This window comes from Pseudarthrobacter sp. 01T43, assembly GCF_056398665.1.
Genome location: NZ_JBFTPV010000009.1, coordinates 1 through 57,006 on the forward strand (window position 1 = coordinate 1; position 57,006 = coordinate 57,006).

The 57,006-nt window shown below is 65.9% G+C and carries 52 protein-coding genes and 1 tRNA gene (1 of these 53 only partly in view); 36 read left to right on the forward strand and 17 right to left on the reverse strand.

The genetic code is table 11. The features are described 5' to 3' along the window. Positions 1-225: 225 nt before the first annotated feature. Positions 226-906: a FadR/GntR family transcriptional regulator gene (locus AC1DIM_RS10515; protein WP_477710427.1), complete on the reverse strand. Its 681-nt coding sequence runs from the start codon at positions 904-906 to the stop codon at positions 226-228. Next, positions 903-2,150: an MFS transporter gene (locus tag AC1DIM_RS10520; RefSeq protein WP_477710428.1), complete on the reverse strand. Its 1,248-nt coding sequence runs from the start codon at positions 2,148-2,150 to the stop codon at positions 903-905. Before AC1DIM_RS10520 ends, AC1DIM_RS10515 begins: the two co-directional genes overlap by 4 nt. A gap of 134 nt (positions 2,151-2,284) precedes the next feature. Between AC1DIM_RS10520 and AC1DIM_RS10525 the strand changes: the two genes are divergently transcribed. Next, entirely contained in the window at positions 2,285-3,931 is a 1,647-nt protein-coding gene (locus AC1DIM_RS10525; protein WP_477710429.1) for a CYTH and CHAD domain-containing protein, read from the forward strand. A gap of 72 nt (positions 3,932-4,003) precedes the next feature. Here AC1DIM_RS10525 and AC1DIM_RS10530 read toward each other — a convergent pair whose 3' ends face one another. Continuing rightward, a complete protein-coding gene (locus tag AC1DIM_RS10530; protein ID WP_477710430.1) occupies positions 4,004-5,437 on the reverse strand; it encodes a PucR family transcriptional regulator in 1,434 nt (477 codons plus the stop codon). A 148-nt stretch (positions 5,438-5,585) separates the two neighbouring features. Between AC1DIM_RS10530 and AC1DIM_RS10535 the strand changes: the two genes are divergently transcribed. Together AC1DIM_RS10535 and gabT are read left to right on the forward strand one after the other, a co-directional pair. Beyond that, positions 5,586-7,016 carry an aminobutyraldehyde dehydrogenase gene (locus tag AC1DIM_RS10535; protein ID WP_477710431.1) on the forward strand — a complete coding sequence of 477 codons (1,431 nt, stop codon included), beginning with the start codon at positions 5,586-5,588 and terminating at the stop codon, positions 7,014-7,016. Positions 7,017-7,027: 11 nt separating this feature from the next. Continuing rightward, entirely contained in the window at positions 7,028-8,410 is a 1,383-nt protein-coding gene (gene gabT, locus AC1DIM_RS10540; protein ID WP_477710432.1) for a 4-aminobutyrate--2-oxoglutarate transaminase, read from the forward strand. Positions 8,411-8,447: 37 nt separating this feature from the next. Here the strand turns inward: gabT and AC1DIM_RS10545 are convergent, their stop codons facing one another. Next, positions 8,448-9,830: a dihydrolipoyl dehydrogenase family protein gene (locus AC1DIM_RS10545; protein WP_477710433.1), complete on the reverse strand. Its 1,383-nt coding sequence runs from the start codon at positions 9,828-9,830 to the stop codon at positions 8,448-8,450. 638 nt (positions 9,831-10,468) lie between these two features. On the opposite strand from AC1DIM_RS10545, the gene AC1DIM_RS10550 reads away from it, so the two are divergent. Genes AC1DIM_RS10550 through AC1DIM_RS10570 form a run of 5 tightly spaced genes read left to right on the forward strand, consistent with a single transcriptional unit; the run spans position 10,469 to position 17,703 of the window. Further along, positions 10,469-11,011, forward strand: coding sequence for a hypothetical protein (locus AC1DIM_RS10550; protein WP_477710434.1), 543 nt, complete (start codon positions 10,469-10,471; stop codon positions 11,009-11,011). A gap of 2 nt (positions 11,012-11,013) precedes the next feature. Further along, positions 11,014-12,351, forward strand: a complete 1,338-nt coding sequence (locus tag AC1DIM_RS10555; protein WP_477710435.1) for a glycosyltransferase family 2 protein — start codon at positions 11,014-11,016, stop codon at positions 12,349-12,351. Next, complete coding sequence (locus tag AC1DIM_RS10560) at positions 12,344-14,143, forward strand: polysaccharide deacetylase family protein (RefSeq protein ID WP_477710436.1); 1,800 nt, start codon at positions 12,344-12,346, stop codon at positions 14,141-14,143. Before AC1DIM_RS10555 ends, AC1DIM_RS10560 begins: the two co-directional genes overlap by 8 nt. 59 nt (positions 14,144-14,202) lie before the next feature. Next, on the forward strand, positions 14,203-15,987 hold the full coding sequence (locus AC1DIM_RS10565) for a polysaccharide deacetylase family protein (protein ID WP_477710437.1): 1,785 nt from the start codon (positions 14,203-14,205) through the stop codon (positions 15,985-15,987). 21 nt (positions 15,988-16,008) lie between these two features. After that, positions 16,009-17,703: an endo-1,4-beta-xylanase gene (locus AC1DIM_RS10570; RefSeq protein ID WP_477710438.1), complete on the forward strand. Its 1,695-nt coding sequence runs from the start codon at positions 16,009-16,011 to the stop codon at positions 17,701-17,703. A 27-nt stretch (positions 17,704-17,730) separates the two neighbouring features. On the opposite strand, the gene rarD is transcribed toward AC1DIM_RS10570, so the two are convergent. Beyond that, complete coding sequence (rarD, locus tag AC1DIM_RS10575; RefSeq protein WP_477710439.1) at positions 17,731-18,759, reverse strand: EamA family transporter RarD; 1,029 nt, start codon at positions 18,757-18,759, stop codon at positions 17,731-17,733. A gap of 84 nt (positions 18,760-18,843) precedes the next feature. Between rarD and AC1DIM_RS10580 the strand changes: the two genes are divergently transcribed. The 10 genes from AC1DIM_RS10580 (at position 18,844) to AC1DIM_RS10625 (ending at position 30,234) form a co-directional block, all read left to right on the forward strand. After that, positions 18,844-19,842, forward strand: coding sequence for a DNA topoisomerase IB (locus AC1DIM_RS10580; RefSeq protein WP_477710440.1), 999 nt, complete (start codon positions 18,844-18,846; stop codon positions 19,840-19,842). Between the two features lie 150 nt (positions 19,843-19,992). Further along, complete coding sequence (locus AC1DIM_RS10585) at positions 19,993-21,438, forward strand: FAD-dependent oxidoreductase (RefSeq protein WP_477710441.1); 1,446 nt, start codon at positions 19,993-19,995, stop codon at positions 21,436-21,438. A gap of 129 nt (positions 21,439-21,567) precedes the next feature. After that, the gene (locus tag AC1DIM_RS10590; protein ID WP_477710442.1) at positions 21,568-22,980 is read left to right on the forward strand and encodes a helix-turn-helix domain-containing protein; all 1,413 of its coding nucleotides are present in this window, start codon (positions 21,568-21,570) and stop codon (positions 22,978-22,980) included. Positions 22,981-23,114: 134 nt separating this feature from the next. Further along, entirely contained in the window at positions 23,115-23,735 is a 621-nt protein-coding gene (locus AC1DIM_RS10595) for a hypothetical protein (RefSeq protein WP_477710443.1), read from the forward strand. Between the two features lie 107 nt (positions 23,736-23,842). Then, a complete protein-coding gene (gene exaC / locus AC1DIM_RS10600; protein ID WP_477710444.1) occupies positions 23,843-25,369 on the forward strand; it encodes an acetaldehyde dehydrogenase ExaC in 1,527 nt (508 codons plus the stop codon). Positions 25,370-25,459: 90 nt separating this feature from the next. Beyond that, a complete protein-coding gene (gene adhP / locus AC1DIM_RS10605) occupies positions 25,460-26,482 on the forward strand; it encodes an alcohol dehydrogenase AdhP (protein WP_477710445.1) in 1,023 nt (340 codons plus the stop codon). Continuing rightward, positions 26,482-26,889, forward strand: a complete 408-nt coding sequence (locus AC1DIM_RS10610; protein WP_477710446.1) for a DUF779 domain-containing protein — start codon at positions 26,482-26,484, stop codon at positions 26,887-26,889. Before adhP ends, AC1DIM_RS10610 begins: the two co-directional genes overlap by 1 nt. Before the next feature lie 147 nt (positions 26,890-27,036). Continuing rightward, complete coding sequence (locus AC1DIM_RS10615) at positions 27,037-28,584, forward strand: amino acid permease (RefSeq protein ID WP_477710447.1); 1,548 nt, start codon at positions 27,037-27,039, stop codon at positions 28,582-28,584. Positions 28,585-28,621: 37 nt separating this feature from the next. Beyond that, on the forward strand, positions 28,622-29,287 hold the full coding sequence (locus AC1DIM_RS10620; protein ID WP_477710448.1) for a bifunctional 4-hydroxy-2-oxoglutarate aldolase/2-dehydro-3-deoxy-phosphogluconate aldolase: 666 nt from the start codon (positions 28,622-28,624) through the stop codon (positions 29,285-29,287). Next, positions 29,284-30,234 carry a sugar kinase gene (locus AC1DIM_RS10625; RefSeq protein WP_477710449.1) on the forward strand — a complete coding sequence of 317 codons (951 nt, stop codon included), beginning with the start codon at positions 29,284-29,286 and terminating at the stop codon, positions 30,232-30,234. Before AC1DIM_RS10620 ends, AC1DIM_RS10625 begins: the two co-directional genes overlap by 4 nt. A gap of 27 nt (positions 30,235-30,261) precedes the next feature. Here AC1DIM_RS10625 and AC1DIM_RS10630 read toward each other — a convergent pair whose 3' ends face one another. Beyond that, positions 30,262-30,897: a DUF2461 domain-containing protein gene (locus AC1DIM_RS10630; protein ID WP_477710450.1), complete on the reverse strand. Its 636-nt coding sequence runs from the start codon at positions 30,895-30,897 to the stop codon at positions 30,262-30,264. 262 nt (positions 30,898-31,159) lie between these two features. Here AC1DIM_RS10630 and AC1DIM_RS10635 point away from each other — a divergent pair, with 262 nt between their 5' ends. The 4 genes from AC1DIM_RS10635 (at position 31,160) to AC1DIM_RS10650 (ending at position 34,611) form a co-directional block, all read left to right on the forward strand. Next, positions 31,160-32,149, forward strand: coding sequence for an ABC transporter substrate-binding protein (locus AC1DIM_RS10635; RefSeq protein WP_477710451.1), 990 nt, complete (start codon positions 31,160-31,162; stop codon positions 32,147-32,149). An 83-nt stretch (positions 32,150-32,232) separates the two neighbouring features. Further along, the gene (locus tag AC1DIM_RS10640) at positions 32,233-32,988 is read left to right on the forward strand and encodes an ABC transporter permease (RefSeq protein ID WP_477710528.1); all 756 of its coding nucleotides are present in this window, start codon (positions 32,233-32,235) and stop codon (positions 32,986-32,988) included. Further along, positions 32,985-33,758: an ABC transporter permease gene (locus AC1DIM_RS10645; RefSeq protein ID WP_477710452.1), complete on the forward strand. Its 774-nt coding sequence runs from the start codon at positions 32,985-32,987 to the stop codon at positions 33,756-33,758. The genes AC1DIM_RS10640 and AC1DIM_RS10645 overlap by 4 nt, the downstream gene beginning before the upstream one ends. Beyond that, entirely contained in the window at positions 33,748-34,611 is an 864-nt protein-coding gene (locus AC1DIM_RS10650) for an ABC transporter ATP-binding protein (protein ID WP_477710453.1), read from the forward strand. Before AC1DIM_RS10645 ends, AC1DIM_RS10650 begins: the two co-directional genes overlap by 11 nt. A gap of 62 nt (positions 34,612-34,673) precedes the next feature. Here AC1DIM_RS10650 and AC1DIM_RS10655 read toward each other — a convergent pair whose 3' ends face one another. From AC1DIM_RS10655 to AC1DIM_RS10665, 3 genes are read right to left on the reverse strand one after another with little or no spacing between them, the layout of a single operon-like run. Continuing rightward, positions 34,674-36,158 carry a catalase gene (locus AC1DIM_RS10655; RefSeq protein WP_477710454.1) on the reverse strand — a complete coding sequence of 495 codons (1,485 nt, stop codon included), beginning with the start codon at positions 36,156-36,158 and terminating at the stop codon, positions 34,674-34,676. 7 nt (positions 36,159-36,165) lie between these two features. Then, positions 36,166-36,648, reverse strand: a complete 483-nt coding sequence (locus tag AC1DIM_RS10660; RefSeq protein ID WP_477710455.1) for a Fur family transcriptional regulator — start codon at positions 36,646-36,648, stop codon at positions 36,166-36,168. 30 nt (positions 36,649-36,678) lie between these two features. Further along, positions 36,679-37,428: a hypothetical protein gene (locus AC1DIM_RS10665; protein ID WP_477710456.1), complete on the reverse strand. Its 750-nt coding sequence runs from the start codon at positions 37,426-37,428 to the stop codon at positions 36,679-36,681. A 77-nt stretch (positions 37,429-37,505) separates the two neighbouring features. On the opposite strand from AC1DIM_RS10665, the gene AC1DIM_RS10670 reads away from it, so the two are divergent. Further along, complete coding sequence (locus AC1DIM_RS10670) at positions 37,506-38,777, forward strand: MFS transporter (RefSeq protein WP_477710457.1); 1,272 nt, start codon at positions 37,506-37,508, stop codon at positions 38,775-38,777. 36 nt (positions 38,778-38,813) lie between these two features. Further along, a complete protein-coding gene (gene htpX, locus AC1DIM_RS10675) occupies positions 38,814-39,683 on the forward strand; it encodes a zinc metalloprotease HtpX (protein WP_477710458.1) in 870 nt (289 codons plus the stop codon). A 139-nt stretch (positions 39,684-39,822) separates the two neighbouring features. On the opposite strand, the gene AC1DIM_RS10680 is transcribed toward htpX, so the two are convergent. Then, entirely contained in the window at positions 39,823-40,314 is a 492-nt protein-coding gene (locus AC1DIM_RS10680) for a YajQ family cyclic di-GMP-binding protein (protein WP_477710459.1), read from the reverse strand. Positions 40,315-40,502: 188 nt separating this feature from the next. Between AC1DIM_RS10680 and AC1DIM_RS10685 the strand changes: the two genes are divergently transcribed. From AC1DIM_RS10685 to AC1DIM_RS10695, 3 genes are all read left to right on the forward strand, one after another. Then, the gene (locus tag AC1DIM_RS10685) at positions 40,503-40,757 is read left to right on the forward strand and encodes a hypothetical protein (protein WP_477710460.1); all 255 of its coding nucleotides are present in this window, start codon (positions 40,503-40,505) and stop codon (positions 40,755-40,757) included. Positions 40,758-40,938: 181 nt separating this feature from the next. Then, positions 40,939-41,020, forward strand: a tRNA-Tyr gene (locus tag AC1DIM_RS10690). A 294-nt stretch (positions 41,021-41,314) separates the two neighbouring features. Further along, complete coding sequence (locus tag AC1DIM_RS10695) at positions 41,315-41,746, forward strand: CBS domain-containing protein (RefSeq protein WP_477710461.1); 432 nt, start codon at positions 41,315-41,317, stop codon at positions 41,744-41,746. An 86-nt stretch (positions 41,747-41,832) separates the two neighbouring features. On the opposite strand, the gene AC1DIM_RS10700 is transcribed toward AC1DIM_RS10695, so the two are convergent. Beyond that, positions 41,833-42,819 carry a LysM peptidoglycan-binding domain-containing protein gene (locus AC1DIM_RS10700; protein WP_477710462.1) on the reverse strand — a complete coding sequence of 329 codons (987 nt, stop codon included), beginning with the start codon at positions 42,817-42,819 and terminating at the stop codon, positions 41,833-41,835. A gap of 441 nt (positions 42,820-43,260) precedes the next feature. Between AC1DIM_RS10700 and AC1DIM_RS10705 the strand changes: the two genes are divergently transcribed. Beyond that, the gene (locus AC1DIM_RS10705) at positions 43,261-43,815 is read left to right on the forward strand and encodes an acyl-CoA thioesterase (protein WP_477710463.1); all 555 of its coding nucleotides are present in this window, start codon (positions 43,261-43,263) and stop codon (positions 43,813-43,815) included. On the opposite strand, the gene AC1DIM_RS10710 is transcribed toward AC1DIM_RS10705, so the two are convergent. Beyond that, positions 43,816-44,616: an ABC transporter permease subunit gene (locus tag AC1DIM_RS10710; RefSeq protein ID WP_477710464.1), complete on the reverse strand. Its 801-nt coding sequence runs from the start codon at positions 44,614-44,616 to the stop codon at positions 43,816-43,818. Further along, positions 44,613-45,596 carry an ABC transporter ATP-binding protein gene (locus AC1DIM_RS10715; protein WP_477710465.1) on the reverse strand — a complete coding sequence of 328 codons (984 nt, stop codon included), beginning with the start codon at positions 45,594-45,596 and terminating at the stop codon, positions 44,613-44,615. The genes AC1DIM_RS10710 and AC1DIM_RS10715 overlap by 4 nt, the downstream gene beginning before the upstream one ends. A gap of 161 nt (positions 45,597-45,757) precedes the next feature. Between AC1DIM_RS10715 and trxA the strand changes: the two genes are divergently transcribed. Then, positions 45,758-46,201 (forward strand): thioredoxin, encoded by a 444-nt coding sequence (trxA, locus tag AC1DIM_RS10720; protein WP_477710466.1) that lies wholly within the window; start codon positions 45,758-45,760, stop codon positions 46,199-46,201. An 89-nt stretch (positions 46,202-46,290) separates the two neighbouring features. Here the strand turns inward: trxA and AC1DIM_RS10725 are convergent, their stop codons facing one another. Further along, positions 46,291-46,569, reverse strand: a complete 279-nt coding sequence (locus AC1DIM_RS10725; RefSeq protein ID WP_477710467.1) for a putative quinol monooxygenase — start codon at positions 46,567-46,569, stop codon at positions 46,291-46,293. A gap of 114 nt (positions 46,570-46,683) precedes the next feature. On the opposite strand from AC1DIM_RS10725, the gene AC1DIM_RS10730 reads away from it, so the two are divergent. Next, entirely contained in the window at positions 46,684-48,360 is a 1,677-nt protein-coding gene (locus AC1DIM_RS10730; RefSeq protein WP_477710468.1) for an AMP-binding protein, read from the forward strand. A gap of 18 nt (positions 48,361-48,378) precedes the next feature. Here the strand turns inward: AC1DIM_RS10730 and AC1DIM_RS10735 are convergent, their stop codons facing one another. Next, positions 48,379-49,392 carry a DNA-3-methyladenine glycosylase family protein gene (locus tag AC1DIM_RS10735; RefSeq protein ID WP_477710469.1) on the reverse strand — a complete coding sequence of 338 codons (1,014 nt, stop codon included), beginning with the start codon at positions 49,390-49,392 and terminating at the stop codon, positions 48,379-48,381. A 127-nt stretch (positions 49,393-49,519) separates the two neighbouring features. Here AC1DIM_RS10735 and AC1DIM_RS10740 point away from each other — a divergent pair, with 127 nt between their 5' ends. The 6 genes from AC1DIM_RS10740 (at position 49,520) to AC1DIM_RS10765 (ending at position 54,890) form a co-directional block, all read left to right on the forward strand. After that, positions 49,520-49,912 (forward strand): VOC family protein, encoded by a 393-nt coding sequence (locus tag AC1DIM_RS10740; protein ID WP_477710470.1) that lies wholly within the window; start codon positions 49,520-49,522, stop codon positions 49,910-49,912. Between the two features lie 43 nt (positions 49,913-49,955). Then, entirely contained in the window at positions 49,956-51,341 is a 1,386-nt protein-coding gene (locus AC1DIM_RS10745; RefSeq protein ID WP_477710471.1) for a cystathionine beta-synthase, read from the forward strand. Positions 51,342-51,389: 48 nt separating this feature from the next. Continuing rightward, a complete protein-coding gene (locus AC1DIM_RS10750; protein ID WP_477710472.1) occupies positions 51,390-52,553 on the forward strand; it encodes a cystathionine gamma-synthase in 1,164 nt (387 codons plus the stop codon). 144 nt (positions 52,554-52,697) lie between these two features. Continuing rightward, positions 52,698-52,961 carry a DUF1330 domain-containing protein gene (locus AC1DIM_RS10755; RefSeq protein WP_477710473.1) on the forward strand — a complete coding sequence of 88 codons (264 nt, stop codon included), beginning with the start codon at positions 52,698-52,700 and terminating at the stop codon, positions 52,959-52,961. 109 nt (positions 52,962-53,070) lie between these two features. After that, the gene (locus AC1DIM_RS10760) at positions 53,071-53,565 is read left to right on the forward strand and encodes a winged helix-turn-helix transcriptional regulator (RefSeq protein ID WP_477710474.1); all 495 of its coding nucleotides are present in this window, start codon (positions 53,071-53,073) and stop codon (positions 53,563-53,565) included. After that, positions 53,562-54,890, forward strand: a complete 1,329-nt coding sequence (locus AC1DIM_RS10765; RefSeq protein ID WP_477710475.1) for an MFS transporter — start codon at positions 53,562-53,564, stop codon at positions 54,888-54,890. The genes AC1DIM_RS10760 and AC1DIM_RS10765 overlap by 4 nt, the downstream gene beginning before the upstream one ends. A 73-nt stretch (positions 54,891-54,963) precedes the next feature. On the opposite strand, the gene AC1DIM_RS10770 is transcribed toward AC1DIM_RS10765, so the two are convergent. Both AC1DIM_RS10770 and AC1DIM_RS10775 read right to left on the reverse strand, forming a co-directional pair. Then, positions 54,964-56,496 (reverse strand): APC family permease, encoded by a 1,533-nt coding sequence (locus AC1DIM_RS10770; RefSeq protein WP_477710476.1) that lies wholly within the window; start codon positions 56,494-56,496, stop codon positions 54,964-54,966. A gap of 31 nt (positions 56,497-56,527) precedes the next feature. After that, positions 56,528-57,006: the final stretch of a glutathionylspermidine synthase family protein gene (locus tag AC1DIM_RS10775; protein WP_477710477.1), read on the reverse strand. 742 nt of this gene lie beyond the right edge of the window; only the last 479 of its 1,221 coding nucleotides appear in the window; the start codon falls outside the window, past its right edge — the gene reads right to left on this strand; it ends in the stop codon at positions 56,528-56,530.

Consider the following 57,006-nt stretch of genomic DNA (forward strand, 5'->3'; position numbering starts at 1 on the left):
TTCCGCCGGGCAATAGGCCCCGCGGCGCCGCCTCCCCAACACGACGGAAACCCGCCAGCATCAAGCCGGCGCCGCGGGACCGCCCGGCGACAATGGCCGCCCCGGACGGACAGGAAACCCAACCACCCTCACCTCATATCGTCTAGGTAGCAGCACATGTCGGTATGAGGGCTCAAAACGACACCGGCTGCCACCTAGTTGGGCCGCCACGCAGGAAACGCACGCCTACGCCCGCAGCCACTCCGCGCACGAGTTAAGGTTCTGGCTAACGCTCGCCACCGCGGCCGCAGCGTCGTGGGCCTCGATGGCATCCACCAGGGCGCCGTGCCCCTCGTTCGTGAGGCCGTCGAGGCGGCCCTTGCGCTGCTGCTTGAGCAGGTCCTGGTGGAAGACGTCACCGAAACTGACATAGAGCTCGTGCAGCAGCGGGTTACCAGAGGCCTGGGCCACGCGCGCATGGAATTCCCAATCGGCCCGGGCCCATCCCTCGAAGTCAGCCGCATGCCAGGCGACCTCCCGGGTGGTGAGCACGGCGCGCAGGGCGGCGACGTCGTCGGCCGTTGCGTTTTTGGCGGCGAGGCTGGCGGCCTGGGTGTCCAGGCCGAGCCGGACTTCGAGGATGTGTCCCTCCGTGTGGTCCTGGTACATCCGCCGGGCCGCGCCGGAGATCTCGCTGATGGCACGGACATAGGTGCCGTCGCCGCGGCGGACCTCCAGCATCCCGCTGTGCGCCAAGGCCTTAATGGCTTCGCGGAGCGTGCCGCGGGAGACGCCCAGGTTCTGGACCAGTTCCGTCTCCGAAGGGATGCGCTGCTGCAGCTGCCATTCGCCCGAATGGATCATCTGGCGGAGTTTTGCGGTGACTTCGTCGGTGAGCGGCTGACGGTGCGACGTGCTCAGGGTCATGCGGTCCTGCCTTTCCGGACAGCGATGGGGGCGCGCGAGATCAGGTGGGCCACCGCAACCTGGACCACGGCGAGGCCCAGCAGCAATGCCACGGGCAGGGTCCAACTGCCGGTCACCCCGTACAGCAGGCCGGTACCGAAGGGACCCGCCGTCGCCAGCAGATAGCCAGTCGATTGCGCCAGTGTGGACAGTGCGGTTGTCTCGGCAGTGCTCGTCCCGCTCCGGCTGATCATCACCATGACCAGCGGGAAGATGCCCAGGCCGAACCCGAGCAGGACAGCGGAAATAACGGCCAGGCTCACCGGCAGGAACAGCAGCGACGCCAGGCCGGCCACCATCATGATGCTGACCAGATACAGCGCCGGCCGGAGCATGCGGGGCCGCGAGCCGATGGCGATGATCACCATGCCGGCGGGCACTGAGACCAGCTGCATCAGCCCGTACAGGAGGCCGCTGTCCGCCGCGTTCACGCCCATGGTGATCAGCATTGAGGGGAACCAGCTGATGAGCGCATAGGCCAACAGTGCCTGCAGAGTGAAGATGGCGGTGAGCAGCTGGCCCTTTCGGGTTCGCAGGAGCGGCCACGGCGAAATGGGGGTGCTTGAGGCACGGACGCTGTGCCGGTGCGTGTGCAGCACCACGGGCAGGAAGCCCAGGAACGCCGCCAGCGCCAGGAACCCGATCGCGCCCACCGCGGCGGACGGCGAGCCAAGCGCCAGCGACATCGGGATGACAGCTACTGCCGTGACAGTGGCGCCGGTGGTCATCGTCACCGTGTAAAGCATGGTCATCATTGACGTGCGGTGGGCAAAATGTTCGCGAATGAACGACGGCATGGCCACGTTGCAGACGGCCAGGCCGGACATCCCGATCACCGTACCCGCCAGCAGCATGCCGGTTGCCGGGATCCCCCGCAGCAGCAGCCCGCCGGCCAGGAATGCCAATGCCAGCAGGATGGCCTTCTCAACGCCCAGCCGGCCGGTCAGCCATGAGGTTGCCGCCCCGGCCAACGCAAAGCACAGGGTGGGGATGGAAGGGATAACGGCGGCCAGCAGCGGCCCGTAGCCCAGGACCTGCTGAAGATCGTGCAGCAGTGCCGATGCGCCGGAAATCCCCGCCCGCAGGTTCAGCCCGATGAGCACCAGCGCCACCACGCCAAGCACGACGGCGGAGCGCGGCTTGGGCGGGGCGGCGGACAATGCGGACAATGCGGGCGGGGCGGGCGGCGCGGGCGGGGCAGTCATGTCCTTTAGGTTAGACGTTGGACGTTTGATGTTTCGGCTTCTGTGCTGAATGTCTCCGACTGTTAACGTCCCGGGCATAGACTCGGGCCAGCAGGCCATGGAGGCCCGGGGTGACACTGGAAGGACGGCTGGTCATGGCTTCCCAGAAAGTTGAGGTCGAAAAGAAGTACGACGTCGGCGCTGACGCCGAGGTGCCGGACCTCAGGGAGGTTTCCGGGATCGCCCGGGTGGGGGAGCCGCGAGTGGACCAGCTCGAAGCGGTGTACTTCGACACCGAAGACTCGGCGCTCGGTGCCCGCGGAATCACCCTCCGCCGCCGCACCGGCGGCAGTGACGCCGGGTGGCACGCGAAGTTGCCCCCGCGAGAGGGTGCCGGTTCGGAGAGTGCGGGCGCCGGGTCGTCTGCAGAACCCCAGCGGCGCCTCGAGCTTCGGGCGCCACTGGGCCAGCCCGGCGTCGTTCCTGACACCCTGCTGGCGTACCTGCTGGTGTATCTGCGCGGCGACGATCCCCTGCCTGCTGTCCGACTGGAGACGCAGCGCACCACCTATCCGCTTTACGGCGATGACGGGGTGCACCTCGCGGACCTGGCGGATGATCGGGTCAGCGCGCAAATCCTCAAGCGCAGCGGTGCGCTGGACGAGGCGGCGGGCACCCAGCAGTGGCGGGAATGGGAACTTGAACTGGTGCACGGAAGCCCGGACCTGTTTCCGGCGGCCGAGGATATCCTCGCAGCTGCCGGGGCACGCCCGGCGGAGCACGGGTCGAAACTGGCAAAAGCTCTGCAGGGCGCTGGTGACGCAGCGGCGCCGGGAGCGAGTGTTACCGCTTCGGCCGTCAAGCCGCCGCCTAAGAAGGGCCGCGGGAAGAAAGGGCTCAGTAATAAGGGTCGCGGTAAGAAGGGGCCGGTCTCGGACCTCCTGATCACTTATTTGGCTGCGCAGATCGGCGAAATGCTGGCGAACGACCCCGGCGTGCGGCTGGAGGAGCCCGAGGCCGTACATGACCTGCGCTCGGCCACCCGTCGGGCACGTTCGGCGCTCGCGGCCTATAAGAGGTTTTACAGTGCAGTCACCGTGCGGCGCCTCCGGGATGAGCTGAAGTGGCTCGGCGGGATGCTGGGATCGCCGCGCGACGCAGAAGTGATGCTGGACCGTTTGCGCGGGCACGCGGCGGAACTGCCCCCGGGGCCGGCTTCGAAGGCGGCAGCGGACCGGCTCGAAGAAGAACTCGGCAACACCATGGACACTGCCTATCGGAAACTCCAGAAAACGCTGCTGTCCGAGCGGTATTTCCGGCTCCTTGATGACCTCGAGGCCTTCCGGGACCAGCCGCCAACACGGCCCGAGGGGGCAGCCCCGGCCCGCAAAGCCACCGGCAGGTTGGCGCGCGAAGCTGCCAAGCGGTTGCAGCGCGCAGCCCGGAAAGCTAAGCGTGCCCGCCGCGGAGCCGAGCACGAGGAAACCCTTCACCAGGTCCGCAAGGATGCCAAAAGGCTGCGGCACGTGGCGGAATCCATGGTGCCCGTGCATGGCAAACGCGCCATGAAAATTGCCCAGGCCGCCCACCGGCAGCAGGAGATCCTCGGCGATTTCCAGGACAGTGTGGTGGCCCGGGACCGGTTGGCCGGGCTTGCCGCCATGTCCGAACTCCCGGACGAGGTCGTTTCGGCGTTCGTCACGCTCCACACCCGGCAGGTCCAGTTGGCAGCCGAGGCCGAAGCGAAGTATTGGAAGGCACGCAGGAAGTCCCGCAAAACCCTGCAACGCGGGGTTAGATAACGCCCGTCCAGGGCCGTATATCGGGCGTTTAGTGGACCCCCGCGTTTGCGCAAAAAGGGAGCGGGAGGGTGTTCAGCCCTGCCGCGCGCCGAGCCGGGCCACCGCCAGCGCGAGCCAGAGCTGCACCCTGTCCGCGGTGAGCGAAGGATCGTAGCCGGTCAGTTCGGTGATCTGCGCCAGCCGGTAGCGCACRGTGTTCCGGTGCAGGGTCAGGGCCTCGGCGACGGCGGCCACCGAGCCGTTGTGGTTCAGGTAGGTTTCCAGCGTGGTCATCAGCTCCGACCCGTGGGCCGCATCGAAGGTGCGCAGCGGGCTGAGGGACTCGTTGGCCATGTCCGTCAGGGGAACGTCCTCGCTGGCCAGCAGCAGTGACGTGAGGCTGAGGCGTTCGGGCTCGTTCACCGGCAGGCCGTGGCTGGCCGCGTCCCGGGCCTCAAAGTAGCTCCAGCGCAGGCCGTTCGGTTTTGTGTACGCGCCGCCGATGCCGATGGTCGCGTGGATCCCCGACTCAGCCAGGTGGTCACTCAGTTGCCGCGCCAGCTCAGGCGCCGCACCGCCGTCGTCGTGCACCACCACCACCAGGTCCTGCCCGACGGCGGCGGCCACCGCGTTCTCCAGGACCTGCGGCACCGAGGTGCTCACCAGCGCCTTGTGATGCGCGGCGGACACCGCCAGCAGTACTACGTTCCGGCGCGTGCTGTTCACGCCAACACCGGCCAGCCGGCGCTGTGCCTCGCTCGTCTCAAGGGCGCCGTGGATGACGTCTTCCAGGACCTGGCCGCACAACGCACGCTGGGCCTGGCGCTGTTTGACCATGTTGTTCAGCTCCACACTGATCAGGTTCTGGGCGTAGCCGATGATGCCTGAATCCTCGAAGGGCAGTCGGACCCATAAGGTGCAAGCATCACGGCGTCCGGTGGGAATCGGATAGGAGGCCCAAGTGCGGGCGGAGGGAAGTTCGGAGCTGCTGTTGTGCAGGAGGGCCGTGAACTGTGTGAGGGCGATCTCAGTGCGGAGCATGCCACCGAGGTGCTTCAGGAGCTGGCTCAGGCCGCCGCCGGTGAGGAGTGCCCGGGCCAGGATCTGATGGCCTGCGATCAGGCGCTCCAGCTTGGCCACATGATCGGCGGACTGGGCATCGGCCACCAGTTTTCCGATGGCGATGAACGGCGTCTCGTACGGGACCCGGACCACCGGAAGGCCCCAGCGGTTGGCTTCGGCAATCAGCGCCGATGGAACGTCCTCGTGCGTCAGCCCGGTGCCGAATCCGATTCCAACGGCCCCCGCGCGCTGGACCTGGCGGACGAACCGGCGCTGTTCCGGCGCGGAGCGCAGCCGCATCCCGGTGGTCAGCACCAGTTCCCCGCCGTTGAGGAAACGCTGCGGGTCCTCCAGTTCCGTGACCGCCACCCAGTTGATGTCGTGGTGCCAGGTGGTCTCCGCCAGTCCTGCCTTGGAAAGGCGCAGGGACTGCACACCGAGCAGCATCGCGAGGGAAATGGCCATGCCTCAAGGATAGCCACGCGCTGGGCGGGCGCACTAAACATGGCGGCGAACGGTGTGCAGGTGGCTATTCCCGTCCTCCGGGCTGGGGCATAGGCTCAGAGCAGTCGCAACACCGCACTGGTGTTCCCCCTGAAAGAGGTTGTACATCGTGGTTCAGACCTTGCAGAACTTCATCAACGGAGAGTTCGTCACCCCGGCCGGCACCAGTGTGCTGGACATCGTCAACCCCACCAACGGCGAGGTGGTGGCGAAGGCGCCGGTTTCAGTGCAGGCGGACGTTGACGCCGCCATGGCCGCCGCGAAGGATGCGTTCAAGAGCTGGAAGCACACCACTCCCGGCCAGCGCCAGCTGATGCTCCTCAAGCTCGCTGACGCCGTCGAGGCCAACAGTGACGAACTGGTGGAAGCCCAGCACCGCAACACGGGCCAGGTGCGCTCGCTGATCGCGTCCGAGGAAGTGGCTGCCGGGGCCGACCAGCTGCGTTTCTTTGCCGGCGCCGCCCGCATCCTGGAAGGAAAGTCCGCAGGCGAATACTTCGAAGGCCACACGTCCTTCGTCCGCCGCGAACCCATTGGCGTGGTGGCGCAGGTGGCGCCGTGGAACTACCCCTTCCTCATGGCCATCTGGAAGATCGGCCCAGCCCTCGCCGCCGGGAACACCGTAGTCCTCAAACCCTCCGACACCACCCCGGAGTCCACCCTGGTGCTGGCCCGGCTGGCTGGCGACATCCTGCCCGCCGGCGTCCTCAACGTGGTGCTGGGAACAGGCGAAACCGGCGCCCTGATGGTGGAGCACAAGGTCCCGGGCCTGGTGTCCATCACCGGTTCCGTCCGGGCCGGCATCGCCGTGGCCTCCGGTGCTGCACGCGGTCTCAAGCGCGCCCACCTGGAGCTCGGCGGCAAGGCCCCGGCCATCGTGTTCAAGGACGCGGACATCAAAAAGAGCGCCGCCGCCATCGCCGAGTTTGCCTTCTTCAACGCCGGCCAGGACTGCACCGCGATCACGCGCGTGCTGGTGGAGGATTCGGTGCACGACGACGTCGTGGCCGCCATGGTGGAGCACACCAAGACGCTGCACACCGGCTCGCAGAACGATGAAGACAATTACTACGGCCCGCTGAACAACGTGAACCACTTCAACGCCGTCACCTCTGTGGTAGAGCACCTTCCGGAGAACTGCAGGATTGTCACCGGCGGCCACCGGGCGGGGGAGAAGGGCTTCTTCTTCGAACCGACCATCGTTACCGGGGCCAAACAGACGGACGACATCGTTCAGAAGGAAACCTTCGGCCCGGTCATCACGGTGCAGAAGTTCACTACGGAGGCTGAGGCACTCGAGCTCGCGAACGACGTCGACTACGCCCTTGCCTCCAGCGTCTGGACCACTGACCACGGCACGGCCATGCGGATGAGCCGTGACCTTGACTTCGGCGCCGTCTGGATCAACACCCACATCCTCCTGACCGCCGAAATGCCCCACGGCGGCTTCAAACAGTCCGGCTACGGCAAGGACCTCTCCATGTACGGCGTCGAGGACTACACGCGCATCAAGCACGTCATGTCCGCCCTCGACTCATAAGAAAGAACCCCATGACCACCACCGCAAATGACATCGTCTTCCGCCTGGAACAGAAACGCCGCGTCCAGGCCGACTTCCCGGGCCCCAAGTCCGTCGCCCTGACCGAACGGCGCAAGGCAGTGGTTGCCGCGGGCGTCGCCTCGAGCGTCCCCGTCTATGTGGCGGACGCCGACGGCGGGATCATCCACGACGTGGACGGCAACTCCTTCATCGACCTCGGCTCGGGCATCGCCGTGACGAGCGTCGGCGCGTCCGATCCCGCCGTCGTCGGGGCCGTGAAGGAAGCCGTCGAACACTTCACGCACACCTGTTTTATGATCACCCCGTACGAAAGCTATGTGGCCCTCGCCGAGCAGCTCAACCGGCTGACCCCCGGCGACCACGAGAAGCGCACCGTGCTTTTCAACTCAGGCGCCGAGGCCGTGGAGAATGCGGTCAAGGTGGCCCGCCTCGCCACGGGGCGTGACGCCGTCGTGGCCTTTGACCACGCTTACCACGGCCGCACCAACCTGACCATGGCACTGACCGCCAAGGCCATGCCGTACAAGTCGGGCCCGGCCGGGACCTTCGGCCCGTTCGCGCCCGAGGTCTACCGGATGCCAATGAGCTACCCGTTCCGCGAGGAGAACCCGGCCATCACCGGCGCCGAGGCCGCCAACCGTGCCATCACCATGATCGAGAAGCAGATCGGCGGGGAGCAGGTTGCCGCGATCATCATCGAACCAATCCAGGGCGAGGGCGGCTTTATTGTCCCGGCCGAGGGCTTCCTGCCGGCCCTGGCTGCCTGGGCCAAGGACAAGGGCATCGTCTTCATCGCCGACGAGGTCCAGTCCGGCTTTTGCCGCACCGGCGAGTGGTTCGCGGTCAACCACGAAGGTGTGGTCCCGGACATCATCACCATGGCCAAGGGCATCGCCGGCGGCATGCCGCTCTCCGCCATCACCGGCCGCGCCGACCTGCTCGATGCCGTCCACGCTGGCGGACTGGGCGGCACCTACGGCGGCAACCCCGTGGCGTGCGCCGCGGCACTGGCTGCCATCGGCTCCATGGAGGAGTACAACCTCAACGCCCGGGCCCGCCACATCGAGGAACTGGCCACGGGCCGGCTGCGAACGCTTCAGGAAGAACTGGCCGGCGCCGGGAAGCCCGTCGTCGGCGACGTCCGGGGACGCGGTGCGATGCTGGCCATCGAACTGGTCCGTGCAGGTTCGAAGGATCCCAACCCCGAGCTGACCAAAGCCGTCGCGGCCGCCTGCCTCAACGAGGGCGTCATCATCCTCACCTGCGGCACCTACGGCAACGTCATCCGCCTGCTGCCCCCGCTGGTGATCACCGACGCGCTGCTGAACGACGGCCTGGACGTCCTGGCGGCCGCCATCAGGGCCAACGCCTAGCGGCCCGCCCTAAGGCGCGCCGCCCGGGTAGCAGCCGCTACTCCAGGAAGGCGCCGCTGAACAACAGCTGGAGGCCCTCGGCCATGGTGGGATGGGTGATCACGGCATCGCGCACCTGCTGGTAGCGCAGGCCGCCCAGCATCGCCATCTGGACAACGGCGGTGACTTCGCTGGCCTCGGCGCTGAGCAGCGCGGCGCCCAGGATCAGGTCGGTGTCACGGTCGACGACGGCCTTCCAGACGCCGTCGAGCTCGCCGATGGTGCGGGCCCGCGGAATGGCGGAAACGGGCATGCGGGCAATCCGGACGTTGTACCCGGCAGCCCGTGCTTCGGCCTCGGTTAGGCCAACGCGGCCCAGCTCCGGCGTGATGAACACGGCGTAGGGAACTAGCCGGTCCGTGGTGCTGAGGTCGCCACCGGCCAAGTTGGCTTTGAGGATGCGGTAGTCGTTCCAGGACGCGTGGGTGAACTGCGGTGAACCGGCCACGTCCCCCGCCGCCCAAATGCCGTCGGCAGTTGTGCGGAGGTGCTGGTCCACTGCCACGAACCCGCGTGGCGTCAGTTCGACGCCGGTCTTCTCCAGTCCCAGCCCTGCCGTGACAGGCGTGCGGCCCAGCGCAACCAGGATGTCCTGCGCGGTGACGGTGGCGCCGTCGGAGAGGTTCACCGTCACGGTTCCGTCGGCGGCGCGGGCGACCTTAATGGCCTCAACGCCGAGACGCATCTCGATGCCGTCGCGCGTGAAGACTTCCCCCACGGCCGCGCCCACGTCCGCGTCCTCACGGCCCAACAGGTGCGCCCCGCGGTGAATCACGGTGACGCGGACGCCCATGAGATGCAGCATCGACGCGTATTCCGCACCGACGTAGCCGCCCCCGAGCACCACGATGCTGCGCGGCAGTTCCACGAGCCGAAGGATGCTCTCGCTGGTCAGGACACTCGCACCCGCAAGGCCGTCGATGGCAGGCAGGGCAGGAACCATTCCAGTGTTGATAACCACGCTGGTTCCGCTGATGGTGCGGGTGCCCCCGCCGTCGAGGGCCACTTCAACGGTGCGTTCTGCAACGAATTTGGCCTCGCCGATCACCAGGTCCATGCCGGAGCCGAGAAACGCTTTCCGTTGCCCGGCCACCATGGTGTCCACAACGTCGTCCTTGCGGTGGCGCAGCCGGTTGACGTCGACGGCGGGAGACTCGGCGCCGGTGATGCCGAATTCCGCGGCTCTGTGCATGGTTTTCAGGAGCCGGGCGCTGTTGATGAGGGTTTTGGTGGGGATGCAGGCCACATTGATGCATGTGCCGCCGATCATGCCGCGTTCCACCATGGCGACGCTCTGGCCTGCCGCGGCCAGGTCCATGGCGAGGGACTTCCCTGCCTTGCCGCCGCCGACCACGAGCAGATCCACGTTGTGAGGCTTCACGAGTTTGGCCTGCTTCCTTGCCGAAGATTTCTTGCCTGCCACCCTCAGCGTATCCGCATGGAAGCTGACGAAACAGGCACCATCTCTTGCCGCGGGGGTGCTGCTTCCTCGCAGTCCTGGTGGCGTGTCAGGGAGGCACTACCTAACGTCCCCGAGGGGCAAGTACCTAATACCCCCACCCTTGTCATGCGGAACTACCTAACTCCCGGCCTCCGCAAGGCGCTTTCCGTAAGTACCCCCAAGAAACTTTTAGAGTACTGGCTACTCGTGTTTGGTGTCCGCAAGGGTACGTAACTTGGACTTACCAACGGGCCTTGTAAGCAGCTCCTGGAAGGCCCAACTCTGAGGAGACTCGGCATGAAACCCCTCCATAGTATCGAAACCGCGGAGACGGGATTGGGGAACGCCGGCGCCACTGCCGGCGGCCTGACCCGTCGCCTCCCGGCCTCGGTCAGCGGAGCTCCGTGCCCATTGGTTCCGTGTCAGCCGCCGGCCAAGGACGCTGCCGTCCGGAATCGCGCGATGACAGGGACTTCCACCGACACAGGGTACTTCGACGCCGGAGTGGCTACGCCCCCGGAGCGGAAGCGACGCCCCACTGCCAGTGACAATATCTTGCTTGAGACAGGGGAAACGCAATGACTCAGCTTTCAACGCTACCCGAGGGCGTCGCCCTGATTGCACAGGCGACCTTCGGCCGGGACAGCGCCATGTTCGAAGGCCTGCTCGGCTTCGTGGCTCAGCTGAGCGTGGGGCTGTGGGCCCTGGTGATCCTCACCGTGGTCATGCGCTTCGTCGGCGTGGGGATGTATCGGCGCGGTGCCCGCCGTCGCGCCGCGCGCGCGGCTCTTGCCGAGACCGTGGCGCCGATCGCAGCCGTTCCGGCCGCTGCAGTTCCTAGCGCCGTCGTGCCGACCGCTGCCGTTCCGACGGCCGTCGTGCCGACCACCACGGCCGTGATCGATCTGGTCCAGCCGGCCGCCGTCCAGCTGACCGCCGCCCTCCAGTTGACCGGCTCCGTCACGAACGCCACGTTCGACGAGCTCCTGCGGCCTGCCTCTGCGCCGGCCGCCGTTGCCTCGTCCATGCCGGTGGCCCGCCTCGGGTCCCGCAACTGGCGCTCCGAGCCCCGGTCCGCCGCGCAGCTGCCCGCGCTCGCTTCGAACTCCACTGAGGCCTGAGCATGGACATCGCGCTTGTGATCTTCTGGCTGTTCGCCGGCGTCAGCATCCTCTACGTCGTGCACTTCGGCCTATACCTCGTGGGCGCGAACTTCTACGACATCCTGCAGCAGCGACGGAAGGGGATAAAGGGCGTCCGGCTTCCCGTCGAGTACGAGCCGGAGTGTGCGGCCACGGCAACCTGGACCCGCCGTGCCCTCCCCGAGGTGCCCGGGCTGGTCTCCATCGCCATCGCCGCCCACAACGAGGAGGCGGTGATCGTCCGGACGCTCGACTCCATCCGGCGCAGCACCTACCGGTCCTACGAAGTCCTCGTCGCGGACGATGCGTCCAGTGACCTCACCGGTCGACTCGCCCGCGACTACCAGGTGCGCCATCCCGAGATGGACTTACGCATCGTGCGGATGCGCAAGAACGTCGGCAAGGGCGCAGCGCTCAACGCCGCGCTTCGCCGGCACGCGCGCGGCCAGTTTGTGATGACACTCGACGCCGACTCGATTATCGGGCCGAACGCCATCAGGAACGCGCTGTCCTACTTCGACGACCCGTACGTGGCCGGTGTCGCCGCCAACGTGCAGATTCTCGAGGAGACGACGGTCCTCGGCATCCTGCAGCGGTTCGAGCACATGATCGGCTACCGCTCGAAGAAGCTCTATTCGCTGCTGAACTGCGAGTTCGTGGTGGGTGGCGTCGCCTCCACGTATCGCATGCGAGTGCTGCGCAAGGTCGGCTTCTACGACACGGACACCTTGACCGAGGACATCGGCCTGAGCGCGAAGATCACTAGCCTGGGTAACCGGCGATTCCGCATGATCTACGGCGCTGACGTGGTGGCGAAGACCGAGGGCGTTCTCACCCTCCGCGCCTTGGCGAAGCAACGCTACCGCTGGAAGTACGGAAGCCTCCAGAACCTCATCAAGTACCGCGGAATGATTCTCAACCCGGGTCGCCGGTACACCCGCACCTTGACCTACTACCGGATGCCGATGGCGGTGCTTAGCGAGTTCACGCTACTCGTCTCGCCCCTGGCCTGGACGTACGCGGTCTACTGGTCGCTGGTCACGCAGACGCCCGCCCTGATACTTGGGGCGTACGCCACCATCACCGCTTACACGCTGCTGACGATCTGGTTGGATGAGAACCTGACGCTGCGTGAACGTGTTCGGCTGTCCATCTACGCGCCGACGGCGTACTTCCTGTTCTACATCATGGACCTGGTGCAACTGACGGCGGCGGTTCGCTGCATCGCACGCTCGCGCGGCCTGTTCCGGCGTCCCGAGATCAACACCTGGAAGTCGCCGCAGCGGGCCGGCAGCTTGCTGGTAGTAGCTCGTGCGTAGACGCAGGTGGATTGTCCGTGTACTGCTGAATCCGCTCGTGGTTATCGCGGTGGTGGTCGTCCTGATCTCCGCCGGGTGGCTGCTGTACACCGGTGGGAAGAGCAGCATCGCTCAGGCGCGGCCCGGCGCGAACCTGCTCCCCACGCTCGTTGCGACGACGGCGGGCGCTGCAGTGGCATCGGTCCCCTCGGCGTCCGCCAGCCCCGTGGGCGGTTGGGATGTCCGCCACAGCGGGGACGCCCTGACCACTTTGGACCAGGTCAAGGGACAGCTGAGCGGCCAGGCGCTGAAGCTCAACATCACGCAGTACGCCTCGGGCGATGTCACGCTGACCAGCCCGCGGGTGGATGTCCAGCCCGGCAAGACCTACTTGTTCAAGGCGTTCACCACCAGCGATGCGGACTTTACGATGCTGCGTCGTGAGTACAGCGCCAATGGCAGCTCCACTCTCGAGCAGTTGCGGAACCCTCTCCAGCGGCCGGGCAACAGCGCGTTCGCGGTGAGCGACGCGTTCGACAGTGGAAGTGCGACCACCGCGGTGGAGTACGTCTTCAGACTCTCATCGACGGCTACCTTCCAGGTCGAGGGCGCGTACCTCGAGGCGGCGGATGACGTCCGGGTGCCGCCTGCGGCGACGAGGGGCCCTAACCTCATCCCCGACCCCGGGCTCGCCGGTCCCCAGCCGGGCGCACCTGACCCATGGTCCCCGTACGCCTCCGGGGCTTCGACCCTGGAATCAGGGCGCGGCAAGGACGGCGCCGGCAACTTCCTCTGGACCCGCCTCTCGAACTATCAGAACGGCGAAGCGAAGTGGCAGTACGAGCCGGTCCCGGTGACCGCCGACCGGTACTTCGAGTTCGGCGCGACCTACCAGTCCGAGCGCCAGGTGGACGTGGTGGCGGAATTCGAACTCGCAGCCGGCGGCCGCGAGTTCCACAACCTGGAGACGGTGCCCCCGGCGGGCGAATGGACGACGATCGGGGAGACGTTCCAGGTCCCCGCGGGGGCCAAATCGGTGCTGGTCACGCTGGTGTCGCACGGGGACGGCACCACAGCTGTCCGCGACTATTCCCTGAACGACATCACCAAACCAGGACCCCTCCGCTGGGACAAGCCCATGGTCTCGATCACGTTCGACGACGGCTGGCAGTCGATGTACGACCGCGCCCTGCCGCTGCTGAACCAGCACGGCTTCCTGACCACCCAGTACGTCAATCCCAGCTCCATCGAGACGCCGAACTTCGTGACGGCCGCCGAGGTGCAGCGGATGCACGACGCCGGACATGAGATCGCCGCACACAGCTACGAACACCTCGATCTCACCTCGATCGCCACCGACCGGTTGGACGAGCAGCTGCGGAAGTGTGAGGAGGCCCTGGCGGCAGCCGGCCTCAGCACCGACGACCTGGCACCCCCGTACGGACGGTCCGACCCCCAGGTGGACTGGTACGCGAGCAAGTACTTCGACATCATGCGCGGGACGGACGATGGCATCAACACCCGGCAGACCCTCAACCCGCACGACCTGAAGGTCTTCTACGTCACTGACGAGACCACTCCGGCCCAACTGACCGAAGCGCTCGCCGAGACGTCCCGGGCGAACGGCTGGCTCATCATGGTCTACCACCAGATCGCGACCCCGGCGAACACCGGCACCCAGGAGCACACCATCGCGGCGGACCGGAGCACCATCACCAGCGACGCCCTCGGCGCCCAGCTGCAGCTCATCGACCAAAGCGGCATCCAAGTCCTGCCGGTCGCGCAGGCGTTCAAGCAGTTGCAGGGCCCGTAATCACCATTCGGCTGTGTCGCCCGGCGCCGTCGGCCTCCCGACAAGAAACGGAGAATCTCATGATCGGAATCAGATCCAGCTTGGCGCGGGGGCGCTCCAAGCTCGTCGCCATCGGGGCGGTGGGGGCCATGGCCACCGCGCTGCTGTCCCCGGCGGCCGCATACGCCGCCGTGGACAACCCGGCGCCGACACCGCTGGTGTCCTTCACCTTTGACGACGGCCAGGCCAGCGCGCTCACGCAGGCGGCGCCCACACTGCAGAAATACGGGCTGACCGGCACCAACTACGTGATCACGGGCTGCGTCGGCATGACCACCGCGCCCAACACCTGCCGGGCGAACACTGATGTGCCCTACATGACGTGGGCCCAGATCACGCAGCTGCAGAACACCTACGGCTGGGAGATCGGGTCCCATACCGTCGACCATCAGTGCCTGGTGAGCGTCGGCAACGACTGCCAGGCCACCAAGCTGACGGCCGCCCAAGTGGACGCCGAGCTGGCCAACAGCAAGGCCACGCTGGTAGCCAACGGCTTCAACCCGACAGCGTTCGCCCCGCCGTACGGCGACTACGATATGACCGCGCTCGCCCAGGTGGCCAAGTACTACAGCTCGATGCGCGGCTTCGCCGACACCGGCAACAACCCCTGGCCCCTCGGCGACTACCTCATCCGCGACGTCCCCGTCCAGGAGGTCACCACCCCGGTGGCCAACCTGAAGGCCCAGGTGGACGCGGCGATCGCGAACAAACAGTGGGTCGTCTTTACCTTCCACGACATCAGGCCGAGCCCAAGCAAGGTCCCGGACGACTACGAGTACGGCACCGCCGAACTGGACCAGCTCGCCGCGTACGTGCAGACGAAAGTGGCTGCAGGCCAGATCAAGAACGTCAACGTCAGCAAGGGCTTGGTCAACGGCACCCCCAACAAGCTCGCAAATCCGACGTTCAACAACGGCCTCGGTGATGGCTGGCGGACCGACGCCCCGGCGACGATCACCGCGGACGCCGGGAACAACGGCAGCTACCCCGACTCCGCCAAATCGGTGAAGCTGGTCTCGGGCGCCACCACAGGCCACCTGTTCTCGCCCACGGTCCCCGTGACGCCGACCACCAATTACATGTTCAAGGCCTTCCTCAACGTGGCCGCGATCACCACCGGTGAGGTCGGGTTCTACGTCGACGAGTACAACGCCGCCGGACAGTGGATCTCCGGGCAGTTCCGCAAGCGGGAGAACTCGCGGTGGGTGGAGTCGATGAACTTCAACTACACGCCGAGCTCCACCAATGTGGCCTCGGCGAGCCTGCAGGTCTGGGTGACCGGAACCGGCATCACGGCGTACGTGGACAACGTGCAGATGCTGGCGCTCGGCGCGGAGGCCACCCCGCCGCCGGCGTCCAACCTCGTCGCCAACGGCACCTTCGACGCCGGCATCAGCTCGGGCTGGACAACGGACTCGGCCAGCACCATCGTGGCCGACGCCGCGAACCACGGTAGCCCGGCCAACCCGGTGAACTCGGTAAAGGCGACGGCCACCACGGCGAACAAACACCTGTTCTCCCCGCAGGTTGCGGTGACGGCCGGTACCTACAAGATCGCCAGCTACCTCAACGTCGCGGCGCGAACCAGCGGTGAGGTGGGCTTCTACATCGACGAGTACAACGCCGCCGGCCAGTGGATCTCCGGGCAGTATAAGCTCGGGGTAACGGCCGCCGGCGTGACCAACGTTGACCTGACGTACTCGCCCAGCACCACTGCGGTTGCCAAGGCGAGCCTGCAGGTCATCGTCCAGGGCAACTCGGGAGTGCAGGCGTACTTCGACGACGTCCGCTGGACCAAGCCTTAACAACGGGGAAGAGGACACAAGATGGCCGGACGCGCGCACTCACTGATGGTGTTGGTGGCGTCCGGCCTTCTCGTCGTCCTCGGCGGCTGCTCCTCACCCGAACCAACACCGAAGCCGGATGTGAATGTCGACCTGTTGCAGCAGAGCTGGCAGGACATTCCGGGCGTGACGGCGGGGAGCAACGGCCTGCAGGTCACCGCCACCGCCAGGCGCATCGTCGAACAGAACGGTGCCGGAGGCCAGCCGAACCCGCCGCTCAACCTGGCCGGCACACACTTGGTGGTCGGCGGGGACTTCACACTCAGCGCGACGTTCGCCGACGTGAAAGCGGATGCGTCCTGGGCGCTGTATGACCGTCCCCCGGTGATCGCGGACGAGTTCCGCATCGAGCCGGCCGGCCTCCGGCTCACGCTCCAAGGCAAGAACCTGGAGATTGCCGTCTTCGATGGCACCCAGAAGAAAGACATGACGCAGCCTGTCCCCGTGCACGACGAGCACGTGACGGTAAACGACCCGGGAGCGCCGCTATCGGTGCACAGGTCCGGGGACACGCTCGCGGTCACCAGCGGCGGGGACACGCTCTCCTCGCTGCCCCTCGGAAAGCTGTTCTCCTCCGGGGAGTTGTGGCTCGGATTATCGAGCGATTCCGGGGCCTTCGACGTCACGTCCCTCAAGGCAGTTGCGCCGGAGAGCGCCGGCTTGCGCACATCGGGGGTCGCGGTTGCCGACGGGCAGTCGTCGGCCGACGGCCTCCAGGCCCTGGCCGCCAAAACCCGGCCGGACTTCAAGATCGGTGCGGCCGTGGCACTCGGACCGCTTGCCTCGGACGCGGACTACGCCCGGGAGCTCGTGGGCAACTTCGGCTCCGTCACGCCGGAGAACGCCATGAAGCCGCAGTTCCTCTCTCCGCAGCAGGGCGTCTACACCTTCGAGGAAGCGGACGCGATCGTCGCCCTCGCGAAGAGCAAAGGCATGACCGTGCACGGCCACACCATCGCCTTCAGTGAGGCGATGCCGCGCTGGATGCAGCAGCTGCCCAGCGGCACGGACTCGGAGCGCAAATCCAGCGCCACTGCCCTGCTCGACTACCTCAACGCCGTGGTGACCCACTTCAAGGGGCAGCTCGCCTCGCTCGACGTCGTCAACGAGCCCTTCGACGTGGACCAGGGGACCAGCATGCAGCAGAACATCTGGTACCGCGTCTTCGGGCCCGGCTACCCGGCGGTCGTCTCCAAAGCGGTCTACGCCGCCGATCCGGACGTCAAGCAGTTCATCAACGAGAACGGAGCCGACGTGCCGGGGGCGCGCCAGGACGCCCTGCTCAAGCTGGCACTCGACACCAACACCCAGGGCGGCCACATCTACGGCGTCGGCCTCCAGGCCCACATCTACGACCTCGACACCGACGCCATTCCGCCGGCACAGCTTTCCAAGACGCTCGCCACGTTCGACGCGGCCGGTCTCCGTGTGCGCATCTCCGAGAACGACGTCACGGACGGCCATGGCAAGGACGCCCAGGCAGAGCAGTACGCCTCGGTGCTGGCCACCTGCCTGAGCTCGCGTGCCTGCGTCTCCTACACAACGTGGGGCGTCGACAACCGCTACAACTGGGCGATCGACGACGCCGGCAGCCTGCAGCAGGGCCACGACTTCCTGTTCGACGACGGGAAGCCAAGGCCCGCGTACGACGCCATGCGGCGTGCGCTGGGCGGCTGACCGCCGGGCCGCCGGGCAGCAACGCCCTTAGCGCCGGGCGAGCCGTTTAGCGGCCGAGTTTTTCCCTGCCGTCCGCAGCATGTCCACTGTCAGGACCAGCAGCGCCAGCCACACCACCCCGAAACCGATCCAGCGGTCCGGTGTCATGGCCTCTTTGAAGACCAGCAGCGCCACGACAAACTGGAGCATGGGGGCCACGTACTGCAGCAGCCCGATGGTGGTCAACGGAAGCCTGCGGGCCGAAGCGCCGAAGAACAGCAGCGGCACTGCCGTGAGCACGCCGGACGCCGCGAGGAGCCAAAAATGGCCGGGACCCTGGGTGGCGAGGGTAGCCGATCCATTCAGGCCGAGGAACACCATGGTGGCGCCGGCCAGGGGAGCGAGCACCATGGTCTCGACGCTGAGGCTTGTCACCGCATCCACCTTGCGGCCAACGCGGTTCTTCACGAACCCGTACAGGCCGAAACTGAATGCCAGAATCAGGGCGATCCACGGCAGTTTGCCGTAGCTCACCGTGAGCACAGCCACGGCAACAAAGCCGATTCCGACGGCGGCCCACTGCAGGGCGCGCAGCTTCTCCTTGAGGAAAATCACGCCGAGGAGTACGGAGACAAGGGGGTTGATGAAGTATCCGAGCGACGCTTCGACAGCCTGGCCGGTGGTCACGCCGTACGTGTAGGTCAGCCAGTTGACGGCGATGAGGGCGCTGGCGATGGTCAGGGCGCCGAAGACGGAACGGTCGCGGAAGGCATTGCCCAGGGCCCGCCAGGACCGTGTGACCGTAATCAGCGCGGCGCAGAACAGCACCGACCACACCACACGGTTGGCCACGATCTCCACCGCCCCGGCCGGCAGCAGCGCAATGAAGTAGAGGGGAAGCAGCCCCCACAGCCCGTAGGCGCCGAACCCGAACAGGATTCCCGCCGTCGTCTCTTTGTCCACGGCCTTGAGGGCCGGAGCTTGGGGTCGGCCTGCGGCCGGACGCCCGCCCGCAGCTTTTGCGGCGGCGGCTTTGGTGGCGGGGGCGGGACCGTGGGGAGTAGGCACGTCTCCCATAACATCACGCTCCCGGCGGGTATTCCGCCAATTCGTCAGTAGGCTTGCCTTTATGGAACGGACGAACCGGCAGGATGCCACGCCATGAGGCTTCGGCGCAGTAACGCCAACGGCCGCGGCTACCGGCGAGTGGCCGCGGGGACGGGCTTCAGCTACCGCGACCTGGATGGCTCCACCTTGCCGCCCGGGCCCATCCGGGACCGGCTCGAAAGCATCGGGATCCCGCCGGCCTGGAAAGACGTCTGGATCGCGCCGTTCGAGAACGGGCACATCCAGGCGACCGGCGAAGATGCCGTGGGGCGACGGCAGTACATCTACCATCCGGCGTGGCGGGAGCGGAAAGACCGGGTGAAGTTCGACCGTGCCCTGCAGCTGGCTGAGTCGCTGCCCGCCGCCCGCCGGCTGGTAACCCTTGACCTGCGCAGCGACGGCATTGGCCGGGAACGCGTCCTCGCGGCGGCGTTCAGGATGCTGGACAGCGGATCCCTTCGGGTGGGTTCCGAGCGGTACACCAATGAGAACGGTAGCCGCGGCCTGGCCACCCTGCTGTGCGCGCACGTCCACGTCCGCAAGGAATCCCTGGAACTGAGATTCCCGGCCAAGAGCGGCAAGGACTGGGAATCGGAAATCCACGACGCCGATCTTGCCGCCCTGGTGCGGACCCTTAAGCGCCGCGGTGCCAACGCCCGTTTGCTGGCCTACAAGGACGGGCGCAGCTGGCATCCGGTGACCAGTGCCGAGATCAACGGCTACGTCAAGGAGCGCACCGGCCGGGACTTCACCGCCAAGGACTTCAGGACGCTGCGCGGGACCGTGGCGGCTGCCGTCAGCCTGGCGCGCAGCGGGCCCCAGGAAAAGGTGGCTGCGCGGAAGCGCGCCATCAGTATGGCCATGGAGGACGCGGCGGCGGTGCTGGGGAACACGCCGTCGATCGCCCGCAAAAGCTATGTTGATCCCCGGCTGCTGGACCACTTTGCCGCGGGGGAGACCATCGATCCCCACCGGGTGCAGTCTGCCGAGTCCGAGCTCCGGGCGCTGCTGTACCGGGAGGGTGATGTGGTGCCGCTGCAAAGGAGCGGTTAGCCTCCCTGTGCCGCGGCCGGCCGTACGCTGCCCAGCTGGCACGATCCTGGCCCGGGCACATTTAGAATAGGGGCACTGTGTGCAACCTGCACCGTGCGCAACCTGCATTGTGCGCTTAGGCGCAATCTCCTCGTTCCAGAAGGGCTCCCGGTGTCTAACCCAGGCGAAACCACCTCCAAGCGTCCACTCCGCGTCGCCATCGTCGGCGCCGGACCGGCAGGTGTGTATGCGGCGGACATCCTGACCAAGTCCAACGGCGTCAAGGACGGGGACTTTGAGGTCAGCATCGACCTGTTCGAGGCCTACCCGGCGCCGTACGGCCTGATCCGCTACGGTGTTGCGCCGGACCACCCCCGCATCAAGGGCATCGTGAACGCCCTGCACAAAGTCCTGGACCGTGGCGACATCCGTTTCCTTGGCAACGTCACCTATGGCCGCGACCTCACCCTGCATGACTTCCGCGCTTTCTACGACGCGGTGATCTTCTCCACCGGCGCCATCAAGGACGCGGACCTGCCGATCCCCGGCATCGACCTGGCCGGATCCTTCGGCGGGGCCGATTTTGTGTCCTGGTACGACGGCCACCCCGATGTACCCCGCGAATGGCCGCTGGACGCCAAAGAAATCGCGGTGATCGGCAACGGCAACGTGGCGCTGGATGTCGCCCGGATGCTGGTCAAGCACGCCGACGAGCTGCTCACCACGGAGATCCCGGACAACGTCTACGCAGGCCTGAAGAACTCGCCCGTCACGGACGTCCACGTCTTCGGCCGCCGCGGCCCCGCCCAGGTGAAGTTCACCCCGCTGGAGCTGCGCGAACTGAGCCACATGAAGGACGTGGACATTGTGCTGTACCCGGAGGACTTCGAATTCGACGAGGCCTCCGATGACGCCATCCGCAGCAACAACCAGATCAAAACCATGGTCAACACCCTCACCAACTGGCTGGTGGAAGAGCACGCGGAGGCGGAAGAACCGTCCTCCCGCCGCCTGCACCTGCATTTCCTGCACAGCCCGGTCGAAATATACGGGGGTGAGGGCACCGGCGGCGGGTCCGGTCACGTGGCCGGCATCAAGTTCGAGCGGATGCAGCTCGACGGAACCGGCAACGTCAAGGGCACGGGGGAGTTTGTGGACTACCCGGTCCAGGCCGTGTACCGAGCCATCGGTTACCACGGCTCGCCGCTGGATGAGCTGGAATACGATGCCAAACGCGGTGTGGTGCCCAACGAGGGAGGCCGGGTGTTGGATGCTGGGGGCAACCCCGTGCCGGGGATCTATACCACCGGCTGGATCAAGCGCGGACCGGTGGGCCTCATCGGCCACACCAAGGGCGATGCCCTGGAGACCATCGGCTTCCTGCTGGAGGACCGGCTCAGCCTGCCTCCGGCCCAGAACCCGGATCCGCAGGCCATCATCCACCTCCTGGAAGAGCGCGGCATTGAGTACACAACGTGGGAGGGCTGGATCAAGCTCGACGCGCACGAAGCAGCCCTCGGAGCAGAATGGGTCGGCACCGATGGGACCGCCGACGTCGTGCGTGAACGCATCAAAGTAGTCCCGCGCGAGGACATGGTCAACATTTCCCGCGCCTAACTCCGGGGGAGGGGCGGGGAAAATCATCCTGCGAATCGTTTTCAAACACCGGGTGCCCCGCTAGACTGGGGCACCTGCAGGCCCCGGAGCCTGCGACCCCCGGAATCGGCTGTGCCCGGCAGGAGTTCAATGCGGAATCCGATCTACCCGGCAGCACGTGGCGACGACGCCGTGGAGCTGACACAGAGGTATGCCCTGGCGGGCCATGAAATGCTGACTGGATCCGACCCGCTAGGTGCCGGCCAGGCCGGCAGCATAAGCATCACCGGGCTGCGCAGCCTGGTGGAGGAATCCTGGCAGCGTTCTGCACGGTTGAAGGCCAACCCTGACAACCCCGAAGCGCCCCTTGCCCTGGACACGGACGAGCTCGAGGATTACCGGCGGCAGCACCCCCTGGCCAGCATCATGCCCGTGATCCACAAGCTCCTGGTCCAGCCGAGCCACGACAGCGGCCTGCTCGTTGCGGTTGGTGATGAGGTGGGCCGGCTGCTCTGGGTGGAAGGCGATCCGGCCCTGCAGCGACGTGCCGAAGGCATGATGTTCGTGCCAGGCGCCGACTGGTCGGAGGCCACAGTAGGCACCAGCGCTCCCGGAACTGCCCTGGCCCTGGGCCGCGGCATCCAGATTTCCGGGGCGGAGCACTACCAGCGGTCCGTGCACGCGTGGAGCTGCACCGCCGTCCCGTTCCACGATCCGGATTCCGGCGCGCTGCTGGGCGTTGTGGACATCACGGGCAAGGCCAGCGCGGTGGCGCCCCACACTTTGTCGCTCGTCGAGGCGACGGTCGCTGCGGCACAAGCGCAGCTCCGCGTTGAGCGGCTGCAGCTGGCGGCAACCCTGGCCAGCAGGCCATCCCGACGACGGAACTCCAGTTCCGCGGCGATGCCAGGTTCGGCGCGGGCCGGGGGAGCGGGCGCCGGCGGTGTGAAGGAAGGCAGCAGCCTTTACCGCAATAGCCTGCAGCTGTTGGGGCGTGACCAGGCGTTGCTCAGCATCGAAGGCAAAACGGTGGCGCTGTCGGCCCGGCACAGTGAAATCCTGGCCCTCCTCAGCACCCACCCCGATGGCCTGAGCGCCGAGGAGCTGAGTGTGCTGCTCTATCCGGGCGACGGGTCCACCATGACGCTCCGCGCCGAAATGGTCCGGCTGCGCAAGATCCTACAGCAGCTCAACCCGGCCGCCGTCCCCGGATCCCGGCCGTACAAACTCGGCATGGACCTGGTCCCGGACAGCGGCCAGGTGTTGAACTGCCTGCAGCGCGGGGCCCACCGCATTGCGCTCGAAATCTACCGGGGCGCCGTGCTGCCGCGGTCCGAAGCGCCGGGCATCATCGACCTGCGCGGCAGGGTCGCCTCGCTCATGCGCGAAGCGGTGCTGACTGATGGCAGTGCCGAGACGCTGCTCAAGTATGCGGCGCTTCCGGAGGCAAGGGACGACGTCGATGTCCGGACCGCCGCCCTGAAGCTGCTGCCGCGGCGCTCGCCCAAGCGGGCTGCCGTCGTCGCCGATCTTGAGCGGCTGGAAGCCGAACTGAGAGCCTAGACGGCACGCCGCCGGTGGGTGGATTATCACCGGGCACCCAGGCCCTGTCACCGGCGCCGCCCTGGGTGCGGCAGTCGGGGGACATACAGCTCCGGCCGATACCGTAGGAAAGAGCCGATCGAAAGAAGCCGCCCATGCTGAACAAACGCCTTGCCATTGCCCTGACCGTATCCGCACTCATTGCCGGCACCACCGCGTGCGGGGCATCTGCCCCAACTTCCCAGCCGTCTGCTTCCCCGGCAACCGTGCCCGCGTCGGCAGCGCCCGCCGGGGCTGCCGGCTGGGCCCTCGATCCCGCAGCGGGCGCTGCCCGGATCAAAGCTGCCGGCCTGGACGTCCTGAACGCCGAAGGCACTGCCGAGCACTATCACGCCCACCTGGATGTGTTTGTCGACGGTAAGCCCATCACGGTCCCCGCTGACATCGGTTTCAGTTTTAGCGCGGGCGGCCAGCCCAACGGAATTTCCGCCCTGCACACCCACGACACCACCGGAATCATCCATATCGAAGCGCCCACGCCCGGGTTGACGTACACCCTGGGCCAGGTCCTGCGCGAATGGGGGGTCCTGGACGGAACCGATGCCTCCGGTGCGCCGCATGGCGGAACCGGAGGCTGGAGTGCTTACGTCAACGGCTCAAAGCGGGATGGTGCTGTGACCGACGTGGTCCTCAAAGCCCACGACGAGGTGGTGCTTTCCTTCGGTGCGGCGCCGTCGCCGCTGCCGGGTACCTATGCGTTCGCAGCAGGTCTGTAGGCGTAACGCGTCCGTGGCCAAGTGACTTGGACCACAAAGTTGCAACCTTGCCGCAACCTCCAGGCTCCTAGGCTCAGTGCATCAGACGCACAGCAAAGGAGCTAGCAATGACTGTTTACGCACAGCCCGGCACCGAGGGTTCGAAGGTCACGTTCAAGGACCGCTACGAGAACTGGATCGGCGGCGAGTGGGTAGCCCCCGTCAAAGGCCAGTACTTCGAGAACATCACCCCCGTCACCGGCAAGGTCTTCTGCGAAGTTGCCCGCGGAACCGCCGAGGATATCGAACTGGCGCTGGACGCGGCGCACAAGGTCGCGCCGTCGTGGGGCAAGACCTCGGTGGCCGAGCGCGCAGCCATCCTGAACAAGATCGCGGACCGGATCGACGAAAACCTGGAGATGCTGGCCGTCGCCGAATCCTGGGACAACGGCAAGCCCATCCGCGAAACCCTCAACGCGGACATGCCGCTCGCCGCGGACCACTTCCGCTACTTCGCCTCCGCCGTCCGCGCCCAGGAAGGCCGGCTGTCGCAGCTCGACGACGACACCACCGCCTACCACTACCACGAACCGCTCGGCGTCGTGGGCCAGATCATCCCGTGGAACTTCCCCATCCTGATGGCTGTCTGGAAGTTGGCCCCCGCGCTCGCAGCCGGCAACGCCGTAGTCTTGAAGCCGGCCGAGCAGACGCCGTCATCCATCCTCGTCCTGATGGAACTCATCGGTGACCTCCTGCCCGCCGGTGTCCTGAACGTGGTCAACGGCTTCGGCGTCGAAGCGGGCAAGCCGCTGGCCTCCAGCCCCCGCATCCGTAAGATCGCCTTCACCGGTGAAACCACCACCGGCCGGCTAATCAGCCAGTACGCCAGCCAGAACCTCATCCCGGTCACCCTGGAACTGGGTGGCAAGAGCCCCAACATCTTCTTCAACGATGTTGCCGCCGATACCAGCGACGCGTTCTACGACAAGGCCCAGGAGGGCTTCGCGCTCTTCGCCTTCAACCAGGGCGAAGTCTGCACCTGCCCGTCGCGCGCCCTGGTCCAGGAGGACATCTACGACTCCTTCATGGCCGACGCCGTGGCACGGGTGGAGAAGATGATCCAGGGCAACCCGCTGGACACCGAAACCCAGGTGGGCGCCCAGGCCTCCAACGACCAGCTCGAGAAGATCCTCTCCTACATCGACATCGGCAAGCAGGAGGGCGCCAAGGTGTTGATCGGCGGCGCCCGTGCGGAGCTTCCCGGCGACCTGGCCGGCGGCTACTACGTCCAGCCCACCGTCTTCGAGGGCCACAACAAGATGCGGATCTTCCAGGAGGAGATCTTTGGTCCGGTGGTTTCGGTGACAAAGTTCAGCGACTACGACGATGCGATGGGCATCGCCAACGACACCCTCTACGGCCTCGGCGCCGGCGTCTGGTCCCGCAACGGCAACGTTGCGTACCGGGCCGGGCGCGAAATCCAGGCAGGCCGCGTCTGGGTCAACAACTACCACGCCTACCCGGCGGGTGCCGCGTTCGGCGGCTACAAGTCCTCAGGCATCGGGCGTGAAAACCACTCCATGATGCTGGACCACTACCAGCAGACCAAGAACCTTCTGGTCAGCTACAACGAGAACAAGCTCGGCTTCTTCTAAGCCCGGCCAGGGCGGGTGGCCCCCGGGCTGCCCGCCATCCCCTCAACACCGCTCCGCCATGCCCTGCCCTCAAAACGCTAAGGATCGCCAATGACGACGACAATGCACGCAGCAGTAGTAACCGAATTCGGCAAGGATCTCCAGATTCAGGAGCTCACCATTCCTACCCCGGGGCCGGGGGAGGCGCTGATCAAGGTACTTACCACCGGCGTCTGCCACACCGACCTTCACGCAGCGGAAGGTGACTGGCCCGTCAAGCCGTCGCCGCCGTTCATTCCCGGCCACGAGGGCGTGGGTGAAGTGGTGGCCCTCGGTGAGGGCGTCACTGACCTCGCCGTCGGTGACTTGGTCGGAAACGCATGGCTCTGGTCCGCCTGCGGCGACTGCCAGTACTGCCGTACCGGCTGGGAGACCCTCTGTGAGGCGCAGAAGAACGCCGGCTACAGCGTGGACGGCTCCTTCGGCGAATACATGCTGGTGGATTCGCGCTTCGCGGCGCGCATACCGGCGGGATCCGACCCCGTCGAGGTGGCGCCGGTACTCTGTGCCGGCGTCACCGTCTACAAGGGACTCAAAATGACCGAGGCCAAGCCTGGCCAGTGGGTCACCATCTCCGGCATCGGCGGACTGGGGCACATCGCCGTCCAGTACGCGGTTGCCATGGGACTGCGCGTTGCTGCCGTGGACATCGCGGACGACAAGCTCGCCCTGGCCAAATCCCACGGCGCCGAACTGACGGTCAACGCCCTGCACGAAGATCCTGTTGAAGTCATCCAGCGTGAAACCGGAGGTTGCCATGGAGTCCTTGTCACCGCAGTGCACCCGTCCGCTTTCGGACAGGCGATCGGCATGGCACGCCGGGGCGGGACGATTGTGTTCAACGGCCTGCCGCCGGGAGACTTCCCGGCGCCGATCTTCGAGATTGTGCTTAAGGGCCTGACCGTCCGCGGTTCGATCGTCGGCACCAGGCAGGACCTGGAGGAAGCACTGGATTTCTACGCGCAGGGCAAGATCCACCCCACCGTTTCGGTGCGGGAGCTCGGGGAAATCAACGCAGTCCTTGACGAAATGAAGCATGCAAAGATCGACGGCCGCGTGGTGCTGAGGTTCTGATGCCCAACAACCGGCTTGACGCTGCGGTGACGCTGCCCGGGGAGGACTTCTCCCGGGTGGCGCTCACCCCGGAGGCGGTGGACCTGCTGAAGAAACTCTGGCGCCAGCACGGGCCGCTGATGTTCCACCAGTCCGGTGGGTGCTGCGACGGCTCCTCACCCATGTGCTTCCCGGCCGGTGAGTTCATCACGGGCGATTCTGACGTGCTGCTGGGGCTCTTTGATATTTCAGACGGGCTCAAGCCGGAGCCGCTGGAGTTCTGGATGTCACGGGAGCAGTTCGAATACTGGAGCCATACGCATCTGACGGTGGACGTGGTGGCAGGCCGGGGGAGCGGCTTCTCAGTCGAGTCACCCGAAGGCAAACGTTTCCTGATCCGGTCCACGCTGATGGACTGGCCCGTCTGAACGACACGCATAAGGCCCGGCCTGATCTTCAGGCCGGGCCTTATGCGTGTCACCGCCGTCTCAGTATTTGGTACAACTATGACCGTCCAGTGGGCGGACACTACCATTGATAAGTCCCTTTCCGCCACAAACCAGGATTGACTACTCATGAACCTACTCCGGACCAAATCCATCGAGCAGTCCATCGCCGACGCCGATGAACCCGGACGCAAGCTCAAACGGTCACTCAGCACCTGGGACCTGATGATCATGGGTGTCGCGGTAGCTGTCGGTGCCGGCATCTTCTCGGTTGGCGCCAAGGCTGCGGCCAACTTCTCCGGTCCGGCCGTGACGGTCTCCTTTGCCATTGCCGCCGTAACGTGCGCCCTGGCGATCATGTGCTACGCGGAGTTCGCCACCGCCATTCCCGTTGCCGGCTCCGCTTACGTCTTTACGTACGCCACCATGGGCGAGCTGCTTGCGTGGATCATCGGCTGGAACCTCATCCTGGAACTGTTCACCGCGGCGGCAGTGATTGCCAAGTACTGGGGCATCTACCTCAGCAAAGTGTTCGCGCTGATGGGAGCCGACGTCCCGCCGGCCCTCTCGATCGGCGGTGTGGACCTGTACTGGGGCGCCTTCCTGATTGTTGCAATCTTCACCGTCCTCCTGGTGCTCGGAACCAAGCTCTCGGCCCGCGTGGGCAACGTCTTCACACTGATCAAAATCGCCGTTGTGCTGTTTGTGATCGTGGTGGGCTTCACGTACGTGAAAATAGAGAACTACAGCCCGTTCGTCCCCGCAGCCGAGCCCACTGCCGGCGGCGCCTCTGACGTCCTGAAGCAGTCCTTCTTCGGTTTCCTCACCGGCGCGGCGCCGGCCCAGTACGGCACCCTCGGCGTCTTCGCCGGTGCTGCCCTGGTGTTCTTCGCCTTCATTGGCTTCGATGTGGTGGCAACCTCCGCGGAGGAAGTGAAAAACCCGCAGAAGACGCTGCCGCGCGGCATCTTCGGCGGCCTCGCCGTGGTGACCCTGCTCTACATCCTGGTGTCCCTCGCCCTGACCGGCATGGTGTCCTACACCGAGCTTGCGGCGGCGGAGAACCCCACCCTGACCACCGCATTCGAAGCCGTCGGCAACACCACCGCGGCCAAGGTCATCGCCTTCGGCTCCCTGATCGGCCTCACCACCGTCATCATGGTGCTCCTGATGGGACTCTCCCGTGTGGTGCTGGCGATGAGCCGCGACGGCCTGCTCCCGCGGTCCCTGTCCAAGACCAGCGATAAGCGTTCGACGCCGGTCCGCCTCCAGATCATCTGCGGCGCCGCCGTGGCGCTCGTGGCCGGCCTGACCAACGTGGACCTGCTGGAAGAGATGATCAACATCGGGACCCTGTCCGCGTTTGTGATGGTCAGCCTCGGCATCCTGGTGCTGCGCAAGAAGCGCCCCGACCTGAAGCCGTCCTTCCGGGTGCCGTTCGGCAAGGTCCTGCCGGTGGTTTCCGCGGTGCTGTGCCTGTACCTGATGACAAACCTGGCCGTGGAAACCTGGATGTTCTTCGCCGGCTGGCTGGTCATCGGCATCATCATCTACTTCATTTACGGCCAGAGGCACTCACGCCTGAACGAAAAGTTCGCCGCGGCAAAGTCTGCGGTGGACGGCGGGGAAGCACGCGCCCAAGCCTCGGCTGAGGATCAGGCGATCACCCGCCGGTAAGCCGGACGGCGGTGAAACACGCTATATCGTTAGTGGCATGAACGAAGCCTCAAGCCCACCAGTCTCTGCCATGCTGCAGGCTAACCCGGTGGTGGCGGTTCTCCGCGCCCGGCACGCCCGCGAGTACGCCCCGGTCATCGAGGCCCTGGTTAGGGGCGGTGTACGATCCATCGAACTGACCCTCAGTACTGACGGAGTTTTTGACCTGCTGCCCGAGCTCAAACGGCAGTTCGGTGGCGATGCGGAAATCGGCGTCGGTACTGTCACGTCCGGCGACCAGGCCCGCCAGGCGCTCGACGGCGGGGCAGACTATCTCGTGACGCCCGCCATCGTGACCGATGTAGTCCGCGCCGCCGTCGAGGCCGGTGTTCCGGTATTTCCCGGCGGGCTGACGCCCACCGAGCTGCTGACCGGCATGCAGGCGGGCGCAACGGCCGTCAAGCTGTTCCCGGCTTCCACCGTGGGTCCCGGCTACCTCGGCCAGCTGCGCGGGCCCTTCCCCGCCATGCGGGTCATTCCGTCCGGCGGAATCGGCATCGACGACGCCCCGGACTGGATTGCGGCAGGAGCCCTCGCTGTCAGCCTGGGCGGCCCGCTGCTCCGGGATGCGTTCTCCGGCGGCGACCTCGGAAGCCTCACCGAACGGTCCCGGCAGCTGAGCGCCCTGGTGGCGGAAGCCGTCCAGGCGAGGGGCGCGCAGTGACTTTCACCGACGTCGTTACCCTCGGCGAAACCATGGGCCTCATGAAGGCCGAGACACCCGGACCGCTGGCCCAGGTGTCCTCGCTCAGCCTTGGCATGGGCGGCTCCGAAAGCAACTTCGCCATTGCGCTGCGCCGACTTGGTACCTCGGTGACCTGGGTTGGCCGGGTCGGTAACGACAGCCTCGGCGAACTGGTGCTGCGGGAGCTCGCCGCCGAGGGGATTAAGGTTGACCCGCTGCGGGACGACGCAGCGCCTACTGGCCTCATGATCAAAGAGCGGCGCACCATGGACCAGCTCAAGGTCTGGTACTACCGGTCCGGAAGCGCAGGTTCGCGGCTGTCCCGGGAGGACATCCCGGGCGAGCTGATTGCCAACGCCAAACTCCTGCACCTCACCGGTATCACCCCTGCTTTGTCGCCGTCCGCAGCGCAGGCCGCCCAATACGCGCTCGACGTAGCCCGGGACGCCGGAGTGCTGGTTTCCTTCGACCTCAACTACCGGGCCGCGCTGTGGTCCCCCGAGGACGCAGGAGAAGTTTTCCGGAGTTTTATGGCCCAGGCGGACATCGTGTTCGCCGGGGATGATGAAGCCGCCATTGCAGTGGGGCCAGCGGAGGATTCCCTGGAGCTTGCCCGGCGCGTTGCCGCCCTGGGACCCAGCCAAGCGGTCATCAAGCGCGGGGCCGCGGGCTGTGCCGCCGTCATCGACGGAGTGGAATACGAGCAGGACGCGGTCCGGATTAACGCCATCGACACTGTGGGCGCCGGCGACGCTTTTGTGGCCGGCTACATTTCGGACCTGCTCGTCGGCGCTTCGGTGCAGGCACGCCTGCTCACCGCAGTCCGCACCGGAGCCTTCGCCTGCCTGGTGCCGGGCGACTGGGAAGGCATGCCGCGCCGCCACGAGCTGGCCCTGTTGGACTCGACGGAACCTGTGGCGCGCTGACCCGCCGGTAGCGCGCAAGCCCAGCTGTCACGGCGCGGCGTGCCGCCCCACCCAGTCAACCAGGGGCCGCAGCTGGTCCCACAGCTTGGCGATCTCCTGCACCGCCGCCGGCGTCGAGACCCATTCCGGCTGCCCCAGTTCGGTGCCGGCGGAGAGCGACTTGTGCTTGAGCAGCTCGGCCCTGGGGTGCGCCCGGTCGTAACCGCGCGGCACCGTCTTCAGTTTCTCGCCCTCCACCGCAAAGCCGGCGGCAGCGACGCCATCCACGATATGCCGCAGCGCTTCGCCGGTGCCCGATGCATCCACTGCATTGCGGAACCTGGCCAGCTGCGCCGGGGTATGGGAATGGTAGCCCCCTCCCACCAGCAGTCCGTCCGCGCTCACCTGGAGGTAGAAACCCACACCCTCCTGGGCTGAAGCGAAGGCGCCCTGGGCGGTTTTATAGGGTGACTTGTCCGGGGAAAACCTGACGTCCCGGTTGGGCCGGAAAATCTTCGCCGGACCGAACCGCGGCTCCAGTTCAGCCAGGAGTGCGGTGAGCGGCTCCCGGATCAGGCTTGTGTAGCTATCCTTGTGCTCCAGCCACCACTCGCGGTTGTTGTTGTCCTCAAGCTCGGCGTAGAACGCGAATGCTCCTGCGGGAATGCCCTCAAATGTACCCATGCAGTGATCCTAGGCACGGGCCCTCGGCTCCAGCCAGAGCCGGCAGCGCCTAAGTGGAAAACATCACTTTCACCCAATATGCGAATATGCGGGAGCCTGTCCACCATGCGGTCCCTTACGTATCATGAGGGTAACGATGGGCCGATCTGGTTGACCCTTCAACGTCCCGTGACCGAGACTTTCTTTGAACGTCTGTTCGGACTGCGAACAGAGTTGGCTTGGGGGCGTCTCACTCCCCATGCAGATCACAAAGGAGTGAAACATGAAACGTCGTAGCGTTATCGCGGTGCTCGCCGCAGCATCCGTCCTGGGCTTGTCGGCCTGCGGGTCCGGTTCACCGAGTTCCACCGGCGGTGGAAACTCCACGGCCGGTTCGACCGGAAGCACGGAACTGACAAAGGTCAGTGTCGGGGTCATTCCCATCGTGGACTGCGCACCGATCTACCTGGGCGATAAGCAGGGGTTCTTCAAGGACGAGGGCCTGCAGTTGGACATCCAGACGGCCACCGGCGGCGCAGCAATCGTCCCGGGTGTGGTCAGCGGAAGCTTTGACTTCGCCTTTTCCAACCTCATCTCCGTGATGGTGGCCAAGGACAAGGGCCTTGACCTGAAGTTCGTGGCCAACGGCGCGTCCACCACGGGCGAGAACGGCAAGGACGTCGGCGGTGTCGTCGTTCCGGCCGGGTCGAGCATCAAGTCGGCGAAGGACCTTGCCGGCAAGACGGTTTCGGTGAACAACCTCTCCAACATCGGTGACACCACCATCAAATCGGCCATCGAAAAGGACGGCGGCGATCCCTCCACCGTGAAGTTTGTTGAGGTGGCCTTCCCCGATGCACCCGCCGCCCTGGCCAACAAGCAGGTGGACGCGGCCTGGATCCTGGAACCGTTCCTGTCCAAGGCCACGGCCGACGGTGGAACTGTAGTGTCCTCGAACTTCGTGGAAATGAGCCCGAAGCTGGACATTGCCGGATACTTCACCAAGGCTGACACGGTCAAGAACAAGCCTGAGCTGACGCAGAAGTTCACCCGGGCCATGAACAAGTCCCTTGAATACGCCCAGGCCCACCCGCAGGAGGTCCGTGACATTGTGGGTACGTACACCAAGATCGACGAGGCCGCACGGGCCAAGATGGTGCTGACCCACTGGACCGTCGACTTCGACAAGGACGCGTTTAAGACTCTCGGCGATGCCGCCGCCAAGTACGGCACACTGACCAAGGCGCCGAACGCAGGCGACCTCCTCCCGTGAGTGCAGACGCTCTAACCTCCGGCGGTCCCGTCTCCAGTGCGGGACGGGACCGCCGGTCGGTCCGCAAGTTACCGGTAAAACAGTTGCTTGGCCTGGCAGGGATTGTAGGATTCCTGGGCACGTGGGAGCTCATTCCACGGCTGGGCATCATCAATGAACGTTTTCTCCCGCCGGCCAGCGAAGTTATTGTCGCGCTGATGCGGGACTTCGGTCTGACCGCATTCTGGGTCTCGGTCGGCGAAACGATGACGGCGTGGTTCCTGGGCCTGGTCATCGCCGTCGCCCTGGCCGTTCTGCTGGGCTTTATCATCGGCGCCAGCGACTTCCYGCGCAAGGCCACGAACTCCACAGTGGAATTCCTGCGCCCCATCCCTTCAGTGGCACTGATTCCGCTGGCGGTGCTGCTCTTCGGCGTGAAGATTGAATCGTCTCTCATGCTGATTACCTATGCCGCGTTTTGGCAGGTCCTGATCCAGGTCCTCTACGGCGTGGCCGACATCGACATGGTCGCCAACAACACCGCGAAAACGTACGGACTGGGCCGCATGGCGCGGATCCGCTACGTCGTATTTCCCACGGCCCTGCCCTACCTGATGACGGGCGTCCGTCTCGCCGCCACAGTGGCGTTGGTCCTGGCCATCACGGCCGAACTGGTGATCGGTTCTCCGGGGCTCGGCCGCGAAATCGCGCTCGCCCAGTCCGGCGGTGCCATCTCGGGCATGTATGCCCTGGTGCTGGCCACCGGCCTGATCGGAATGCTGATCAACGCGGTGATGCGGTTCATCGAGAAGAAGACCCTGTCCTGGCACTCCTCCGTCCGTTCCGAGGTAATCGTATGAAAACCCTGAAGACCTTCGGCTACGTTCTGGCACTGCCGGTCCTGCTGGTCCTGCTCTGGTGGGCCTCCACCCTCGGCGCGGTGAACTTTTTCGTCCCCACCCCCGCCACCCTGGTCGCTAAGTTCGGCCAGGTCTGGTTCGGCCCACGCTTCTTCAGCGACGTGCTGCCCAGCCTTGGCCGGCTCCTGGTGGGCGTGGTCGCGGCAATCATCATCGGCGTCGTCGGCGGCGTCCTGATCGGCTCGGTCAAATGGCTCCGGGCGCTGTTGGAACCCACGCTGGAATTCTTCCGTGCGATCCCGCCGCCCGTCCTGGTCCCGGTCCTGATCCTGGTCATGGGCATCACGGACTCCATGAAGGTGGCGGTGATCCTTTCCGGCTGTGTCTGGCCGGTCCTGCTGAACACCATCGAAGGCGTCCGTGCTGTGGACGGTGTGCTCTCTGATTCGGCGCACACCTATGGCATCGACGGCTGGGCCCGTGTCCGGTACCTCGTGCTGCCCTCGGCCAGCCCGCAGATCATGGCTGGCGTGCGCCAGTCACTGTCCCTCGGGCTGATCCTGATGGTCATCTCCGAAATGTTCGCCTCGTCCTCAGGGCTTGGTTTTACCATCGTCCAGTTCCAGCGGTCCTTCGCCATTCCGGAAATGTGGTCCGGGATCGTGGTGCTCGGTCTGCTGGGTGTGGCCATGTCGTTCATCTTCCAGTGGGCCGAGCGGAACATCCTGCGCTGGTACCACGGCCAGAAAGAGGTAGAAAATGCAGCCTGACCCCACCCCGGCGCCAGCCGGGAAGACACCGCCGTCCGGGAAGTCTCTGCCGGAGGCGATGCTCTCCGTCCGCGGACTGAAGAAGGTGTACCAGAGCGACGGCGGCGACATCGAAGCGGTGCGCAACCTGACCTTCGACCTGCGCGCCGGCGAACTGGCATGCCTCGTGGGTCCTTCCGGCTCCGGCAAGACGACGCTCCTCAAGTGCATCTCCGGGCTGATGGCTCCCACCGAGGGTGAGGTGCTTTTGGACGGCAAACGCGTTTCGGGTCCGCCGAAGAAGATGGCCGTGGTCTTCCAGGAATACGGCCGGTCCCTGTTCCCATGGATGCGCGTCCGGGAAAATGTGGAACTGCCGCTGAAGAACCAGGGTGTGGCCAAGGCTGAACGCGACAGGCTCGTGGACGAGGCCCTTGAGGCGGTGGGCTTGGCGCACGTCCCGCGCTCGTACCCGTGGCAGCTCTCCGGCGGCATGCAGCAGCGCGTGGCGATCGCCCGGGCCATCGCCTACCAGCCTGAGGTGCTCCTGATGGACGAGCCGTTCGCCGCTGTGGACGCTCAGACCCGCGCCGATCTGGAGGACCTGATCCGCACGATCTGGAAGAAATTCGGGGTGACAGTGCTTTTCGTGACCCACGACATCGACGAATCCGTTTACCTCGGCGAACGCGTCATCATCCTGTCTTCCTCACCCACCGTGGTCCAGGAGGACATCGTGATCGACCTCCCGGTTGACCGCGACCAGTTGGAGACCAGGTCCCTGCCCCGCTTTACCGAGCTCCGCCACCACGTCTACGAACAAATCCAGCTTGCCAAGAAGGGCCACCGCCCTGCGGCGGCGGGCGCGAACTAAGGCAAAACACCCCGCCACGGACAGTCCGTGGCGGGGTGTTCAGGTTCTGCGGAACGACCGAATTAGCCGATCTTGTTGGCAGCCTCAGCGTCGGAGTCAACGGCGCCGGCGCCCAGGTTGGCGCGCAGCTTGGCGCCGAGCTCGGCGTCAACGTTGGTCCAGTACTGGATGGCGCGTTCCTTGATGTCAGCGGTCTTTACGCCGCCCACAGCACCGGTGATGGTCTCGAGCAGGCGGGCCTTGGCGCCGTCGTCGAATACCTCGCGGTACAGGGTGCCGGCCTGGACGAAGTCGCCGTCCTCGGAACGGAGGGAATGCGCGGAAAGCGTGAGCTCGCCGTCGTTCTCCCAGCCACCGGCCGGGGACGCCGGCTCAACGGCGGCGGGGCCACCTACCGAGTTCGGTGCGTACACCGGAACGGAGGGAGCGTTGAAGTGGAAACGCCCGGCGCCGTCCTGGCTGTAGTTGTTGACCTGGCTCTTGGGCTGGTTCACCGGGATCTGTGCGTGGTTGGTGCCCACGCGGTAACGGTGTGCGTCGGCGTAGGAGAAGATGCGCGCCTGCAGCATCTTGTCCGGCGAAGCCGCGATGCCCGGCACGAAGTTCGACGGCGCGAAGGTGGCCTGCTCGATCTGCGAGAAGTAGTTCTCCGGGTTCTTGTTCAGCTCCATGGTGCCCACGTGGATCAGCGGGTAATCAGCGTGCGGCCACACCTTGGTGAGGTCGAACGGGTTGAAGCGGTAGGTCTTGGCGTCTTCGTACGGCATGACCTGGACGTGCAGTTCCCAGGACGGGAAGTTGCCCTCGGCGATGTTTTCCTGCAGGTCGCGGATATAGAAGTCCGCGTCCGAGCCGGCCAGTTCTTCGGCCTGGTCGCCGGTCATGGCCTTGACGCCCTGGTTGGACTTGAAGTGGTACTTGACCCAGAAGCGCTCGCCCGCGGCGTTGATCCACTGGTAGGTGTGCGAGCCGTAGCCCTGCATTTCCCGCCAGGAAGCCGGCAGGCCGCGGTCACCCATCAGCCAGGTGACCTGGTGTGCGGATTCGGGGGACAGGGTCCAGAAGTCCCACTGCATGTCGGCGTCACGCAGGTGGGTGCCCGGGAGGCGCTTCTGGGAGTGGATGAAGTCCGGGAACTTGATGCCGTCGCGGATGAAGAAGACGGGGGTGTTGTTGCCCACGAGGTCGTAGTTGCCCTCGGTGGTGTAGAACTTGACGGCGAAGCCGCGAGGATCGCGCCAGGTGTCGGGGGAGCCGCTTTCGCCGGCGACCGAGGAGAAACGGATCAGCATGTCCGTCTCGACACCCGGCTGCAGGAATGCTGCCTTGGTGTACTTGGAGACGTCCGAGGTGGTCTTGAACGTGCCGAAGGCGCCGCCGCCCTTGGCATGCACTACACGCTCCGGCACGCGCTCGCGGTTGAACTGCGCGAGCTTTTCGATCAGGTAGTGATCAGTCAGGATGATGGCACCGTCGGCACCAACTGACTGGGAGTGCGCGTCGGACGTGACGGGGGCACCTGACTGGGTGGTTGAAATGGCAGTCATTGTTCTCCTATTTCTCGATTACTTGGTTACGTTCAGAGGGGCGTTGTTGGGACTGCTGGCAGTCCTGGCAGATGCCTTGGTACATCACATCTGCGATCTGGATGGTCATGGGCTTGGCGTTCTCGTCCCAGTGCGGGGTTAGGCAGGGCGCATGGCCGACGGCGCATTCCACGTCCTCCACGCGGCCGCAGCTGATGCAGATGGCGTGGTGGTGGTTGTCGCCTACGCGGGTCTCGTACAGGGCGGGGGAGTGCGGCGGCTCAAAGCGGCGCAGCATCTGCAGGTCGGTGAGGTCGCCCAGGACCACGTAGACGGACTGTGCGGTGAGCTCGGGAAGCTCGGCCCGGGCTGCGGCGAGGATGCTCTCTGCCGGTGAGTGGGGGTGGTGTTCGACGGCGGCAAGCACGGCCAGCCGCTGTTTGGTCACGCGGCGGCCGTGGGACCGCAGGGCAGCAGCCCATGCATCATGGCCGCCAAGGTGTTCCGTCATGTCTCCATTATTGCACTTATTATGAGCTCATCACAATAAGGCTCGGTTAACACTCGGCAACGAAAGGAATTCCTTGAGGGGGTTCAGGGATTCGCCTGCCGAGCGGCCCAAGGCGTGGACGGCGAGCGGTCCCGCACCGGGATCCGGCACCACGCAGCTCAGCCCCGTGACCCCGGGGCGATCGGTCAGTTCCTGCACTGAGGCGGCCAGGGCCAGCAGCTGACCGGGTGTCAGCACACCGCCCGGCGCCGGGGACAGGACAGTATGGTGCCGCCCGGCCTTAACCTCAGGAGTCTTCGACAGTATTTCCGGGAGGGCTACGTCAACACGCGGGTCCGGCTCCGTGGTGCGCTTCACAGCCGAGCGGCGCAGGGCGGTGCGCAGGCCGTCGTCGTGCCTTTGGAGCTCTTCGGGCGCCACGGGCACCCGGCGCTGGGTGGGAAGCAGCAGCTGTTCGCCCGGGGTGACCGTCTCGCCGTCCCAGCGCCCGAACAGGTGGAACGTGGGCGTGGAGGACTCCACCTCCGGCTCCCCGATAGCTGCGCCAATGGGGTGCCACTGGTGCGCAAAAACCACCGTGCAGCGGGTGGCTCCGAGCCCGTCCGTGAGTGCCTGCCGGGCGGCGTTATGGCACACGAGCCAGTCAGTTGCGGAGCGGAGATCGAAGGGGATGGCGGGGTTGGTCAGCCGGATGAGTACGTGCCCTGCCGTCAGCGCAGTGCGGGGCCGGGCCACTTCCCAGATCTCCGATGCGTAAAGAAGCCGCCTGGATAGATTCATTGGCCACCTCCTTCCCCGCCTGAGGATACCAAGCGGGTGGGACCTCCGGACCCGGAAGTGGCCATTAGGGTTGCGGGGTGGGGAAACTACTGGCTGACATCACACCGCTGCGCGAGAGCCCTGCCTTCCGCCGCCTATGGCTCGGCTCTGCGGTGGCAGCCGTGGGCAGCCAACTGACGCTGGTGGCGGTCAGCCTGGAGGTCTACCGCCTCACCCACGACAGTTTCTATGTGGGCCTGCTCAGCGTCTTCGCGCTGGTGCCGCTGGTGTTCGGCGGGCTGCTGGGCGGCTCCATTGCCGATTCCCACAACCGCCGCACGGTGGCTCTGCTGGCCAGTTCCGTCCTGTGGCTGACCACCGGCATGATTGCCCTCCAGTCCTGGCTGCAGCTTGGAAACGTCTGGGTCCTCTATCTCCTGGTGGCGCTGCAGAGCGGTGCCCAGGCCATCAACCAGCCGGCGCGCAGTGCCATCATCCCCACTCTCATCCGCAAGGAACTGCTGCCCGCAGCCAATGCGCTCAACATGATCACCTTCGGGCTGGCGATGACCATAGGGCCGCTGCTGGCCGGCGTCCTGGTGGCGTGGGTGGGCTTCGGGTGGACTTACACCATCGACTTCATGTGCTTTGTGTTTGTCCTGTGGGCGGTATTCCGGCTGCCGTCGACTCCACCCACGGGGCACGCGGGCCGGGCCGGGATCCGGTCCGTGCTTGAAGGGTTCCGTTTCCTGGGCACCCGGCCCAACCTGCGGATGACGTTCATCATCGACCTCGTGGCCATGATCCTGGCCCAGCCGCGGGCGTTGATGCCGGCCATCGGCGCGCTGATGATCGGCGGCGGCGAATCAACGGTGGGCATCCTGCTGGCCTCCACCGCCGTGGGCGCATTCCTGGCCGGGCTTTTCTCCGGCCCCCTGGGCCGGGTCCGGTGGCAGGGGAGCGCGGTGGTGTGGTCCGTCATGGGCTGGGGCGCCTCCATTGCCGGTTTCGGTGTAGTGGTGCTGCTGGCGGGCCGGACGCACGACGGCGGCGCCACCCTTTGGCTGTTACCCGCGGCTTTGTGCTGTGCCCTGGCCGGGATCGCAGACTCCATCAGTGCTGTCTTCCGCAACACCATCCTGCAGGCAGCCGCCCCGGACCACCTGCGGGGTCGGCTTCAGGGGGTCTTCATTGTGGTGGTGGCCGGCGGCCCCCGAGTGGGCGACCTGCTGGCAGGCGGCGGGACTAAAATTTTGAGTGAGGGCTGGGTCCTGTTCCTCGGCGGGGCGTTGTGCGTGCTGGTGGCCTGGCTGGTCTCTCAGCTACAGCCGGGCTTTCGGAAGTACGATGCCCATGACCCGGTGCCGTAGGGCCCTGTTTTGTTGGGGTGACGTGGAGGAGTGGACGTGCACAAGCATTACAACGGACTGAAGACTGCAGCACTCTTCGGGGTGCTCTGGGCCGTGCTGCTGGGGCTAGGCGGCCTGATCGGGCTCAACACGCGCAGCGCAGCGCCCATCTGGATCATGGCCCTGGTGGGTGTGGCCACCACCGCCTACGGCTACTGGAACAGCGACAAAATCGCCATCCGCTCCATGCAGGCCTACCCCGTGACTGAGGCCCAGGCGCCCCAGCTGTACCAGATCGTCCGGGAGCTCTCCGTCCGGGCGAATCAGCCCATGCCGCGCATCTACCTCTCGCCCACCATGAACCCCAACGCCTTCGCGACGGGCCGGAATCCCAGGAACGCCGCGGTCTGCTGCACCGAAGGGATCCTGCAGCTGCTCGATGCCCGCGAACTGCGCGGGGTCCTGGGGCACGAGCTGATGCACGTGTACAACCGGGACATCCTCACGTCGTCGGTGGCCGCGGCGGTGGCCGGCGTCATCACCTCCGTGGGCCAGATGCTGCTCTTCTTCGGCGGCGGGGACCGACGCAACTCCAACCCGCTGGCCATGCTGGCCATGGCACTGCTGGCGCCGTTCGCAGCCTCCTTGATCCAGCTCGCCATTTCCCGGACCAGGGAGTACGACGCCGACGAGGACGGTTCGCAGCTCACCGGCGATCCGCTGGCGCTCGCCTCAGCCCTGCGCAAGATTGAGCAGGGAGTGCAGATCGTGCCGCTTCCGCAGGACCAGAAGCTGGTCAACACGTCGCACCTGATGATCGCCAACCCGTTCCGCGGCGGCGCCATGACCAAGCTGTTCGCCACGCATCCGCCCATGAGGGAGCGGATCACCCGGCTGGAACGGATGGCGGGACGGCCGCTTAACTGACGCGTACTGCATAAGCCAAGCTCCGCCGTCGTCCGCGTTGCGGGTACACGGAAACGGACTGGTGAGACGCAACGGGCAGGGGACGCCGGAATTCCGGTGTCCCCTGCCCGTTCTTGTGTCCTGGCGCCGTGCCGGGGTCCTAGCTGCGGAAGTTCACGAACTGCAGGTCGGCTTCGTCGAAGTCCTTCAGCAGCGCCATGACGGACTGCAGGTCGTCACGGGACTTGGAGGAGACACGGAGCTCATCGCCTTGGATCTGGGACTTGACGCCCTTGGGCCCCTCATCCCGGATCAGCTTGTTGATCTTCTTGGCCAGGTCCTGCTCGATGCCTTCCTTGATGGAGGCTTCCAGCCGGAATTCCTTTCCGGACGCGAAAGGCTCGCCGGTGTCCAGGGACTTCAGCGAGATGCCGCGGCGGATCAGCTTGGACTGGAGTACGTCCAGGACCGCCAGGACGCGCTCCTCCGAGTTCGCCTTCATCAGGATCTTCTCGCCACTGAAGTCAACTTCGGCGCCCACACCCTTGAAGTCGTAGCGCTGGACCAGTTCCTTCTGTGCCTGGTTCAGCGCGTTGGCCACTTCCTGCTTGTCCACTTTGCTTACGACGTCGAACGTTGACTCGCCTGCCATGACTCTCCTTGTGCCGGTGGTGCCCCCGCATTGGCTCTGGAGGGCATGGATCTCTGGATTCCAGCCTAATACGGATGCCCCAGCGGTGGCACGGATCGATTCACAGTTCCCTCATAGCGGACGCCCGGCGGGAACGAAGCCGGTCAGGGGAGAGTTGAACGAGTTGGAAGAAGCGCGAAAGGGAAGCAATGCAAAACAACGCCGTCCGTTACGTCACCCGATCAACCGTCGCGGCCGCCGGGGCAGTGGCCATGGCAGCCACCTCCGTCGCAGCCGCAGCCCTGGCAGGCTCCATCCTCTTCAGCCCGGCCCCGGATGCATCCGCCCGCATGCACGGCGTCAGCGCGGACCTGCGGAGGGCCGTCCAGCTGAACCAGATCACCGAGGAGCAGGCGCTGAAGTTCGAGGCAAAGCTGGCCGGACGTATTCTCGGCGAGGTCTGATTTCCCGGTTTTCCCGTGGAACGGCGCGGCTTTTGGGGCCAGTTTCGATGGCGAAGCGGCTCGATTCGATTCTTCGGCAGAAGTTCTGTAAAGTTGTCTTGCCCGCGGTTACTGGAAGCGGAACGGCCCGGAAACGGACGTTCTGCAGACTGCAGCCGGGGGTGATCTTCTTTTGAAGTTCGGCAGATTACCCGAGCGGCCAAAGGGGGCTGACTGTAAATCAGCTGGCAACGCCTACGGGGGTTCGAATCCCTCATCTGCCACCCAAGGAAAAGCCTCCGGAACCACTAGGTTGCGGAGGCTTTTTCGTGCCCGGGGAACCGGCCAAGCCGGCCACGGTGCTTCCGGCTGGCTCCGGCCGGTCCGGCACTCCCCGCCTGGCGGTCTATTCCCCGCGGCGTTAGCCGGGGGAATAGACCGTCGGCCGGGGAAAAGCTGCGGGGAAAGCCTGCCCGCAATCTGTCGTCGACAGGCACTTCGGGCCGGGCGTAGTCTGGCACCATCGGCGCATGTGCCCCGATGCCCTGCGTCGATACTCAATCGATGAAGGAGGACCAATGAGTGTTGTGCGCGAATTTATGACAACGGATGCCCGGTGTATCAAGGAAGAGCAGACGCTCGAAGATGCCGCGCGGATGATGTTGGACCTGGATTGCGGATCGTTGCCGATCTGTGGCGATGACGGCAGATTGAAGGGCATGATCACTGACCGCGACATTGTGCTCAAGTGTGTCGCCGCCGGCCGCAGTCCCCGCGAGATGATGGCCCGCGAGCTCGCCTCGGGCAAGCCCCGCTGGGTTGACGCCGATGCAGGTGTTGATACAGCCATCGAGGTGATGGAACGCCACCAGATCCGGCGGCTCCCGGTCATCGCCGACCACAAGCTGGTTGGCATCATCAGCCAGGGCGACATTGCACGCAACTACACCGAGGACCGCGTGGGCGCGCTGGTGGAGCACATTTCTGAACGCCACCATATGTCGGCCTAGCAAACTGCCTCACCAACGCATTCCAACACAGCCTTGTTCGCGGTTCCTTGCCTTGAAGGTTCGGAACCGCGAACAAGCTGAGGAACTCAGTTCAGGGCGATCAGCAGCATCTGGTTCGTGCCGGGGATGCACGTCTGCAGGATGGCCCGGGGGAATCCACCGAATACCCGGATGACGTCGTTTGTGGTGCCCGGATTAGGCACCTGGCCCCGCGCCGTCGCCTTGAACGTGCCGTAACCGGGAATGCTGACGGTTTCACCCACGCCAATGCCGGAGAAACGCGCCCAGCCGCCACAGAAATCGTGCTCCGTGATGAAGAGCGAGTACCCGTCATTCGGCGTGTAATGGATCGGCCCGATGCAGGCGTCAACCATGGACTGTCCGCCGGCGCCCGCCACATAGATGGTCCGGACAGCCGGGGCCGCCGGTACCACGGGAGCCGCCGCCGGTGCGGGCGCCGCGGCGGCCTGTACTGGAGTGGCGGCTTGTGCAGGTGCGGGCGCGGAAAGTGCGACGGCGGGACCGGTCAGTTTCAGCGTCTGGCCGGGAACGATGACGCTGTAACCGCCGAGGCCGTTGGCAGCGAGCATGGCATTCATGTCCACGCCATGCCGGGCCGCGATCCCACCCACGGTGTCGCCGGGGACCACGGTGTAAAGGTTCGCGTCGGTTGCCGGCGCAGGTGCAGGAGCCGGTGGGGCCGGCGCTTCGGCGGGCGCGGCGACTGCCGCTGGAACCGAAGCCGGGTCAACGGCGCCAGGGTCAACAGCGGCGGGGTCAACGGCGGCGGCCGAGGGCTCGTCCACGGCCGCGGGGACAATCGGTCCGGCGGCTTGCTCAACCGGTGCGTCCGCCGTCGTGATTGCACCCGCGGCGGAAGGTGCCCCGGGCGTTGTTGCCGCGGGTCCTGTCAACGCGGCAATGCTGACAGCGGCGACTACGACGGCGCCCGCCATGCCTGCCCACAGCTTGGTGTTGACCGGTCTGCGGCCTGGTAAGGGATCGACCCCGGGGAGGTCTGTTTCGAAATTTCGGCGGGGATTTTCGGCGTTGTTTACGGTCGACTGGTTCATTGGTGGCCCATCGAGGGTCGGCCCGCAATAGGTTCCGTGGCTAAGCCACCAACCGGATGCTGGACGGAGCAATGTGTGATGCGCTGCGAGGGGTTGCCGGCCTCTAGCCGGAACCCCTCAACGCACGATGGGAGGCGCCCGTCTACGAAAGATACGGATGCTCCGCAATGAAGCGGCATCACCCAGCCCAGCATTGGAGGATGCGCCGGCAACGTTGTTCGGCCCTAGGAACTCCGAGTCTAGGAAGGCCGTGCCGGCGGGGCACGAGTAGGGGCTACCCCATTATTTCTGCGGCCTACTTGGCCGGGCCTGAGTCTCCTACTCAACGCCGTTCGCGCTGGTACTCGCTCACGGAGCCAGCTGCCACGCATGATGAGGCCCGCGGTAACCATCCCGGACCGCCGAATTTGCCAGCATGTTACCCACGGGTAACATTGGGTGATGCACCTGCTTCTGCGCACCCTCCTGATGCTGTTCACGTCCACCCGCCGCCCGGCGCTGACCATCTGGGACACGTCGTCCGTGCCGCTGCGGGTCCTCCCTACCGACATCGACATCGCCATGCACGTCAACAACGGCATGTACTTTTCCCTGATGGACCTGGGCCGGTTCGACCTCATGGTCCGCAGCGGCGTGTGGAAGAGGATGCGCCAGCGCCGCTGGAGCCCGGTGGCGGCGGGGGAGACTATCGCGTTCCGGAAGTCGCTGCAGCTGTGGCAGCAGTACAGCATTGAAACGAAGATCATCGGGCTGGATGCCAAAGCCATCTATTTCGAGCAGCGCATGGTATCCGACGGCGAGATTTACGCGCGTGCCTACATCGCCACCCGCCTGGTCAGCAAAGGCAAACCTGTCAGCCAGGAAGAGATACTGCGCGAGTTCGGCCAGCCGCCGGCGGACCTGGTGCTGCCGGAATGGATCCACGAGTGGCGTGAAACCAACGCCCTCCCTGGCAGCCGTACGCCCGCGCCGCACCTGTGGGAAGCCACGGTCTGACTATGTGCCGACGTCGCGCCTGCTGACAGCAAAGGCAGCCAAAGCCACCAGTGCCGCCGAGATGCCCCAGAGCCAGCCGGCCGCAGCCCAGTCGGCTCCGTTGGCCACGGGCGCGTTCCCGTAGGCCCAGTGGTAGGGGCTCAGGTTGAGCAGCCACTCAACGTCCGGGCTTTGCCTTCCGACGGCATTGAAGACGTATCCCAGGACGCCAACGGCGGCTCCCGCGGCCAGCCCGTACGTGCGCCTGCCGGACACGGCGCCGGCGCACAGGGCCGCGGTACCGGTCAGCAGCGACAGCCCGGCAAACAGCACCGCCGCACCAAAGAGATTCTCCGGCCTGATACCCAGCTGGGCGGAATCGTTGAGCAACCGGACCAGCACAAAGACCAGCGCCGCCAGAAGCAGGACCCGGACCAACAGGGCAAGGGCGCGTTCCAGCACAACCTGGACCCGGGTCACCTCGTGGGCGAGGGTCAGTTCCAGCTGGCCGGATTCCTCGTCGCCGCCCACCGCGGCGGCGCCCCACCCCACCGAGGCGATGGTCATCAGCAGGAAGCCGATCAGCCCGAAGATCGTTGCCTGGGTGTAGCCGGGACCGGTGGCGATCTGGTCGTAGTTGAGCGCCTTCATCATTTCGGGCGGGAGGGCGTCGATCATGTCCTGCATCTGCGCGCTCCCGCCAATGGACGGGTACAGCGGAAGGTACAGCAAGGTGGCGCCGGCCAGTCCGGCCGCCCAGGCGAGGGTGGAGCGCCAGGTGTCGAAGAACGCGCGGCGGAACAGCGGCAGGGTGGTGCTCACGTGGCGGCCTCCCGGGGGAGCGAACGCCGGGAGCCGGGAGCCCCCGGGGTTGGAGCCCCGGGACTGGACTCTTCGGGGCTGAAGTACATCTGCAGCACCGATTCCTCCAGGTCAGGCTCCTCCAGGACGAGGTCCTTCAGCTGCAGGGTGCCCAAGGCCTTGACCAGGGGCTGGATGGCGCCCTCCAGGGTGGCGGACAGGGTGACGGTGCCGTCGGACTCCAGCACCTCCACGTGCCCGACGCCGGGCACCGCCCCCAGCAGCGCGCCGGCGTCGTGCGCCGTGATGCCGTTTGCCGAGAACCGCAGGTGCCTGACGGCACCTTCCCGCAGCCCGCTGACCGACTCGACCGCGATGATCCGGCCGTCCCGCAGGATGGCTACGGTGTCGGCGGTCTGCTGGACTTCGCTGAGCACGTGGGAACTGAGGAAGATGGTCTGCCCCTGCTCCCGGGCTTCCCGCACCATGGCGTGAAACTCCTGCTGCACCAGGGGATCCAGGCCGCTGGTGGGTTCATCCAAAACCAAGAGTTCGGGATTATGCATAAATGCCTGGACCAGTCCCAGTTTCTGCTTGTTGCCCTTGGACAGCTTGCGGGTGTGCCGGTCGAGGTCCAGCCCCAGCCGTTCGGCCAGCGCATCAATTCTGCCGGGCGCCACCGGTCCGCTGATGGCCTCATAGTGGGACAGGAGTTTGCGCCCGGTCACGCGGCCCTCGAGGAACAGCTCGCCCGGCAGGTAGCCGATTCGGCGTCTGAGTTCGGGGCCGCCCAGCCGGGGGTCCTTGCCCAGGACCCGGACCTCCCCGGAGCTGGGCCGGATGATGTCCAGCAGGCAGCGCATGGTGGTGGTCTTGCCGGCGCCGTTGGGGCCGATGACCCCGAACACGGAGCCCGCCTCCACGCTGAAATCCACGCCGTGCAGCACCTCGCGGCGGCCGAATTTCTTGGTGAGGGACCGGGTGGAGATAGCGTGGGCCATGATCCCTCCTGTGTGCGGCTGTCAGCGGCTGATGCCCCTACGTTAGGCCCCGCACTGCCCGGTGTACACGGCAGGGTAGCGGATATTCCCGATGACGCGGGCAGCGAACAAGGGCGCCTCCGGCTGGGACATCCGCCCGTGGCTCGCGTACCGTTGGAGCCATGGCTACCTTAGACATCACAGGTGAACAGTTCGCATCGACCATCGAAGACAACGACATTGTCCTGGTGGATTTCTGGGCTGAATGGTGCGGTCCGTGCAAGCAGTTCGGACCCACGTACAGCGCCGTGTCGGAAAAGCACTCCGACGTCCTGTTCACCAAGGTGGACACCGAGGCCGAGCAGCAGCTGGCCGCGGAGGCCGGCATCACGTCCATCCCCACGCTGATGGCCTTCCGCGAAAAAGTCCTGGTCTTCTCCCAGCCCGGTGCGTTGAACGCCCAGCAGCTGGAACAGGTTGTTGACGCCGTCAAGGCCCTGGACATGGACGAGGTTCACGCCCACGTGGCGCGCTCGCAGGCGGAAGCCGCGGCGGCCGCAGGCAGCAACCCGGGCGCCACCAAGAGTGCCGGCCCGCAGGACGGCACCCAGATCCCTGATCTCTAACCGCCCCTTAAACCGATCGATTGCTCAGTAAGCGCCCTTTTGAACGTCCTAAAGGGCCTTTACGGAGCAATCGATGGTTAAAGCGGGAGTTAGGGCCGTTCGATCTTCACGGGTTCGGCCAGCAGTGCGCTCAGCGATTCGTTGAGGTCCTGCAGGGCGATACCTTTGGAATGCTTTTCCAGGTCCTCCTCGGACGCCCACTGTTCCGTCAGGACCAGCTTCTCCTCGGTGGCCTCGGTCAGCTCGTACCGGATGCAGCCCGGCTCGTTCACCACCTCGTCAATCGCGATTTCCAGTGCGAGCTTCACACGGAAGAACTCGCCGTCGTTGGGGATGAACGTTGCCTGCAGGTCGATGGGTGCACTCATGGATTTCACAATACCGGCCCCCGGGCGGCGCCCTGTGCGGCTGACGCGCGGACACCCTCATGTTGCGCTTGTCTTACGCTTTCATTGCTGTGGGCCAGTTGGTAGCGTGCCACCATGCGCGCTTACACAGCCGGGAACACTGACGTTCCGCTCCTTGAGGAAACCATCGGACAGAACTTCGAGCGGGTGGTGGCCCGGTTTCCCTTCCACGACGCGCTGATCGAGGCCGCGGCTGTTCCCGGCGGCGATGCCCGCCGCTGGAGCTACACGAAAATGAACGACGACGTCGATCGCCTGGCCCGCGCGCTCCTCGCCTCGGGCGTCGCCAAGGGTGACCGGGTGGGTATCTGGAGCCCGAACTGCGCCGAATGGACCCTCCTGCAGTACGCCACCGCCAAGGCCGGCGCCATCCTGGTGAACGTGAACCCGGCCTACCGCAGCCATGAACTCGAGTTTGTGGTGAAGCAGAACGGCATGCGGATGCTGGTCACGGCGCCGTCGGACCGTAACAGCGATTATGTGGGAATGGCGCGCCAGGCGCTGGCCGCCTGCCCGGACCTGGGCGAACTCGTGTTCCTGCCGGCCCCCGATGCGGACGGGATCGACGCCGGGGTCCCCGAAAGTGAGGCGGAGCTGACGTACGCCGAGCTGCTCAAGCGGGCTGACGCCGTCGGCCATTCCGGACTCAGGGAGCGGATGGCGGAGCTGGGCCCGCATGATCCCATCAACCTGCAGTACACCTCCGGAACCACCGGCTTTCCCAAGGGTGCCACGCTCACGCACCACAACATCCTGAACAATGGCTTCTCCATCGGCGAACTCCTGGGCTACACGGAGCATGACCGGGTAGTGATCCCGGTGCCGTTCTACCACTGCTTCGGGATGGTGATCGGGAACCTGGCCGCCTTCAGCCATGGGTCCGCCACCATCATTCCGGGGCGCGGCTTCACCCCGGCTGCCGCGCTGGAGGCTGTCCAGGACTTCGGCGGGACATCGCTGTATGGGGTGCCCACCATGTTCATCGCCGAACTGGCCCTGCCGGACTTCACCTCCTACGACCTCTCCACGCTGCGGACCGGCGTGATGGCCGGTTCGCTGTGCCCCATCGAGGTGATGAACAGGGTCATTTCCGAAATGCACATGGTGGACGTGGCCATTTGCTACGGCATGACCGAGACCTCGCCGGTTTCTACCATGACCCGCGACGGGGACACCATGCAGCAGCGGACGGAAACCGTGGGCCGCACCATGCCCCTGCTCGAAAGCCAGATCATTGACCCCGGCTCGGGGGAGGTCCTTGAACGCGGGGAAATTGGCGAACTGTGCACCCGGGGGTACGCGGTCATGCAGGGCTACTGGGATCAGCCCGAGAAAACCGCCGAAGCCATTGATGCCCACGGCTGGATGCACACCGGCGACCTCGCACGGATGGATGCGGATGGCTACGTGCTGATCGAGGGCCGGATCAAGGATATGGTGATCCGCGGCGGCGAAAACGTCTACCCGCGCGAGATCGAGGAGTTCCTGTATACCCACCCCGCGATCCAGGACGTGCAGGTGATCGGCGTCCCCGACGCCCGGTACGGTGAGGAACTGATGGCGTGCATCATCCTGAAGCCCGGGGCGGAACGCTTGACCGAAGCCGCCGTCGCCGAATTCTGCCGCGGCAAGCTGGCGCACTACAAGGTCCCGCGCTACGTGGACGTCCGCGAAAGCTTCCCGATGACTGTTTCCGGGAAGATCCGCAAAGTGGAGATGCGTGAGGAAGCCGTGGCCCGCCTGGGGCTCTGACCCCGCCTGGAAGGAAGGTCAGTGCCGGCGGTGGTCCTGGATGGTCATCCGCGGGCCAAAAGTGGGTTTGCGGAAGCCGCTCAGGCCGATCATCCGGACCACCCGTTGCCGGTGGCCCTTCCACGGTTCCAGCAGGGCCAGCATCCCGGCATCATCCGTCCGCCGGCCGGTCAGGGCAGCGCCCACGTAGGCCGCGAGGTGGTAATCGCCCACGGCGATGGAGTCCGGGCAGCCGTGGGTGCGCTGCACCACCTCGGCCGCTGTCCATATTCCGATGCCGGGAATGACCTGCAGTTTTGCCGCCGCCTCCCAAGCCGGGAGGGCGGCCAGGCGTTCAAGCGCGACGGCGGATCGCAGCGCCCGCATGACCGTTGCGGACCGCTGCGGACCAACTCCGGCCTGGTGCCACTCCCACGAGGGGATGCGCAGCCACTGCTCCGGGGTGGGCTGGACGCGGAGTCCTTCCGGCGCGGACAGACCTGCCGCCGGCGCCGGGGAACCGAAGCGGTACATCAGGTAACGGTAGCCGCGCCGGGCCTCGATAACGGTGACCTTCTGCTCCATGATGGTGGGCACGAGGCAGTCAACCACGCGCCCGGTGGAGGGCAGGTGGACAGCCAGGTTCCGGCGTCGGGCGTCACGGACCAGCCGGGGGAGCGTGGCGTGGAAGGCCGGCTCGTCAAAGGCTGTCCAGTCGTCGTCGGCGCCCAACAGCCGTGGCACGCCGGCGAGCCCGGCAGCGGAACCGGGCCCCCACGCCTGGGCATCAACGGCGACCTCAGCTCCGCCGTGCAAACCCGCTCCGCCGTGCAAACCCGCGCCGCCGGCAGCAGTGAGGCGCAGCGTGACCGGGCCGTCCGGCGTCGTAAAGGCAGTCCACAGTCCGTCGGGGCGGAACGAAAACGAGGGATCACCGGTTCCCCGCAGGAGTGTGCCCAGCGTCTGCTGCAGGCTGTAAGGGCCGTCCGGATGCCACCGGAGGGACGCGTCCGCGGCGGCGGCCAGCCGGGCGGGAGCGTCGGCAATGGTCATGTCTTCATCGTCCCACGGCAGGCTGACAACGCGCGCTCCGGAGCCCTTACGGACCCTGGATGCCGGGACTAGACTCCAAGTGGCGCGGGGCGTCCGCGCCTTCCCCTCGCATTCAAAGGAGCATGCAGTGGCTGGAGTTGTGCATTTCGAGATTCCCACCGGTGACAAAGAACGCGCCAACACCTTCTATCAAAGCGCGTTTGGCTGGACCCTGACCCCCATGCAGGGGATGGACTACACCAGCGCCATCACCACGCCGTCCGACCAACAGACTGGCATGCCGAGCACGCCGGGAGCCATCAACGGGGCCCTGTTCCCGCGCACGGACAGCCTCAAAACCCCCATCATCACCATCGATGTGGAAGACGTTGATGCGGCCTTGGCGCAGGTCGAGTCCGCCGGCGGGTCGGTGGCCCAGGCCAAGGAAGCCGTTCCCGGTATGGGCTGGTACGCATATTTCACGGATACGGAAGGCAACATCATGGGCCTCTGGCAGACGGATTCCGCCGCAGGGAAGTGACGCCCGGGCAGAGCCCGCCACGGCAAGCGGTAACTTTGTACCTATGAAGTACGCGCAGTCCGTCCTGGACCTCATCGGAAACACGCCGCTTATCAAGCTCAACCACGTGACGGAAGGCATCAAAGCCACTGTCCTGGTGAAGCTGGAATACATCAATCCCGGCGGCTCCATCAAGGACCGCATCGCGGTGAAGATGATCGAGGAGGCCGAACGGACCGGCAAGCTGCTGCCCGGCGGAACGATTGTTGAGCCGACGTCCGGCAACACCGGCGTGGGGCTGGCGCTCGTGGCCCAGCAAAAGGGCTACAAATGCATCTTTGTGGTGCCGGACAAGGTGGGCGAGGACAAGCGCGCCGTGCTTCAGGCCTACGGCGCCGAAGTGGTGGTCACGCCCACCTCCGTGGCCCCCGACAGCCCGCAGAGCTATTACAGCGTCTCGGACCGGCTCGTCACCGAAATCCCCGGCGCGTACAAGCCGGACCAGTTCTCCAACCCGGCCGCGCCGGGCAGCCACTACGAGACCACCGGGCCGGAAATCTGGCGGGACACGGACGGCAAGGTCACGCATTGCGTGATCGGCGCCGGCACCGGCGGCACCATCACCGGCACCGGACGCTACCTCAAGGAGGTCTCCGCGGACCGTTCCGAGGCCGACGGCGGCCGGGTCAAGATCATTGGGGCGGACCCCGCAGGTTCGGTTTACTCCGGCGGCACCGGGCGCCCGTACTTCGTTGAGGGAGTCGGCGAGGACATGTGGCCGGACAACTATGACAAGTCCGTGCCGGATGACGTCATTGCCGTCACCGACGCCGACTCGTTCGAGATGACCCGCAGGCTGGCGCGTGAGGAGGGCCTGCTGGTGGGCGGCTCCTCGGGCATGGCCGTGGTGGCAGCGCTGCAGGCCGCCCGCGACCTCCCCGAAAGCGCCGTGATGGTGGTTATCCTCCCCGACTCCGGCCGAGGCTACCTGGCCAAGATCTTCAACGACCACTGGATGCGCTCCTACGGCTTCCTCTCCGGCGGCGAAGAAGCGTCCGTGGGCGAGGTCATCAAGACCAAGAACGGCGAACTGCCGGACCTGGTGCACATCCACCCGAACGAGACCGTCCGCGATGTCATCAACATCATGAACGAGTTCGGCGTCAGCCACATCCCCGTCCTCTCGCAGGAACCGCCCGTGGTGATGGGCGAGGTCCTCGGCGCAGTGGACGAGCGCACCCTGACCAGCAAGCTGTTCCGCGGCGAGGCCAAGCTGACGGACAAGATCTCCGAACACATGGGGGAGAGGCTGCCTGTCATCGGCTCGCTGGAAACCATCTCCGCGGCCCGCGAGCTGCTCTCCGACGTGGACACCGTGATGGTGACGTTTGTTGGCGCCCCGGTGGGAATCCTCACCCGCCACGATCTGCTCGCCTACCTCAGCAGCTAACCGGCCAGGTGGTTGAGCCTGCCGAAACCCGCCACGAAAGGATTATCAATGTCTGCTTCTGAATCCCAGGGCTTCAACACCCGCGCCGTCCACGCCGGCCAGGCCTTCGAGCCCCGGACGGGGGCCGTGGTCCCGCCGGTGCACTTCAGCTCCACCTACGCGCAGGACGGCATCGGCGGTCTGCGCGACGGCTACGAATACGGCCGCGGCACCAACCCCACGCGTGACGCGCTGCAGGAGCAGCTCGCGGCGCTCGAGGGCGGCACCCATGCCTACTCCTTCAGCTCCGGCCTCGCGGCGGAGGACTCGCTGATCCGGGCGCTGACCCGGCCGGGTGACCACATTGTCCTCGGCAACGACGCCTACGGCGGCACCTACCGGCTCATCAGCCGCGTGCTCGGCGAGTGGGGAATCGGCAACACCCCGGTGGACATGGCCGACCTGGACGCGGTGCGCAAAGCTGTGGCCGCGAACAAAACCCGCTTTGTCTGGGTTGAAACGCCGTCCAACCCGCTGATGAAGATCACGGACATCGAGGCGCTCGCCAAGGTGGCGCACGACGCCGGGGCCCTCCTGGTGGTGGACAACACCTTTGCGTCGCCCTACCTGCAGAACCCGCTCGCCCTGGGTGCCGACGTCGTGGTGCACTCCACTACCAAGTACATCGGCGGGCACTCCRACGTGGTGGGGGGCGCCATTGTGGTCAACGACGCGGAGCTCGCGGAGAAGATCGGCTTTGTGCAGTTCGCCGTGGGCGCGGTGTCCGGGCCCATGGACGCCTTCCTCACCACCCGCGGCCTGAAGACGCTGGGCGTCCGCATGGACCGGCACAGCGACAACGGCCAGGCCGTGGCCGAATGGCTCCTGAAGCGTCCCGAGGTGGAGGCCGTGCTGTACCCGGGCCTGCCCTCGCACCCCGGCCACGAGCTGGCGAAGAAGCAGATGAAGAAGTTCGGCGGCATGGTCTCGGTGCAGTTCAAGGGCGGCGAAGCGGCGGCGCGCACCGTCGCGGAAAACACCTCGGTGTTCACTCTGGCGGAATCACTGGGCGGCATCGAATCGCTGATGAACTACCCCTCCGAGATGACCCACGCCTCGGTCAAGGGTACGGAATTGGCGGTGCCGGTCAACCTGATCCGGCTCTCCTGCGGCATTGAGGACGTAGAGGACCTGATCGCGGACCTGGAGCACGCCTTCACGTTCCTGAAGTAGTGGAGGGGTGCCCCGCGAGGCACCCCTCCACGCCCAGTCCGGAGTCTATTGACGGCCTTCGGGGGCAGGTCTAGCCTTGCGCATGGCAGGCGAACTGTCGCCCGCTGAATTCTATCGAGTCCTATAACTCAGGAGGAGCGGGCCATGGCCCTTTCCGTTGTTCAACATAAGGTGGCCGACTTCGACGCCTGGCATGCCGTCTACGTCTCTGTTGCCGACCTTCAGGCCGCTGGCGGAGTCACCCAGAAGTCCTTCCACCGGGAGGCAGATGATCCGGACAACGTTCTTGTCCTTCACTATTTTGATTCTGTGGACAAGGCCCGTGCCTTCTTCGCCAGTTCCGAACTCCAGGACGCGATGAAGCGTGCAGGCGTGGTGGGGGAGCCGCGCATCGAATACTACGAGTAACCACTCTCGAGTAGCCCGGAAAGAGCCATGGCCCAGCCCCTCGGGGCGGGCCATGGCTCATTTTCCGGCAACCCTGGCTTTCTTGAAGATAGCCAGATACCCTAAAGCCATGCCTCTGCGATCCGACTGGTCCGAACGTACCTGCAGCATGGCCCGCGGCCTCGACATCCTCGGGGATCCCTGGACCATGCTGGTGCTCCGTGAGATCTTCTTCGGGAACGGCCGGTTCGACGCCATGAAGTCCCGGCTGGCGGTGGCCGACTCGGTGCTCACCAAGCGTCTGGCAGCCCTGGTGGACTCCGGCCTGCTGGTCAAGAAACCTTACGACGACGGCGGACGCACCCGCCAGGAGTACGTCCTGACACTCAAGGGAGAGGACGCCCTTCCCGTGCTCAACGCCGTGGTCATGTGGGCGGAAAAGCACCTGCCCGCGCCCTCCGAGCAGGCCCACATGTTCGTGATCCATTCCGGCTGCGGCCAGCGGACCAGTTCCGCGGACACCTGCACCGGATGCGGGGAACGGCTTACCGCTGCGAACACCAGCTGGCACAGCCTCACCCGCACGGACTCGCCGGTCCAGCTCGCCACGGCCGCAGCAGCATGAGCGCCACCGAAACCACCCGCCGCCGGCGCCTGCATCCCGCCTGGATTGTTGCCGCAGTGGCCTTCCTGGCCCTCGTGGGCGCCGCCGGATTCCGGGCCGCCCCGGGTGTCCTCATGGTGCCGCTGCAGCAGGAGTTCGGCTGGTCCACCACCGTCCTGTCCGCCGCCGTCAGCATCAACTTGGTGCTGTTTGGCCTGACGGCGCCTTTCGCTGCTGCCCTGATGGAACGGTTCGGGATCCGCGCTGTCACGGCCGTCGCCCTGGTGATGATCGGCGCCGGCAGCGCCCTCACGGTCCTGGTCAGCCAGTCCTGGCAGATCCTCCTGACCTGGGGGCTCCTCATTGGGCTGGGCACCGGTTCCATGGCGCTCGTCTTCGCGGCCACCATCGCCAACACCTGGTTCGCCAAGAGCCGGGGCCTGGTCATCGGCATCCTGACCGCCGGCAGTGCCGCCGGCCAGCTCGTGTTCCTGCCGTTTATCGCCATGCTGGCCCAGGATCCAGGCTGGCGGCAGGCCTCGCTACTGATTGCGGCCGGCGCGCTGGCCGTGGTTCCGCTGGTGCTGAAGTTCCTCAAGAACTCACCGGCCGACGTCGGCGCCTTGCCTTACGGCGAAACCGCACCAGAAGAGGAAGCAACTGCATCCGCTGCCGCGGCCACGCCGGCTGCACCGGAAAGCGGCCGCAGCAGCAACGCCGCCGTGCGCGCCCTCCAGGTCCTCAAGAGGGCCAGCCGGGAGCGCACGTTCTGGGCGCTCGTGGCAGGCTTCGCGATCTGCGGCGCCACCACGAATGGCCTGATCGGAACCCACTTCATCCCCTCCGCCCACGACCACGGCATGCCGCAAACCACCGCGGCCGGCCTGCTCGCCGTCGTCGGGATCTTCGACATCCTGGGGACCATCGCCTCCGGCTGGCTGACGGACCGCTACAACCCCAAAGTCCTGCTGGCCGTCTACTACCAGTTCCGCGGGATCGGGCTGCTGGTGCTGCCGCTGCTCCTGAGCGCCACCATCCAGCCCAGCATGATCGTGTTTGTGGTGATCTACGGCCTGGACTGGGTGGCCACCGTTCCGCCCACCGCAGCGATCTGCCGCAAGGCCTTCGGTGCGGACGGCAGTGTGGTCTTCGGCTGGGTCTTCGCTGCACACCAACTGGGCGCGGCCGCAGCGGCCCTCGGCGCCGGTGCCATCCGTGACTCCACCGGCGAGTACACCTACGCATGGTTCGGCGCGGCCGCCATGTGCACCATCGCGGCCGTCATCAGCGCGACCATCCGCAAGGACAAGACGGCCAAGGAGCCCGTCCCGGTGGCCGCCGCCTAGCCCCCGCCCCAACATAGGATCCCAACTAAGTAGCAGCTGATGTCGTTTTGAGCCCTCAAGACGACATCTGCTGCTACTTACTTGGGGGAGCGGGCATTGGATTGCGCGGCGGCCGGCTTCCCGTGAAGTACCCCCGCGTGGACGGCAGGAAGCGGCAGACGACGGCGAGCACCACGCCCAGGGCGAGGAGCACCACGCCGCTGATGAAGGCCCCGCCGATGCCGAATATCTGTGTGTCGCCGTAGGCGGGATCCCACATCTGGATCGCCGAAATGAAGAACGCCGCAGTCAGGATCAGGGCGCCGATGAGGGGAAGGACGCCCCGGAACCAGAGGTTGCGGGCCGATTCGCGGAGCGTGCCCCGGAAGTACCAGACGCAGGCAAAGCCGGTCAGTGCGTAGTAGAAGGCGATGAACAGGCTGATGGCGCTGATCGAGTCGGCGAGCAGGTTTTCGCTGAGGATGCTCATGGCCAGGTAGTACGCCACGGCGGCGGCGCCCATGACCTGGGTGGAGAATCCGGGAGTCTGGTTGCGGGGATGGACTTCGCCGAACTTCGGCGGGAGCGCACCGTGCACGCCCATGGAGAGCGTGCCGCGGGCCGTGGGCAGGATGGTGGTCTGCGTGGAGGACAGGACCGAGGCCAGGACGGCCACGATGATCAGCCAGCCCCACGGACCGAGGACCACGTCCTTCATGGCCAGGAACACATCGTTGTGGTTCGCTTCGTTGCCCAGGCCGATGCCCTCGGTGCCAACAGTGGCGTACATCATCACAAGGAGGGCCACCGAAACGTAGATCGCCACGAGGACAAAGGCTGAGATGATGGCCCCGCGCCCGGGCGTGGTGGACGGGTTTTCGGTTTCTTCATTGACAGCGAGGCAGGTGTCCCAGCCCCAGTAAATGAACAGCGCCAGGAGGGACCCGTGCACCACGGCACCGGGATCTGCGAAGGCGCCGGCCGGGTTGAACCATTCGAACTCGAACGCCTGGCCCTCCGGCGCGCCGCCGGCGATCCTCATAATGATGGCCAGCGCGAAGATACCCAGCGAAATGTACTGAACGTAGGTCAGGACACGTTGGACATGCTCGCCCAGCCGGATGCCCCGGTAGTTCACCAGGGTCATAAAGACAATAAACAGCACACCGGTGGCCGTGACCACCGGCTTGTTCTGGGCCAGCGAGCCGTCCCCGATCAGGAGCCACAAGTACTGTCCTGCCACCTGCGCCAGGTTGGCCAGGACCACGATGCCGGCCAGGGCCAAGCCCCAGCCGCCCAGCCAGCCGGCCCAGGGCCCGAACGCCTGGCGGGACCACGTGAAGGTGGTGCCGCAGTCCGGCATGGCGCTGTTCAGTTCGCGGAACGCATAGGCGATGAAGAGGACGGGGATGAAGCCGAGGATCAGGATCAGGGGAGTGTAGTTGCCGTTGACGGCCACGATCAGGCCCAGCGTGGCGGCGAGTGAATACACGGGCGCCGTGGACGCCAGGCCCAGCATGACCGAGTCGCCGAGGTCCAGGATTCCTGCCCGGAGCCCCTTGGCCGGGACGGCACTACCGGCACCGCCGCCGGATCCGCCGCCCGCCGTCGTGGTTTCCGCGCTCATAGTGCTACCGGGCTCGGAAGTGTCAGGGGGCTCATAGCGCGATACCTGCTTTGCTTGATGTGCTGGAGTGGGCCTGCGCCGAAAGCGGCGCCGGGGCGTCAATGGTGTTGGGCACAAAACGGCAGAAGTAGTCGGTGATGGGGCCGTCCGATTCCCGGATCCCGCAGCCTACGGACTCGCCGTCCACCACCCAGAGGCCCAGGACGGGGTGGTTGCCGTCGAAGTCCGGCAGGGCATGGAACTGCTGGTAGCACCAGCCCTCGCGGCCGTACCCGCCCGGCTGCTCGAGGCTGATTCCGCTGGCTTGGATCTTGATGTTGTCGCCCTCGCGCCCGTGCAGCGGCTTGGCCACCCACTCCTTCAGCGGCCCGGGCTCGTTGAGGTAGGCGGGCAGCAGGTTGGGGTGGTCCGGGTACAGGTGCCACAGTGCGGCGAGCAGGGCCTTGTTGGAGAGCAGCATCTTCCAGGCGGGCTCCACCCAGCGTGGATTGTGGGCACGCTGGAGCAGCC

Coding starts and splice junctions, on each gene's coding strand:
- AC1DIM_RS10515 (WP_477710427.1), bottom strand. CDS start 906: ATGACCCTGAGCACGTCGCACCGTCAGCCGCTCACCGACGAAGTCACC.
- AC1DIM_RS10520 (WP_477710428.1), bottom strand. CDS start 2,150: ATGACTGCCCCGCCCGCGCCGCCCGCCCCGCCCGCATTGTCCGCATTG.
- AC1DIM_RS10525 (WP_477710429.1), top strand. CDS start 2,285: ATGGCTTCCCAGAAAGTTGAGGTCGAAAAGAAGTACGACGTCGGCGCT.
- gabT (WP_477710432.1), top strand. CDS start 7,028: ATGACCACCACCGCAAATGACATCGTCTTCCGCCTGGAACAGAAACGC.
- AC1DIM_RS10550 (WP_477710434.1), top strand. CDS start 10,469: ATGACTCAGCTTTCAACGCTACCCGAGGGCGTCGCCCTGATTGCACAG.
- AC1DIM_RS10555 (WP_477710435.1), top strand. CDS start 11,014: ATGGACATCGCGCTTGTGATCTTCTGGCTGTTCGCCGGCGTCAGCATC.
- AC1DIM_RS10565 (WP_477710437.1), top strand. CDS start 14,203: ATGATCGGAATCAGATCCAGCTTGGCGCGGGGGCGCTCCAAGCTCGTC.
- AC1DIM_RS10570 (WP_477710438.1), top strand. CDS start 16,009: ATGGCCGGACGCGCGCACTCACTGATGGTGTTGGTGGCGTCCGGCCTT.
- rarD (WP_477710439.1), bottom strand. CDS start 18,759: ATGGGAGACGTGCCTACTCCCCACGGTCCCGCCCCCGCCACCAAAGCC.
- AC1DIM_RS10580 (WP_477710440.1), top strand. CDS start 18,844: ATGAGGCTTCGGCGCAGTAACGCCAACGGCCGCGGCTACCGGCGAGTG.
- AC1DIM_RS10590 (WP_477710442.1), top strand. CDS start 21,568: ATGCGGAATCCGATCTACCCGGCAGCACGTGGCGACGACGCCGTGGAG.
- AC1DIM_RS10595 (WP_477710443.1), top strand. CDS start 23,115: ATGCTGAACAAACGCCTTGCCATTGCCCTGACCGTATCCGCACTCATT.
- exaC (WP_477710444.1), top strand. CDS start 23,843: ATGACTGTTTACGCACAGCCCGGCACCGAGGGTTCGAAGGTCACGTTC.
- adhP (WP_477710445.1), top strand. CDS start 25,460: ATGACGACGACAATGCACGCAGCAGTAGTAACCGAATTCGGCAAGGAT.
- AC1DIM_RS10610 (WP_477710446.1), top strand. CDS start 26,482: ATGCCCAACAACCGGCTTGACGCTGCGGTGACGCTGCCCGGGGAGGAC.
- AC1DIM_RS10615 (WP_477710447.1), top strand. CDS start 27,037: ATGAACCTACTCCGGACCAAATCCATCGAGCAGTCCATCGCCGACGCC.
- AC1DIM_RS10620 (WP_477710448.1), top strand. CDS start 28,622: ATGAACGAAGCCTCAAGCCCACCAGTCTCTGCCATGCTGCAGGCTAAC.
- AC1DIM_RS10630 (WP_477710450.1), bottom strand. CDS start 30,897: ATGGGTACATTTGAGGGCATTCCCGCAGGAGCATTCGCGTTCTACGCC.
- AC1DIM_RS10635 (WP_477710451.1), top strand. CDS start 31,160: ATGAAACGTCGTAGCGTTATCGCGGTGCTCGCCGCAGCATCCGTCCTG.
- AC1DIM_RS10645 (WP_477710452.1), top strand. CDS start 32,985: ATGAAAACCCTGAAGACCTTCGGCTACGTTCTGGCACTGCCGGTCCTG.
- AC1DIM_RS10650 (WP_477710453.1), top strand. CDS start 33,748: ATGCAGCCTGACCCCACCCCGGCGCCAGCCGGGAAGACACCGCCGTCC.
- AC1DIM_RS10655 (WP_477710454.1), bottom strand. CDS start 36,158: ATGACTGCCATTTCAACCACCCAGTCAGGTGCCCCCGTCACGTCCGAC.
- AC1DIM_RS10660 (WP_477710455.1), bottom strand. CDS start 36,648: ATGACGGAACACCTTGGCGGCCATGATGCATGGGCTGCTGCCCTGCGG.
- AC1DIM_RS10665 (WP_477710456.1), bottom strand. CDS start 37,428: ATGAATCTATCCAGGCGGCTTCTTTACGCATCGGAGATCTGGGAAGTG.
- AC1DIM_RS10680 (WP_477710459.1), bottom strand. CDS start 40,314: ATGGCAGGCGAGTCAACGTTCGACGTCGTAAGCAAAGTGGACAAGCAG.
- AC1DIM_RS10685 (WP_477710460.1), top strand. CDS start 40,503: ATGCAAAACAACGCCGTCCGTTACGTCACCCGATCAACCGTCGCGGCC.
- AC1DIM_RS10695 (WP_477710461.1), top strand. CDS start 41,315: ATGAGTGTTGTGCGCGAATTTATGACAACGGATGCCCGGTGTATCAAG.
- AC1DIM_RS10700 (WP_477710462.1), bottom strand. CDS start 42,819: ATGAACCAGTCGACCGTAAACAACGCCGAAAATCCCCGCCGAAATTTC.
- AC1DIM_RS10705 (WP_477710463.1), top strand. CDS start 43,261: ATGCACCTGCTTCTGCGCACCCTCCTGATGCTGTTCACGTCCACCCGC.
- AC1DIM_RS10715 (WP_477710465.1), bottom strand. CDS start 45,596: ATGGCCCACGCTATCTCCACCCGGTCCCTCACCAAGAAATTCGGCCGC.
- trxA (WP_477710466.1), top strand. CDS start 45,758: ATGGCTACCTTAGACATCACAGGTGAACAGTTCGCATCGACCATCGAA.
- AC1DIM_RS10725 (WP_477710467.1), bottom strand. CDS start 46,569: ATGAGTGCACCCATCGACCTGCAGGCAACGTTCATCCCCAACGACGGC.
- AC1DIM_RS10730 (WP_477710468.1), top strand. CDS start 46,684: ATGCGCGCTTACACAGCCGGGAACACTGACGTTCCGCTCCTTGAGGAA.
- AC1DIM_RS10735 (WP_477710469.1), bottom strand. CDS start 49,392: ATGACCATTGCCGACGCTCCCGCCCGGCTGGCCGCCGCCGCGGACGCG.
- AC1DIM_RS10745 (WP_477710471.1), top strand. CDS start 49,956: ATGAAGTACGCGCAGTCCGTCCTGGACCTCATCGGAAACACGCCGCTT.
- AC1DIM_RS10755 (WP_477710473.1), top strand. CDS start 52,698: ATGGCCCTTTCCGTTGTTCAACATAAGGTGGCCGACTTCGACGCCTGG.
- AC1DIM_RS10760 (WP_477710474.1), top strand. CDS start 53,071: ATGCCTCTGCGATCCGACTGGTCCGAACGTACCTGCAGCATGGCCCGC.
- AC1DIM_RS10765 (WP_477710475.1), top strand. CDS start 53,562: ATGAGCGCCACCGAAACCACCCGCCGCCGGCGCCTGCATCCCGCCTGG.
- AC1DIM_RS10770 (WP_477710476.1), bottom strand. CDS start 56,496: ATGAGCGCGGAAACCACGACGGCGGGCGGCGGATCCGGCGGCGGTGCC.